The sequence below is a fragment of the Peribacillus muralis genome (assembly GCF_001439925.1).
GTDB classification, from domain to species: domain Bacteria; phylum Bacillota; class Bacilli; order Bacillales; family DSM-1321; genus Peribacillus; species Peribacillus muralis.
The window spans coordinates 24846-77549 of sequence record NZ_LMBV01000011.1; the positions used below are offsets into that span (position 1 = coordinate 24846).

General features: G+C 42.1%; 54 protein-coding genes and 1 pseudogene. 38 read left to right on the forward strand and 17 right to left on the reverse strand.

The annotated features are described in order from the left end of the window. Window positions 1-141: 141 nt before the first annotated feature. Both ASU00_RS14435 and ASU00_RS14440 read right to left on the reverse strand, forming a co-directional pair. Window positions 142-777 (reverse strand): FusB/FusC family EF-G-binding protein, encoded by a 636-nt coding sequence (locus tag ASU00_RS14435; protein ID WP_057914176.1) that lies wholly within the window; start codon window positions 775-777, stop codon window positions 142-144. Window positions 778-920: 143 nt separating this feature from the next. Next, window positions 921-1184, reverse strand: coding sequence for a CD3324 family protein (locus tag ASU00_RS14440; RefSeq protein WP_057914177.1), 264 nt, complete (start codon window positions 1182-1184; stop codon window positions 921-923). 337 nt (window positions 1185-1521) lie between these two features. On the opposite strand from ASU00_RS14440, the gene ASU00_RS14445 reads away from it, so the two are divergent. Further along, window positions 1522-2166, forward strand: a complete 645-nt coding sequence (locus ASU00_RS14445; RefSeq protein ID WP_057914178.1) for an SDR family oxidoreductase — start codon at window positions 1522-1524, stop codon at window positions 2164-2166. A gap of 38 nt (window positions 2167-2204) precedes the next feature. On the opposite strand, the gene ASU00_RS14450 is transcribed toward ASU00_RS14445, so the two are convergent. Next, window positions 2205-2771 carry a maltose acetyltransferase domain-containing protein gene (locus ASU00_RS14450; RefSeq protein WP_057914179.1) on the reverse strand — a complete coding sequence of 189 codons (567 nt, stop codon included), beginning with the start codon at window positions 2769-2771 and terminating at the stop codon, window positions 2205-2207. 210 nt (window positions 2772-2981) lie between these two features. Here ASU00_RS14450 and ASU00_RS14455 point away from each other — a divergent pair, with 210 nt between their 5' ends. The 10 genes and pseudogenes from ASU00_RS14455 to ASU00_RS25030 all read left to right on the forward strand — a co-directional run bounded on the left by ASU00_RS14455 (window position 2982) and on the right by ASU00_RS25030 (window position 13439). Beyond that, entirely contained in the window at window positions 2982-4154 is a 1173-nt protein-coding gene (locus ASU00_RS14455) for a glycosyltransferase family 4 protein (RefSeq protein WP_057914180.1), read from the forward strand. Between the two features lie 265 nt (window positions 4155-4419). After that, window positions 4420-4785 (forward strand): annotated as a pseudogene (locus ASU00_RS24570) (WbqC family protein); the annotation flags it as partial. Between the two features lie 130 nt (window positions 4786-4915). Beyond that, window positions 4916-6187, forward strand: coding sequence for an oligosaccharide flippase family protein (locus tag ASU00_RS14465; protein ID WP_057914182.1), 1272 nt, complete (start codon window positions 4916-4918; stop codon window positions 6185-6187). Continuing rightward, window positions 6184-7470 (forward strand): hypothetical protein, encoded by a 1287-nt coding sequence (locus ASU00_RS14470; RefSeq protein WP_057914183.1) that lies wholly within the window; start codon window positions 6184-6186, stop codon window positions 7468-7470. The genes ASU00_RS14465 and ASU00_RS14470 overlap by 4 nt, the downstream gene beginning before the upstream one ends. Further along, window positions 7467-8588: a glycosyltransferase gene (locus ASU00_RS14475; RefSeq protein ID WP_057914184.1), complete on the forward strand. Its 1122-nt coding sequence runs from the start codon at window positions 7467-7469 to the stop codon at window positions 8586-8588. Before ASU00_RS14470 ends, ASU00_RS14475 begins: the two co-directional genes overlap by 4 nt. Before the next feature lie 93 nt (window positions 8589-8681). Continuing rightward, window positions 8682-8972, forward strand: a complete 291-nt coding sequence (locus ASU00_RS14480) for a serine O-acetyltransferase (protein WP_057914185.1) — start codon at window positions 8682-8684, stop codon at window positions 8970-8972. A gap of 131 nt (window positions 8973-9103) precedes the next feature. Next, a complete protein-coding gene (locus ASU00_RS14485; RefSeq protein WP_057914186.1) occupies window positions 9104-9970 on the forward strand; it encodes an ATP-binding protein in 867 nt (288 codons plus the stop codon). A 15-nt stretch (window positions 9971-9985) separates the two neighbouring features. Next, entirely contained in the window at window positions 9986-11902 is a 1917-nt protein-coding gene (locus ASU00_RS14490) for a vWA domain-containing protein (protein WP_057914187.1), read from the forward strand. A gap of 176 nt (window positions 11903-12078) precedes the next feature. Further along, window positions 12079-12774, forward strand: coding sequence for a hypothetical protein (locus ASU00_RS14495; protein WP_236712738.1), 696 nt, complete (start codon window positions 12079-12081; stop codon window positions 12772-12774). A 488-nt stretch (window positions 12775-13262) separates the two neighbouring features. Next, window positions 13263-13439, forward strand: coding sequence for a PDDEXK family nuclease (locus ASU00_RS25030; RefSeq protein WP_152983763.1), 177 nt, complete (start codon window positions 13263-13265; stop codon window positions 13437-13439). 94 nt (window positions 13440-13533) lie between these two features. Here the strand turns inward: ASU00_RS25030 and ASU00_RS14500 are convergent, their stop codons facing one another. Both ASU00_RS14500 and ASU00_RS14505 read right to left on the reverse strand, forming a co-directional pair. Continuing rightward, entirely contained in the window at window positions 13534-14982 is a 1449-nt protein-coding gene (locus ASU00_RS14500) for a YfcC family protein (protein ID WP_057914188.1), read from the reverse strand. A gap of 282 nt (window positions 14983-15264) precedes the next feature. After that, on the reverse strand, window positions 15265-15990 hold the full coding sequence (locus ASU00_RS14505; protein WP_057914189.1) for a DUF4261 domain-containing protein: 726 nt from the start codon (window positions 15988-15990) through the stop codon (window positions 15265-15267). Window positions 15991-16254: 264 nt separating this feature from the next. Between ASU00_RS14505 and ASU00_RS14510 the strand changes: the two genes are divergently transcribed. Then, complete coding sequence (locus tag ASU00_RS14510) at window positions 16255-16971, forward strand: YebC/PmpR family DNA-binding transcriptional regulator (RefSeq protein WP_057914190.1); 717 nt, start codon at window positions 16255-16257, stop codon at window positions 16969-16971. Window positions 16972-17070: 99 nt separating this feature from the next. On the opposite strand, the gene ASU00_RS14515 is transcribed toward ASU00_RS14510, so the two are convergent. Beyond that, window positions 17071-18474 carry a polysaccharide deacetylase family protein gene (locus ASU00_RS14515; RefSeq protein WP_057914191.1) on the reverse strand — a complete coding sequence of 468 codons (1404 nt, stop codon included), beginning with the start codon at window positions 18472-18474 and terminating at the stop codon, window positions 17071-17073. Between the two features lie 185 nt (window positions 18475-18659). Here ASU00_RS14515 and ASU00_RS14520 point away from each other — a divergent pair, with 185 nt between their 5' ends. From ASU00_RS14520 to ASU00_RS14530, 3 genes are all read left to right on the forward strand, one after another. Continuing rightward, window positions 18660-19175 (forward strand): RNA polymerase sigma factor, encoded by a 516-nt coding sequence (locus ASU00_RS14520; protein WP_057914192.1) that lies wholly within the window; start codon window positions 18660-18662, stop codon window positions 19173-19175. Then, window positions 19160-20029 (forward strand): anti-sigma-V factor RsiV, encoded by an 870-nt coding sequence (rsiV, locus tag ASU00_RS14525; RefSeq protein WP_057914193.1) that lies wholly within the window; start codon window positions 19160-19162, stop codon window positions 20027-20029. Before ASU00_RS14520 ends, rsiV begins: the two co-directional genes overlap by 16 nt. A gap of 548 nt (window positions 20030-20577) precedes the next feature. Continuing rightward, window positions 20578-22068 (forward strand): peptide MFS transporter, encoded by a 1491-nt coding sequence (locus ASU00_RS14530; protein WP_057914194.1) that lies wholly within the window; start codon window positions 20578-20580, stop codon window positions 22066-22068. A gap of 332 nt (window positions 22069-22400) precedes the next feature. Here the strand turns inward: ASU00_RS14530 and bioA are convergent, their stop codons facing one another. Genes bioA through ASU00_RS14545 form a run of 3 tightly spaced genes read right to left on the reverse strand, consistent with a single transcriptional unit; the run spans window position 22401 to window position 25050 of the window. After that, window positions 22401-23783: an adenosylmethionine--8-amino-7-oxononanoate transaminase gene (gene bioA, locus ASU00_RS14535; protein ID WP_057914195.1), complete on the reverse strand. Its 1383-nt coding sequence runs from the start codon at window positions 23781-23783 to the stop codon at window positions 22401-22403. Further along, a complete protein-coding gene (gene bioD / locus ASU00_RS14540; protein WP_057914196.1) occupies window positions 23780-24487 on the reverse strand; it encodes a dethiobiotin synthase in 708 nt (235 codons plus the stop codon). The genes bioA and bioD overlap by 4 nt, the downstream gene beginning before the upstream one ends. Further along, complete coding sequence (locus tag ASU00_RS14545) at window positions 24466-25050, reverse strand: biotin transporter BioY (RefSeq protein WP_057914197.1); 585 nt, start codon at window positions 25048-25050, stop codon at window positions 24466-24468. The genes bioD and ASU00_RS14545 overlap by 22 nt, the downstream gene beginning before the upstream one ends. Window positions 25051-25328: 278 nt before the next feature. Between ASU00_RS14545 and bioF the strand changes: the two genes are divergently transcribed. The 13 genes from bioF to ASU00_RS14610 all read left to right on the forward strand — a co-directional run bounded on the left by bioF (window position 25329) and on the right by ASU00_RS14610 (window position 37264). Continuing rightward, a complete protein-coding gene (bioF, locus tag ASU00_RS14550) occupies window positions 25329-26519 on the forward strand; it encodes an 8-amino-7-oxononanoate synthase (protein ID WP_057914198.1) in 1191 nt (396 codons plus the stop codon). A gap of 34 nt (window positions 26520-26553) precedes the next feature. Next, window positions 26554-27546, forward strand: coding sequence for a biotin synthase BioB (bioB, locus tag ASU00_RS14555; RefSeq protein ID WP_057914199.1), 993 nt, complete (start codon window positions 26554-26556; stop codon window positions 27544-27546). 477 nt (window positions 27547-28023) lie between these two features. Then, window positions 28024-28827: a molybdate ABC transporter substrate-binding protein gene (modA, locus tag ASU00_RS14560; RefSeq protein WP_057914200.1), complete on the forward strand. Its 804-nt coding sequence runs from the start codon at window positions 28024-28026 to the stop codon at window positions 28825-28827. A 385-nt stretch (window positions 28828-29212) separates the two neighbouring features. Further along, window positions 29213-29713 carry a hypothetical protein gene (locus ASU00_RS14565; protein WP_057914201.1) on the forward strand — a complete coding sequence of 167 codons (501 nt, stop codon included), beginning with the start codon at window positions 29213-29215 and terminating at the stop codon, window positions 29711-29713. Next, on the forward strand, window positions 29646-30284 hold the full coding sequence (locus ASU00_RS14570) for a GrpB family protein (protein ID WP_330219543.1): 639 nt from the start codon (window positions 29646-29648) through the stop codon (window positions 30282-30284). The genes ASU00_RS14565 and ASU00_RS14570 overlap by 68 nt, the downstream gene beginning before the upstream one ends. Next, entirely contained in the window at window positions 30262-31734 is a 1473-nt protein-coding gene (locus ASU00_RS14575) for an amidase family protein (protein ID WP_413783528.1), read from the forward strand. Before ASU00_RS14570 ends, ASU00_RS14575 begins: the two co-directional genes overlap by 23 nt. Before the next feature lie 90 nt (window positions 31735-31824). Next, window positions 31825-32286 carry a GrpB family protein gene (locus ASU00_RS14580; RefSeq protein WP_236712739.1) on the forward strand — a complete coding sequence of 154 codons (462 nt, stop codon included), beginning with the start codon at window positions 31825-31827 and terminating at the stop codon, window positions 32284-32286. Between the two features lie 30 nt (window positions 32287-32316). Then, entirely contained in the window at window positions 32317-33072 is a 756-nt protein-coding gene (locus ASU00_RS14585) for an AAA family ATPase (protein ID WP_057914203.1), read from the forward strand. Window positions 33073-33151: 79 nt separating this feature from the next. After that, entirely contained in the window at window positions 33152-33973 is an 822-nt protein-coding gene (locus ASU00_RS14590) for an SDR family oxidoreductase (RefSeq protein ID WP_057914204.1), read from the forward strand. 152 nt (window positions 33974-34125) lie between these two features. Further along, window positions 34126-34506 carry a GntR family transcriptional regulator gene (locus ASU00_RS14595; RefSeq protein WP_057914205.1) on the forward strand — a complete coding sequence of 127 codons (381 nt, stop codon included), beginning with the start codon at window positions 34126-34128 and terminating at the stop codon, window positions 34504-34506. Further along, window positions 34503-35189 carry an ABC transporter ATP-binding protein gene (locus tag ASU00_RS14600; RefSeq protein ID WP_057914206.1) on the forward strand — a complete coding sequence of 229 codons (687 nt, stop codon included), beginning with the start codon at window positions 34503-34505 and terminating at the stop codon, window positions 35187-35189. The genes ASU00_RS14595 and ASU00_RS14600 overlap by 4 nt, the downstream gene beginning before the upstream one ends. Further along, on the forward strand, window positions 35186-36019 hold the full coding sequence (locus tag ASU00_RS14605; protein WP_057914207.1) for a hypothetical protein: 834 nt from the start codon (window positions 35186-35188) through the stop codon (window positions 36017-36019). The genes ASU00_RS14600 and ASU00_RS14605 overlap by 4 nt, the downstream gene beginning before the upstream one ends. A 27-nt stretch (window positions 36020-36046) precedes the next feature. Further along, window positions 36047-37264: a hypothetical protein gene (locus ASU00_RS14610; protein ID WP_057914208.1), complete on the forward strand. Its 1218-nt coding sequence runs from the start codon at window positions 36047-36049 to the stop codon at window positions 37262-37264. A 36-nt stretch (window positions 37265-37300) separates the two neighbouring features. Here the strand turns inward: ASU00_RS14610 and ASU00_RS14615 are convergent, their stop codons facing one another. From ASU00_RS14615 to ASU00_RS14625, 3 genes are all read right to left on the reverse strand, one after another. Continuing rightward, entirely contained in the window at window positions 37301-37987 is a 687-nt protein-coding gene (locus ASU00_RS14615) for a hypothetical protein (RefSeq protein ID WP_057914209.1), read from the reverse strand. Window positions 37988-38122: 135 nt separating this feature from the next. Then, window positions 38123-39322, reverse strand: a complete 1200-nt coding sequence (locus ASU00_RS14620) for an MFS transporter (RefSeq protein WP_057914210.1) — start codon at window positions 39320-39322, stop codon at window positions 38123-38125. Between the two features lie 12 nt (window positions 39323-39334). Continuing rightward, window positions 39335-39724: a MarR family winged helix-turn-helix transcriptional regulator gene (locus ASU00_RS14625; protein ID WP_236712747.1), complete on the reverse strand. Its 390-nt coding sequence runs from the start codon at window positions 39722-39724 to the stop codon at window positions 39335-39337. A 200-nt stretch (window positions 39725-39924) separates the two neighbouring features. On the opposite strand from ASU00_RS14625, the gene ASU00_RS14630 reads away from it, so the two are divergent. Then, window positions 39925-40263 (forward strand): hypothetical protein, encoded by a 339-nt coding sequence (locus ASU00_RS14630; protein WP_082630352.1) that lies wholly within the window; start codon window positions 39925-39927, stop codon window positions 40261-40263. Window positions 40264-40740: 477 nt separating this feature from the next. Further along, complete coding sequence (locus ASU00_RS14635; RefSeq protein WP_057914213.1) at window positions 40741-41142, forward strand: VOC family protein; 402 nt, start codon at window positions 40741-40743, stop codon at window positions 41140-41142. A gap of 10 nt (window positions 41143-41152) precedes the next feature. Here ASU00_RS14635 and ASU00_RS14640 read toward each other — a convergent pair whose 3' ends face one another. Next, window positions 41153-41803 carry a DUF6944 family repetitive protein gene (locus ASU00_RS14640; RefSeq protein WP_057914214.1) on the reverse strand — a complete coding sequence of 217 codons (651 nt, stop codon included), beginning with the start codon at window positions 41801-41803 and terminating at the stop codon, window positions 41153-41155. A 140-nt stretch (window positions 41804-41943) separates the two neighbouring features. Between ASU00_RS14640 and ASU00_RS14645 the strand changes: the two genes are divergently transcribed. From ASU00_RS14645 to ASU00_RS14680, 7 genes are all read left to right on the forward strand, one after another. Then, window positions 41944-42423, forward strand: coding sequence for a DUF4306 domain-containing protein (locus ASU00_RS14645; protein WP_057914215.1), 480 nt, complete (start codon window positions 41944-41946; stop codon window positions 42421-42423). 346 nt (window positions 42424-42769) lie between these two features. Beyond that, window positions 42770-43396 (forward strand): ester cyclase, encoded by a 627-nt coding sequence (locus ASU00_RS14650; protein ID WP_057914216.1) that lies wholly within the window; start codon window positions 42770-42772, stop codon window positions 43394-43396. Between the two features lie 448 nt (window positions 43397-43844). Further along, window positions 43845-44531, forward strand: coding sequence for a VOC family protein (locus tag ASU00_RS14655; protein WP_057914217.1), 687 nt, complete (start codon window positions 43845-43847; stop codon window positions 44529-44531). A 331-nt stretch (window positions 44532-44862) separates the two neighbouring features. Continuing rightward, entirely contained in the window at window positions 44863-45261 is a 399-nt protein-coding gene (locus tag ASU00_RS14660; protein ID WP_057914218.1) for a VOC family protein, read from the forward strand. Window positions 45262-45823: 562 nt separating this feature from the next. Then, window positions 45824-46138, forward strand: coding sequence for a thioredoxin family protein (locus ASU00_RS14670; protein WP_057914220.1), 315 nt, complete (start codon window positions 45824-45826; stop codon window positions 46136-46138). 208 nt (window positions 46139-46346) lie between these two features. After that, the gene (locus ASU00_RS14675) at window positions 46347-46853 is read left to right on the forward strand and encodes an RrF2 family transcriptional regulator (protein ID WP_057914221.1); all 507 of its coding nucleotides are present in this window, start codon (window positions 46347-46349) and stop codon (window positions 46851-46853) included. Between the two features lie 2 nt (window positions 46854-46855). Next, a complete protein-coding gene (locus ASU00_RS14680; RefSeq protein WP_057914222.1) occupies window positions 46856-49705 on the forward strand; it encodes a YhgE/Pip domain-containing protein in 2850 nt (949 codons plus the stop codon). A 50-nt stretch (window positions 49706-49755) separates the two neighbouring features. Here ASU00_RS14680 and ASU00_RS14685 read toward each other — a convergent pair whose 3' ends face one another. The 4 genes from ASU00_RS14685 to ASU00_RS14700 form a co-directional block, all read right to left on the reverse strand. Beyond that, window positions 49756-50091, reverse strand: coding sequence for an ArsR/SmtB family transcription factor (locus tag ASU00_RS14685; RefSeq protein WP_057914223.1), 336 nt, complete (start codon window positions 50089-50091; stop codon window positions 49756-49758). After that, the gene (locus ASU00_RS14690; protein ID WP_057914224.1) at window positions 50092-50520 is read right to left on the reverse strand and encodes an SRPBCC family protein; all 429 of its coding nucleotides are present in this window, start codon (window positions 50518-50520) and stop codon (window positions 50092-50094) included. Window positions 50521-50627: 107 nt separating this feature from the next. Further along, window positions 50628-51071, reverse strand: a complete 444-nt coding sequence (locus tag ASU00_RS14695) for a DUF6376 family protein (protein WP_057914225.1) — start codon at window positions 51069-51071, stop codon at window positions 50628-50630. Window positions 51072-51100: 29 nt separating this feature from the next. Then, window positions 51101-51706 carry a protein kinase family protein gene (locus tag ASU00_RS14700; RefSeq protein ID WP_057914226.1) on the reverse strand — a complete coding sequence of 202 codons (606 nt, stop codon included), beginning with the start codon at window positions 51704-51706 and terminating at the stop codon, window positions 51101-51103. Between the two features lie 577 nt (window positions 51707-52283). Here ASU00_RS14700 and ASU00_RS14705 point away from each other — a divergent pair. Continuing rightward, on the forward strand, window positions 52284-52685 hold a 402-nt coding region (locus ASU00_RS14705), incomplete at its 3' end, for an SH3 domain-containing protein (protein ID WP_236712740.1). Between the last annotated feature and the right edge of the window lie 19 nt (window positions 52686-52704).

Consider the following 52704-nt stretch of genomic DNA (forward strand, 5'->3'; position numbering starts at 1 on the left):
GTAAAATGCTCAAACTCACGAATAAAAGCGCGAAACTCACGAGTAAAGTGTTCAAATTCACGAATAAACGCTCCAAACTCGCGAGTAAAGCCCAAATAAGAGAAAAAAGCAATCCTTCCATGAGGGATTGCTTTTTTCGTTTTATTTCAGCCGCGCGATGAGATCGTTCATTTTATCTAGGGTGGTGATGTTTTGGTTGCATTTCATGCTATCGAGGCAAATGTAGTTTCCTTTTTTTATGAAAGTTCCTTGGGCCGTTCCTTTTGTTTCGGACATGAACATGCCTATTTCCTCAAAGCGGCTGCAGATGGCACAGATTCCTTTTTTGTTGGCTGGTTTAATCGTGCCGTGCAGCCCGGTGAATTTGTCGTGATGGGGTGCGATGATGAATTTCTTTCCGGAACCGCCATCGTCCCAGCCCAAGTATGAAATCTCCCTTAAATCGATGTTTTCCAGCAAAGGGGCTTTTAGCTTCTTTGCTTTCGGGAATAGTTTTTTTATCGTTTTTTCGGTTATTTCTTTAAAGGAGATGACATATGGCTTTATCTGAAGGAGAAAGTTCTCGGCTTGTGCGGGATCTTTAATGGTATCCACCGGATCCAGCAGTTGTTTTTGCTCTGCGTTCAACTCGCTGAATAAACTTAATACCCTTTCTTTGGCGATTGTTTTCAGGGTGTTGATTACGTCTCTATCGTTGGCAGTCGCGTGCCCATTTATGAGAATCTGTGTTTGTAATTTAATGAAGTTATATTGCTCGCTTCTGATAAAAGGTTCCATTGTCTTCACTCTCCTGTTACTGGTTATACCGTTTCTCTTACTTTACCCGAAATCGCATTCTCATGAAAAGGGAAAAAACGGCTAAGAAATATTCTTGCCATAGGAAAAGCACTGATTTCATCATCAGTGCCAGCTTTGTGATCTTATTTGGAATAAACGATTTTCTTTATCGTCTCCACGGAGAGAAAATGTTCTTCAGCCAATGCATGGATCGTACGACCGCTTTTGAATGCAGATCGTATGGTCGCATTTCGATTATCAAGCTGCTCCCTTGATCCCGAGCGAGTTCCCCATTTACGATGGGTCTTTTCAGGTTTGGGAATATATAGGGTCTCTCCTTGTACGTACTTTTGGATTTCAACGATTAGCCTTTCAGGCAAAACGGCCGTTGCTTTTACATATTTCATTTCTGCCAGCCCCTTATTCTTTTTTAAGAATGAAATAAGGTGCAAAGCTAAATATTGGAAATGACAGGTGTGGCGATTTAGTCTAGCTATGATTTAACCCCATGCAAAGTATCGCCTCCAATACTAGGCTTTGCATGAGACGTTGCAGAAGGTGGCATTAATGTACGTATTGCCAATCTTTACACCTCCCCGATGTTTTATTGTCATTATTATAAGGTAGATAAGTTGGATTGCCAAACTTTTTCCATTGTGTAACGGGCTGATTGTTTGATAATGAGCTTCGTCCATGAAATAATTTGTACGGAAACCACACTAACCATTATGGGAGCTGACTTTAATGAAAGTATTCGTAGTTGGGGCAAATGGGCAGATCGGTAAACACTTGGTGGACTTATTGAATGACAGTCAGGAGCACAGTGTACGGGCAATGATCCGTAAGGAAGAACAAAGAAGGCACTTTGAGAAAAAAGGGATTGAATCGGTTGTAGTCAGTTTGACGGGATCAGTGGAAGAGATTGCGGATGCGGCGAAAGGCTGTGATGTTATCGTCTTTACAGCTGGATCCGGTGGAAGCACTGGGGCAGATCAAACGCTGCTGATCGATCTGGATGGTGCCGTTAAAACGATCGAGGCGGCAGAAAATTTGGGCATCAAGCGATTCATCATGGTAAGTGCTTTTCAGGCGAATAATCGGGATAACTGGAATGAAGCCATCAAACCGTATTATGTTGCCAAGCATTATGCCGATCGAGCCTTGCTGCAAAGCGATCTGCTCTATACGATCATTCGGCCGGGCGGACTTGTGAACGAACCGGCAACGGGAAAAGTGATCGCAGCTGAAGCGGTGGAACGTGGTTCGATTTCACGGGAAGATGTTGCTAGGACGATTGTTGCTGCATTGACCGAAGAAAATACCTATAAGCGTTCTTTTGATTTGGTCTCTGGGAACACGGCGATCCCGGAAGCGTTGAGTAAAATTTAACAAAAAAAGGCGGAGCCCCTCGTAAATAGAGGGCTCCGCTATTTATTTACCTCAATGTACTTGATGATCTTCGCTGGATTACCACCTACAACGACGCCATCAGGAACATCTTTTGTTACAACGGCCCCGGAAGCGACGACGGAATGATTTCCTATTGTAATGCCTGGGTTGATTACCGCCCTCCCGCCAATCCAAACATGATCTCCTATCGTAACCGGTTTTCCGTATTCCACTCCTGAACTACGTTCGAACGGATCAAGTGGATGTGTGGCTGTATAGATATGGACTCCAGGAGCCAACATGCAGGCGCGGCCGATTTTCACTTCACAAACATCCAAAATGACACAATCGAAATTAGCATAAAAATTTTCCCCGACCGTAATGTTATATCCATAGTCACAACGGAAAGTGGGTTCAATGTAAATATTTTTCCCGATTGAACCAAAAAGCTTATTCAGCAGTCCCGTTCGTTCAATCCCATCGCTTTCGGTTGTCTGATTGAATAGCCGGGTTAATTTTCTGGCATGTTCCCTGTCTCTGATTAATTCCGGATCCGCAGACAAATATGGCTCTCCATTCACCATCTTTTCTTTTTCTGTATTCATATTTCCTCCTTCAGATGTATATACCATTAAACAAATTCTGCATCGGAACAACATAATCCTTCCCACCGCTTCATTTTCGTTTCCTTAGTTAAGAGGATCAAAATTGAAATGCTTCATGCTAAAAAAGGAACGAGGCTTAGTTGTTATAAGTGGTACATTTGTTATCTGAGGGTGAGTGTAACGGAATCCAGCTATAGAGGAAGTGAATAAGTGAAAATTCTATATTTGCATCAATATTTCAATACCAATAAAGGAAGTACTCGATCTTATGAAATTGCCAAATACTTGGTTTCCAAAAATAATAAAGTCACCATTATTACCGGAAATGAAACAGATCCTTGTGCGGGAATAAAGATTAAAACAACCAAAACCAAATATAAACAAGATTTTGGATACGGAAAAAGAATACTTTCCTTTATTCATTATATGTACAAGAGTTTTTTTATTGGGCTGAAGGAAAAGGAAGTGGATGTCGTTTTTGCATCTTCCACTCCTTTGACAATCGGATTGATAGGGATGCTGCTTGCAAAGGTGAAACGCTGCAAATTTGTTTTTGAAGTGAGGGATGTATGGCCAGATATACCTATCGAGATGGGGATCATAAAAAACAAATGGCTTAAGAAGATTTTATTTGCGTTGGAAAGCATGATTTACGCTGCAGCCGACAAAATCATCGTGCTCTCGCCAGGCATGAAAGAAGACTTATTGAGAAAAGGGGTTAAACGGGAAAAAATTTCGACAATTACTAACTTTGCGGATATAAACTATTTTTCTCGAATTCTTTCTGAAGATAAAGAAAAAGCATTGGATAAATTAGGTTTAAAGGACAAGTTTATTTGCTTATATGCAGGCACATTAGGATTCATCAATAATATCGATTATATTTTACAGCTTGCCGAAGAGACGGATGACCCCGATATTGTCTATTTAATTGTAGGGGATGGAAAGGAAAAAGAACGCTTGATTCAAGTGAAAGAGAGCAAAAAATTAACGAACGTCATTTTCCTGGATCAGGTATCTAAAAAAGAAGCTTATTTGTTAATGTCCGTATCTCATATGGGTCTATGTTTTGTACGTGATCATGAAATTTTGAATAGGAATAGTCAAAATAAACTTTTTGATTTTTGGGCAGCCGGAAAACCAACATTAATAAACTATAAAGGCTGGCAGGATGAGGTCATGACAAAATATGATGCAGGTCATGGTTTTGAATATAGTGAACGATCAAAGATGATAGAGTATATAAAATCAATGAAAAGTGACAAACGAATGTATCTGGAAAGACTAGGAAATATCGAGCGTTTAACCCTGAATTATGAGAAAACCAGATTGATTTCGAAACTGGAGAGAACACTGTCGGAATTGGTTGATCCTAATCATTGAATATATATTTGCCTGCTTTCATTAACGTCTATTGAATTTTGGAAAAAGGATGGTGTTCCATGGAGACTATCGTAAATACAAAGCCAGTGATAACGGATTGGGTAAAACGGGATACGTTACGAACGTTGAGCGGATTTTGGATTCTGGCAGGTTAATTTTAGGTGAGTATACAATACAGTGATTCTAAGTTAACGGTGCCCATTCAAAAGAAGCCGGACATGCTATATGAAAAGCTAATTAGCTACCATCCGCCCAACGAAAATGGAAAAAAATTCATTTACAGCAAATTTCGGACGTTTATAAAAAGGCTCCGTATTTCCAAGATTTTTTCCCGCTGTTGGAGGAAGCCTATCAAAAAGAACACGCTTTGCTAGTCGATTTAAACGTTCATTTAATAGAGTTGCTTTTACATTATTTAAATTATGAAGGTGAAACACATCTTTCCACTGATTTTGATACAAACGTTGGGAAAACCGAGAGATTGTTCAGCTTACTTAAGCAAACTGGCGGTACATGCTATTTAAGCGGGAAAAGCGGCAGAGCCTATCTTGAAGGAGTTATTTCAGCAAGTAAATATCGAGAGATTTCATTCATCCTGTGTATGAGGCGAGAAATGAGAAAGAGTGTATAAAAAATGTATCGATTCTTGACTGGATGATGTACCATCCGGCCGATCAAATAAAAGCAACGTTAATGAAAGATTAAGCTGATCAGAACAATGCACAAAAACTAGAGATGTGGCGTGATATGGGAATATGAAAATGAAAAATGAATTCATGAATAAGTTACTTGTATTATTAACGGGGAATTCCGTTGCACAGCTGATCATCTTTGCAAGCTCGCCCATATTAACAAGAATATATAAACCAGCAGATTTTGGGGTGTTTGCAAACTATACTTCCCTTTTGGCCATTCTCATGTCATTTGCCTCTCTTTGTTTGGAGAAGGCGATTCCTTTGGAAAAAAACCACAAAAATACGGTTCATTTAATGTACATTAGCATGTTTACGATTGCCTTCGTTTGTTTCTTGAATCTAGGTTTAGGCTTCTTTGGTTTATCGTTATTCCGATTATACGGTATAGAAACCTCCATCATGAATGACGTTTTACTTTCATTCGGCCTGTTTTTTGCAGGGGTTTATCAAGTGATGAGCTACTGGATGTTAAAAGAAGATAAGTATAAAGGGATCACCCATTCTAAACTGCTTCAATCGATCAGTAACGTAATCAGTCAGTCCTCGCTTATTTCCTTTAATCATGTGACTCCAGGAATGGGTTTAATCGCGGGAGATATGATTGGACGCGGAATCTCCCTTGCGTATATATGGAGATTTTTCTTAAAACAGATGCACTGGCCGAAAGTTGATTTTAGAAGAATGAGATATTTGCTAAAAAAATATGAGAAATTCGCTAAATACTCCACATGGTCCACTTTTTTAAGTTCTTTATCTCTGCAAATCATATTTTTGTTATTGATGCGTCTATACGGACCTGAGGTGACAGGGTATTTCTCCATGGCTATAAAAACGGTCGGTATACCCATTAGCTTGTTGGGCGTGAGCATTTCGACAGTATTCTATAGCGAAGTGTCAAAAAGCATTAAAGATGAACCAGGAAGAGTTTTGCATTTGTATAAGAGCATCATTACTAAAACGGCGATGATTGGTTTACCAGCAATGGCACTTTTAGCAGTGATTGCACCCAGTCTTTTTAGTTTTGTTTTTGGAGATGGATGGCGGGTATCTGGCCAATATGTGACATTGATGTCGTTTATGTTTTTAGCTCAAGTGAACATTGTGCCAGTTTCGCAAATCTTGTTTTTAGTCAATAAACAAAAGACTCAGCTTGTATGGGAGATTTCACGGCTGTTGTTAATATCTATTGGGGTAGTGGTCAGCTTCACTTTAGGGAAATCGGCTGAAACAGCGATACTTTATTTTAGCATTTGTATGGGGGTCAGCTACTACTTTCTTGCTCTCCTTGGCTATAGGGCGATACATTCCGCAGAAGGAGAGGGACATGTAAAAAAATGAAGCTTATCCAAATTGGTTTAGTAGGATTGTATGTTTGGTTGCTCGATGTTTCCTACGTTCATTTCATTTATCCTGAATACGGGTATATGGGATTCGTTTATCGCGGAGCACCGAGTGCAGGGATGATAGCCGTATCGATGTTCTTCATCTTATTACCTGCCCTATGCACAAAAAAAGAACTGGAAAAGCCGTCAGAATTCGTTTTTTGGATTTTATATTTCATTGTTTATATACCTGTAGTATGGGTTCCCAATTATTTATTCAGTGATATGCAGCCTAATTTTATGTATACAAATGCCATGATGTTATTTTGTTTACTTATCATTGGAAACGTAAATCGATTGCCAACGCTGAAGCTTACACCCGCGCAAGTCAATATGGGTCTATTAAAAGTCGTTTTCATTGTGACGCTGCTGATTTTTTTCCTTTATACCTTCAGGGTTTCGGGTGGAATCAGTCTGAAGCCTCCGATAGATGCCGAGGATATTTATGATAAACGAATGATTTCACGAGTCAATTTAACGCCGGCTGGAGGGTATATCATCCAGTGGCTCGCTAAAGTATGGAACCCCCTTATCGTGATCATCGGTTTATGTCAGAAAAAATATCTCTATGTGTTTATCGGGCTGGCCTTGCAATACTTGTTGTACACCACAAACGGATTGAAATCGACACTATTATCGACGTTTTTGTTAATTATAGTATTTATTGCGTCCCATGATAAAGGGCGGAATTTCGCGATATATTTTTGCTTGAGTCTGTGCTCGCTGCTGGGCATCAGCGTTGTCCTGGATTTTATCCTTGATCAGGCTTATTTAACCAATTTATTCGCCAGAAGGATGATCATCACTCCAGGTTTGCTGACAACCTATTATATCGACTTCTTTTCAACCCATCCAAAAGCGTTGCTATCGTATAACATTTTAGAAAGATTCATTGATCCTGTCTATGACAGGAGTCCGCCCTATATTATCGGTACAGAGTACTTTGGCCGGCAGCAAATGGCCGCTAATGCGAATATGTTCGCCGATGCTTTTGCTAATTTTGGTTATATTGGATTCTTCATGTATACAGGGGTTTTGTCGGTTTTATTATGGATTTATGACAGTCTTACCGAGGACGTAAAGTGGCGGCGGTTTGGAATCATGATACTTGTCATACCTGCATGGTGTTTAGCCGATACTTCGCTTACAACTACCTTTGTTACAGACGGGATGGTTTTCACTTTCCTTATCATGTATGCATTGCCAGGGGCAGATTCACAAAAAGGAGTTAACAAATGAAATTATTTTATAATATTAGCTCGGTTCATCCGTGGAGTGATACGAGAATATATTTTCGGCAAGCATTCACTCATGGAGAAACAGGTAAATATAAGGTCAAGCATATAGCGATTGAAAATAATCTAATCCCCGGGAATATCCCGCCCAGTATAACGGTGGAATTGCTGCCTAAACGGCCAAAGAAAAAAAGGATGTTAACGTGGATACCATTATACAAGAAGATTAAGAAAGATAAACCTGATGTGATTCAGTTTCACGATCCAGAGCTGCTTATTTTAATGAAAATCATAAGCTGGATTCCTCACTATCGGCCCGTCATCGTATATGACATGCATGAAAATGTACCAAAGGTTCTCATGAGGAAAAAAATCCCTGGTTTTGCATTGAATATGTATCGGCAGTGGGAAAGGCAATTGCTAAAATCCTGCAGCGGGGTCGTTTTCGCAGAAAGTACGTATAAAGATGACTATCAATTCCTGACTTGTCCAACAATGGATGTGTATAATTATCCGAAAGTTCCTTTTATGAAAGAAAATGACACGAAAGAAGATGTGTTTACTTTCATTTATCTAGGGAGCATTTCAGCTATTCGTGGCGGGGAAACGATGCTGCTTCTTGCTAAAAGGTTAGTGGAATTAAAGAAAACATTTCACATGAAGATTATCGGAACGGGCAGTGAAGAGTATATTGGGCAATTAAAAACCTTCATACTTGATAATGACTTGGGCGAATATGTCAGTCTTGAGGGTGGAATGGCCTTTGATCATGCATTTGAAGCGATTCAGAGGGCACATGTAGGTATGGCATTTTTAGTTCCCGATCCGAATTTCATCGGCAGTAAAGCGACAAAATGCTTTGAATATATGGCTGCGGGCATCCCATTCATGGTTTCAGATTTTATGATTCAGGATGAACTGGATAAATGGAACTGTGGCGTGTCGGTCGATGTATCCAATATAGATGATGTCGTTCAAAAAGCGGTTGATTTACTGGATTCCCCTGACAAGGCAGCACACATGGGGGAACGAGGCAAGACTGCCTATAAACAAGAATACAACTGGGAAAAAGAAGAAGGAAAATTACGAACTCTGTTTGATGAATTAGAGTCACGCTCCTAGGAGGTTTAGTATGGGGTGTTATTTATATGGTTGAACAAATTGGCATGTTTGTTTATCGGATAGGAAATATCATTTACTATAAAAACGACTATAATGGATTTTGTACCGCATGGAGCCAAAGGCATTATCATCAATCCGTTTACTAAAATAGGCGACCATGTTACAATCTTTCATCAAGTAACATTCGGGCAAAATAAAGAGAGCAGACAAGCACCTGAGGTTTGTAATCATGCTTATATTGGAGTAGGCGCTAAATTATTGGGTGGCATCCGGATCGGTATGCATTCGAAAGTGGGGGCAAATGCAGTCGTTTTGAAATCCGTTCCCGATCATTGCACGGCAGTCGGAGTACCCAGTGTAAATATAGAAAAGTTAAAGAACTAAAACCGATTTCCATCGCATGTGGAGAATCGGTTTTAGTTCTTTCTTGCGCTTTGGATTACTGCTCTTTTTCTTCGTGTTTGTTTTTAGTGGGAAAGAGCCTTAAAATGTACAAAAAGGGGTGTAGGAACATAATGATCAATGAATTACCAAAAGAAATCGCAAACATATTACAATCGTCCAAAAAAAATCCTGCTCAATATGAGGAATTGATTCGGCCGGGCGGTTATTTGCCTCCGGAGATGGACTTGATGGTGGATGCCATCACTGCCTTGAGCATGGGGAAGAACATTCTCTTGAAAGGGCCGACAGGGGCTGGGAAAACAAAGTTTGCCGAAACATTATCGCATTTATTCAACCAGCCGATGTTCAGTGTCAACTGCTCGGTCGATTTGGATGCCGAAAGCTTATTGGGCTTCAAGACATTGAATTATAAAGAGGAAAAACAGGTGATTGAATTCGTTCCAGGACCTGTGATCAATTCGATGAATCACGGTCATTTCTTATACATAGATGAAATCAACATGGCTAAACCGGAAACACTGCCGCTAATCAATGGGGTGCTCGATTACAGGCGGACGATAACAAATCCGTTCACGAACGAAGTCATCATGGCTAAGGATGGCTTTAATGTGATTGCGGCGATCAATGAAGGATATGTTGGCACGGTACCGCTGAATGAAGCGCTGAAAAATCGGTTTGTCGTCATAGGGGTTCCCTACATTGAAGGGGAGCAGCTTAAGCAATTGATCGAGACCAATACAAAATTGAAGGATTCAAGAAGTATCGACTTGTTCGTTAAGCTGTCGAGTGATTTGATAAACGCTGTCAATCAAGGAAAGGTTGCCGAAGATGCCGCATCGATCCGGGCTTTGCTGGATGCTTGTGATCTGAGTGTCTTGATTCCTCCGAAACGGGCGATCCTTCGTTCGATCGTCGATAAATTGGACGAGGAGCGGGAGCGGGAGTTTGTGAAGAATCTGGCTGACACATTATTCTAACTAGGAGAATGCCTCATGAAGTACATCCGGTTCAATGATTCAATAATTGATACGGCTCTTTTTTTGCAGCTGCAGGATCTATCAACTGTCTTATCCGGAATTCCTGACCTGGAATTCGAATACAATTATGGCTCCTTCATCGACTTGGCCGAGAAAAAGGTCACAGCCAGCCATTTCTGGGAAAATGGCAATAAGGAAGTGAAGGAAGCCGGTTTGAAAACGGACGTGCTCCTTAGAACAATAGGCACGCTGCACTATTCAGCAATCAAAAGCATGAAGGAATATCAGGACATCATGACAGAATGCTCGTTTCCGAAGTTTGCTGCCCAATTGTTCGCATTATTGGAAGACTTGCGTTTGGAAGAGCTGGTGAAGAAAGAAAGGCCAGGCACGAAAAGCTGGTTTTCGGTAAGGGGCGCTTACCTTAAACAATATTTTGAAAGCCAGTTGGCCACGAATGTCACAAGAAGCTTTGCCCTGGATGAATTATACTGCCTCATCTATTTACTGCTTCAATCAGACCGGCCAGATCCGATTTTTCCGAGAGCCAACATCCGTCAGCTGGAAGAGCTGGAGAAAATCAAACCGTACATCCATTCCGTATTTGAAGCGAGGAAAACGGATGATATTACAAGAATTTGTGAGCAAATCATTTTTCGTATCAACGATGGATACGAGGATACGATGAACGAATACTTCATTTTCCCAATCGCCAATGTCGCTAAGTACAAAGGCAATACGTTGTTTGACGAACTGACCAGAAATGATGAACTGCTTAACGATGATACGGAAGATGTGGATGAAGAGAAGAGCGAGTTCATTGATGAAAAATTCTCGACATGGCATCGCGAGAATAAGAACAGCGAGAGTAATTCGACCTTCCTGCAATTTGAGCTGGAGCAAGGAACGAAAACAAGTTTGATGGGCGGAGGTGCACGTGAAGCCGAAGATGCCGACCAAGCATTGGCATCGATTCAAGGTTCGTCAGGGGAAAGTCAACAAAAGGAATACAATCAGCAGGAAACGCTAGAGAAGAAGCAAACGAATGCCGGCAAAAGTGGTGAACATCCATTTGGTGAAGACAATAAAGACGTCGTTCAAGTAATCAAAGAGGCAAAGGTGCCCACTCCTGCCGAAGAAAAACAGTACCGTGAGTTTGTCGCGGATATTGAGCCATTCAAGCGAAAGCTTTCAAGCACGATCGAAAAGACGCTTGAAAATAAGAAGAATGCACCTAGAAAAGATTTGGTTTTTGGACGCTTATCGCAGAAATTACTGCCGCTTGTACTCGATGAAAATCCAAGGGTGTTTTATAAAAAGAACCAAGATTCGAATGAACTGGATGCCGTATTTACATTGCTTATCGATTGCTCGGCTTCGATGCACAACAAAATGGCTGAAACGAAACGAGGTGTCGTCCTCTTTCATGAAGTGCTGAAAAAGCTTAAGATTCCCCACTCGATCATGGGATTTTGGGAAGACGCAAATGAGGTGAGAGAAGGATATCAGCCAAACTACTTCCACGTAATCCAGTCTCATTCCGATTCGTTCTATTTGAATTCAGGAGCAAAAATCATGCAGCTTGAACCGGAGGAAGACAATCGTGACGGTTACAGTATCAGGGTTGCGGCAATGGAATTGGAAAAAAGACGAGAAAAAAACCGTTTCTTACTCGTGTTTTCCGATGGTGAGCCAGCAGCAAGCGATTATGACCAAAATGGTATTGTCGATACACATCTTGCCGTTTCAGAAGCCAGAAAAAAAGGAATAGAGGTCATAGGTCTGTTTTTAGCCGATGGAATGATCGAAGAAAGCGAAGAAAAGACAATGAAAAACATCTATGGCAAGGAACGGTTGATGGTTCCGAGCGTAGCCGAGCTGCCGGAACAATTTACACCGCTTTTGAAAAAACTATTATTGAAGACGATTTAATTGAAAACTGAACGAAAAATCATATCCGAAAACACAGTGGAAATTCCACTGTGTTTTTCTGTATGTGATGTAAGTTATGTGCAGGAAGCGATATATTGAAAAGAAACAAAAGAGAAAAACGAAGGAGATTTCTTTTAGCCGTTTTTGGGTAAACCATAGATGAGGAAGTGATTAATTTGCTGAATGCATTGTTTATGCTGCTATATTTTATAATAATTGTTCTTGTTATTGAAATATCGGTTACGTTGTTGAAATTGACTGGATTAAGGTCAAACGTAGCCAGATTCCAGGTAATATCCATGCTGACAGGTACGGGGTTTACGACGGACGAGTCAAAATCGATCATCGATCATCCTGTTCGAAGGAAAATAAGCATGTTTTTAATTTTATTTGGTGCTTTCTCCCTTGCAGTCATCATTTCATCAATCAGTACTTTACTTAGTGATGATTTACGCTTGACGGAGTTGAGTATCATTATTGGGATATTGGTTGTTGCAACTGTCTTCATCAAGTCACCGTTCATGAATAACCGACTTTCAGCTAAAATGAGGAGTGAGATGTACAATCATTATGAATTGTGGCAGCACCCGATAGAAGACGTCCTATTTTTAGAAGATGATGATGTGGTTATGAAGATTGATATTTATGAGAAGTCGGATCTCATAGATGTTAAAGTCGGCGATATGCTGCCGCAAGAAGCGGATATCAATCTATTATTTGTGGAAAGCGGGGAAGTGAAGCTTAGGAAAGAGCTATGTGAGTATAAAATTAAGTTGGGCGATATCTTGTTTTTATATGGTAATAAGAAGGAGATAGAAGAAACGTTTTCAAAGGAAATCGACGTGATGAAGGAGAAAAGTGCAGCTGAGTGAAAATGAAGGTAGACTGGCACTCTCAGTTTTGAGGAGTATACTAAGACCATTGCTTTCCACTGCAGGCACTTAGCTTTCCAGAGGCGGTCCGTAAGCCTCCTCGGCTTTGTCACCCCTTACCCGCATTTTCCGCAGGAGTCTCGCACCTTTCGTTCCATTCCACTCTTCTTCAGAACAAAGATGGAATCCTCATTACTCGTTCGTTGCTTTACTCGTGAATTTGACGAGTTTACTCGCCGATTTGGCTGTTTTACTCGCATGGAGTGATCGACTCTTTTTTTTAGCTGTTTTCTATCCAACATAAATGATAATTCGACCTGTGCGTGAATAATTCGACCACTCCAAACTATTCGACCACCCCAAAGAATAATGTCGCACCTGCCGCTTCAATCCACTATTTGGAAATTTTTGTTGTCCATAGTTTTATTGGGTTTATTAGTAAAAAACCATATACTATATATAAGAACGAATAAAAGGTGGTGGGTAGAATGAGCTTACCAAAAGGGAACTTCGTTACTTACGAAGAATACGAAGAAATGAAGAAGAGTTCAGAACATCTAATGGAATATATTGATGGAGTCGTTTATATGTCTCCTTCTCCTTCTCCTGACCATCAAAGAATATCCATGAAGCTATCTCTGGTACTAGGAAATTTATTGGAATGAAGTAGACGTAACGGGTCGTCCAATTAGCAATTCCGAGATGAGCGCACACTAAAGCAACGCCAAAGTGTCGTTGCTTTAGTGTCTTGCACTATCTTTAACCATTCCAGTGAATGGATTGGGCGATGATCAAGAAAGCGCCAGAAATGAGGAACCAGATAAAAAATAAGGGGAGGTAAAAGCGCACCCATTTTTGCCACGCAACTCCTGCTAGTGCAAGGGTGGCCATGAAGTAGCCTGATGTTGGATATAATATATTGCCGATTCCGTCTGCCAATTGATAGGCTAACACGGCTGTTTGTCTTGTAACGCTGATGATGTCGGATAATGGTGCCATGATGGGCATGGTAACCAGAGCTTGACCACTTCCGGATGGGACTAATAGACTGAATAGCATTTGGACAATAAACATGCCGATGGCGCTAAATACAGCAGGGAAGTCCCCGACAAGATTACCGAGGCTATGAACGATCGTGTCCATTACTTGACCATCCTCCATAACAACAGCGACAGCTCTTGCGACACCAACTATGATAGCGCCGACCAAAACCTCCCGAAACCCTTCATTAAATCCTTCGCAAATTTCGTTGATGTTTAACCCGGCGATCAGGCCAACAACGATTCCCATAATGATGAAAAGCCCTGCCATTTCCAACATGAACCAGCCTTTCGCCAAAACGCCATAAACGAGGAGAATCAAAAAGCCAAACAAGGTAATTGAAGCAATTTTCTGTTTATTGTTCGCCTTATATTTTTCAGATTCAGGTTTATTCAGAAATTGCCTCCGTTTGTCCTTGTCCTCATCCCATACAAAACTATATACGGGATTTCCTTTAACCTTTTTAGCATAGCGCATGATGTAAGCGGTCCCTGCGGTAAGGAAGATGATAAAGGCGATTATCCTCAGCTCAATACCAGAGTATACGGGGAGTCCTGCGATTTTTTGACTCAAACCGGTGTTGATGGGGTTAAGGAATCCTGTCATGAATCCAGCGGTAGTTGCTACTAATGCTACAGAGACGGCAACCATGGAATCGAATCCCAAGGCAATCATTAGAGGGAGGATGACGGGAACATACACTAAGCTTAATTCCTGTGTGCCGATCAAACTGCAAATAATCGCAAATGCTGTTGTGAGGATAGGAATCAACAGCATACTTTTCATCGCAAATCGCCTTGCTAATCGATCCACTCCGATTTCAATCAATCCTGTTTTACGAAGTACAGAAAAAATTCCTCCGACGATGAAAGTGAAAAAAACGACCTCTCCGGCAGCAATCAAGCCCTTCGGAATAGCTGTCATGAATTCGACTGGCGTAATAGGTGACTGTTCAACGGTTTGATAGGAGTCTGGATTGATCGTGAGCCTGCCCTCCGGACCGGGAATTCGCTCATATACTCCAGCTGGAACGAAATAAGTGGCGATTGCGGCAAGTGAGATGAAAATGAATAATATGACATAAATATGTGGCATATTAAACTTCTTTTTTTTGAATGGAGTCACTTCATCAATACGAACCATTTTTTTTGAATTTTCTAAAGTCATTCTTTTTCCCCCATCATCTTTAGTGAATGATTCGCCGATAAATTACTGGATGCATTTTGATGTTATATTATGTGACGTATCTTGTGAGGTATTTATTACATAATAAGTTAATGATAACCGAATGTCATTGTTCATGTTCACTAAAAAAAGAACGGGACAATTAGCTAATGTGAATAATTGGAAGGGGATACTGAAATGGGGGCGGAGTGTTTCTAAACTGTAATCTTAAAAAAAATGGACAAACCAATATGATCGGTTTGTCCATTTTGCGAAATAGGAGTTTTATTTACTTTCTCCTAAATTCCATAATCCAAATGGGTTGTAGAAGGGGTGATCCTCTTCATACCTAAAATCCTGAAGGCTTGTTAATGTGAAGTCAGGGGCATCTTGACGAATGCTAAAGGTTTCACCGTTCGTAAAGAGAGGCCGTTCACCGACATGGAAATAATTGAATGTGTTGAGCAGGGCAGCTGCCTCTTTCGGACTCATTGTGTTGAGGGTGACGGCATCTGGAAGCCCAAAAGCTTTCATTCCGTAAGAACAGTAATAATCTTCCTCGCCTATGATCGTGACGAAGTGGGCATAAACGGAGAGAATATCAGGGCTATGATGAAGCTTTAGCCAATCTTCCTTCGAATGGGCCATTCCGCTTGTTTCGATTTTCACGGCCAATCCGCCTGCCCTAAGGATGGCTGCCCCCGCATCGATCAAATCCGCAACAGTTCCGGTGCCGGATATTTCGGCTAGTATATAAACGGTAAAGGTATGGTCGTTGATTTCGGCTAGTAAGGTTTCTGGAAAACTTCCTTTACTGGCGTAGGAAAAGGTCTCTTTTAAAGCTGGTTCATAATCCTGGATCTGCGCCTGAAATGTAATGTTCTTCTCGCTGTTGTGAAAAATATTTCCGGCTAACAAATACCCTTCGCTTGTTGAAGCGACCGTTTGGATCAATTCCGTCCGGCTCTTCCATTTTCCGGGTATCCCGATGATGATTTGATTTTCCGTCATGAATCTCTCTCCTTTCCAATCACTTCATACTATACCAATCTTGATGTTTACCATAGCATTTTATGAAACGAAGCGCCAACCCGTCCAGTTAAGCCAGCTTTATATGGTCCCAGAACTTTTTCAAATATATACAATTGATGTATAATATAATCTAGTAAATGTATGGTCGACCTCGGGAAGGTTTCCCATTGCGGGTTACCTAGGAGGCCAGTTATCATCATAAGCTATTCGCATATATTCAATGATGAAAGAGAGTGAAATATAATGGGTCGTAAATGGAATAACATTAAAGAAAAAAAAGCGTCAAAAGATGCAAATACAAGCCGGATTTATGCTAAGTTCGGCCGGGAAATTTATGTAGTGGCAAAACAAGGTGAACCTGATCCGGAATCCAATCAAGCGTTAAGGGTCGTGCTTGAGCGTGCCAAAACATACAATGTACCGAGAGCGATCATCGACCGTGCGATTGAAAAAGCAAAAGGCGGTTCGGAAGAGAGCTATGACGAACTTCGTTATGAAGGCTTCGGTCCAAATGGATCAATGGTCATCGTGGACGCATTGACAAATAACGTCAACCGGACGGCATCTGATGTACGTGCGGCATTCGGGAAAAACGGCGGGAATATGGGTGTCAGCGGATCTGTCGCTTATATGTTCGATGCAACGGCGGTAATCGGGATCGATGGTAAAACGGCCGATGATGTACTTGAACTATTGATGGAGGCCGATGTTGATGTACGCGACATCATTGAAGAAGAAGAAGCGGTCATCGTTTATGCCGAACCTGAGCAATTCCATGCTGTGCAACAAGCATTCAAGGATGCGGGAATCAACGATTTTACAGTGGCGGAGCTGACCATGCTTGCACAAAACGACCTAGAACTTCCTGAGGATGCACAGGCGCAATTCGAAAAAATGATCGATGCCTTGGAAGACTTGGAGGATGTTCAACAAGTTTACCATAATGTCGATCTTGGGTAATAAAAAGACGGTGCGGACCTTTGCCATTTATCAAAGGTCTGCTAATTTTATTTGCATGCAAAAGAGCCTGGTCCGAACGGACAGGCTCTTTTCACTTGCTTATTCATTTACGGAGATTCCGGAAAGTTCACGGTCCTTCTGTACCTTTTCCAATTCCGAAATGGTGACCATTTGATAGCCCTTGTCGTGAAGCTGTTGAATGATTTTCCCTGCAGCTGCAGCGCTGGTTTGGTAAATATCATGCATCAATATGACTTTGCCATCTTTGGCTTTGCTCATCACTTTGTTCACGATTTTCTTTTCATTGCGGTATTTCCAATCTTCGGGATCGATATCCCAAAGCACGACCTTCAAATCATCCATATCTTCACGCACATTGTCGTTAATCGCTCCATATGGAGGACGGATCATCTTTGGCTTAGAACCTGTCGCTTTATCTATGGCGTTCTGGGTGCTTTGGATTTGTCCTTTAACCTTTCCATTGTCCAAGCGCGTCAGCTGCGGATGATCCCATGAATGGTTGCCGATCTCGTTCCCTTGTTCCAGCATTTTATGCAGAACCTCCGGATAATGCTGAACACGGTTTCCAAGCACGAAAAAGGTCGCATGTGCATCATGTTTTTCCAGAACCTTCAGAATGGACATCGTATGACTAGGGTGCGGGCCGTCATCGAACGTTAAGGCAATGACCTTTTTGGCTGGATCAATCCATTGCTTCTCAGGCAGCTTGGCGACAATATGCTTAGGCTGCCATTCCTTTACACGATCCTCATTCAACTCTTTACTTTGATATGAATCTAGCAAACTATCTTTAAAAAGCTCCTTATTGATGGCGATCGTTCGAACCTTGGTTGAGTCGTCGGTTTTAACGTAGAAAACAAGCGTATCTTTAAAGATTGAAAAAGAATCAAAGTTGGCTGCCGTCAGTCGTTTTTCCTTTTTAATGAGACTCTTCGAAATGCTATCTTCTTCTCTCGCGGTTAGTTCCTCAAAAACAATTTCGGATAAAACGGATAGATAGTCAGTATCCGGGGCAAAAATGTTTTCTAAGGAGAGTTTCTGCTCGGATGGGATGTCATACGTGAAGATTTTTGATTCGCTATGCTTCTTTCCTTCCACCTGTTCATATTTATCAAAGGAAATGGTGAAGGTTTGCTTGCTGAAATGGAGGATCGTATAAGTGAGGTTAAGCTCTGACGCTTTTACGTCGGAGGACTTCCATTTCATTTCATAATCCTTGATTTCTTTCTTTATGTAAGCTTCTAGTTGTTTGTCTATATTCTCTACATGAATAACCGGCCTGCTCACTGAATATCCGCCTTTCGTATTGTCCTTTACATACGTTTGGATATCAGCTTCCGGGTAATTTTCATCTTTGGTATAGGCCGAAACGGTTTTCTTTTTATCAAAAGCAAGGCTTTTGATGGCCAATCCCATCGTACCGATTGCGGCTGTTAAACAAAATAGAAAAATAAAGACTTTTTTATAATTTAATCTCCTCATGTTGCACTCCACCTCGCTAATAATTCTACTATATAGACGCGGCAAAAGTCTTAAAAGTTTGTAAAATTTTTCATTAATTCATATGAAAATATTTCCTTATGAAATATCAAACTTTTATTACCTTACAGGCGTCTATCCTTTGTACCTAGGATACGTAATTTAAATGTAAGGAGCTCTTTCATGCAATGAAAAATCTAGATATAAATCAGTTGTTAGCCGCCAGGATTACCGAACGGCAAGATAATTTGTACAGACTTGCTTTTTCCTATGTGAAGAATCAGGAGGATGCACTTGATATCGTCCAAGAATCGATCAGGAAAGCGCTGGTCTCCAGCAATAAAATCAAGGACGTGTCATCCATCGATAGTTGGCTTTATAAGATCATTGTCCGAACGGCACTTGATGTCTTGCGCAAGAAAAAGAAGCTGACCGTCGCCGATGATGAAACAATCGAATACTTGCGCCGCGGTGAGGAAGATCACTACCCTGATCTTGATTTGCAAAAGGCGCTGGAAGGACTTTCGCTCAAGTATCGAACGATAGTCGTCCTGCGCTTTTTTGAGGATCTGAAGTTGGAAGAAATAGCAGAAGTTCTGGAAGAAAATGTGAGCACGGTTAAGACGAGGTTATATAAGGCACTGCAGCTATTGCGGACCAAGATGACTGAACAGGGGGAAACGAAAAGATGGAAAAAGAATTAATGAATCTGCGTGATGAGTACCTTCAAACACCGATTCCCAAGGAATTGAAAGATGTCGTTCAGGCAGCTCTGAATGAAAAGCCAAAGAAGAAACCAAGGCTTGGCAGAAACATCTTGATGTCAGCGGCTGCAGCCCTTCTTATTATGACAGCATCCGTAAATGTAAGTCCGGCAGCGGCGAAAGCGATGAGTGAAATACCGTATATGGAAAAGGTCATAAAAGTGATTACCTTCGTCGAATGGAAAGAAGAAGATAATAATTCCTCGGCCGTCATCAGGACTCCGGCCATTTTGGGACTCGAAAATGAACAATTGGAAAATAGCCTGAACGACAAGTATTTATCGGAAAGTAAGCAGCTCTATAAGGAATTCACCGACTCGATGTCAAAATTGAAGGAAGGGGAAAAGGGAGATCTTTCGGTTGAAAGCGGGTATAGCATCTTGACCGACAATGAAACGATATTATCCGTACAGCGTTATACGGAAAGGATTTCTGCCTCCAGTTCCACTGAAAGTCAATTTGATACAGTCGACAAGAAAAACGAAGTGCTATTGACATTGAACAGCCTATTCAAAGACGATCGCTATCTACAGGTGATCAGCAACAACATCAAGGAACAGATGAAGCAGCAGATGGCAGCGAATCCGGATACGATATATTGGGTCGGAAATGATGATGTTTCGGCATTTAAAAGCATTGATGAAAAGCAAAGCTTCTATATAAATAAGGACGGCAAACTTGTCATCGCCTTCGACAGCTTTGAAGTTTCCCCTGGATATATGGGGGAGGTCGAGTTCATCATCCCGACCAACGTCATCTCAGGACTGCTTGTCGGAGATCAATACATTCATTAGATTGAGCTTAAAAAGACAAACCAACTTTACCTGACTACAGGAACCTTGGTTCGTCTTTTTTTTGTGCTAAAATCCATCTGACCTTTGCTCCAGCTTCATCTTTTCCGTTTCCAAAAGAAAGTTTTCATGCTTAAGTTTTTCAAGCTCCAATTGATCCTTGAGCATATTGTGTTTCATCTTTAATTGTTTCTCGAAATGGCAAGTATGGGAATTTGCCTCCTACGTTATCGTTTACTTTCATTATTCGGGGTAAAAACGGTTTTGGCTGGGTTTCTTCAAGTTCGCATGATCTATTTTCGAAAGGTCAATAATTAGTTCATGGTTATAATAAAAAGATATCTTTGGTCATACAGGGCGAGAAGTTAGGGCAATATATTATAGAAGGACGGAGTCTTTTTACCAAAAATCCTTTCGGGACTTGATGAGTATAATGCGAAAAAAAACCCCATTACATAATAATTTATAAATTAATTATTTAAATATACTAAATATTTATTTACAAAGCGGAAAATAAAAGTTATTATACAATAATAAAAGGAGGGCTAGGTATGGCAACGATAAATAAACAGAAAATTGTGGATAGTGTACCTCAAAATGGGTTTTTTGGTAATCCGAAGGGATTATTCACACTTTTCTTTACTGAGTTCTGGGAGCGATTCTCCTATTATGGCATGAGGGCCATTCTTGTTTATTATATGTATTATGAAGTTTCAAAAGGGGGATTAGGCCTTGATGAAACGACGGCCCTTGCCCTTGTATCCATTTATGGATCATTAGTTTACATGTCAGGTATAATTGGCGGTTGGCTCGCCGATAGGATTTTCGGGACTTCGAAAGCCGTATTCTACGGGGGAATCTTGATCATGCTCGGACATATCGTCCTTGCTCTGCCAGGCAGTCTCTCCATGTTCTTTGTTTCCATGGTACTTATCGTTCTGGGTACTGGACTATTAAAACCAAACGTCTCCAGCATTGTCGGAGAAATATACGCGGAAAATGACGAACGCCGGGATTCCGGTTTCAGCATATTCTATATGGGTATCAACGCAGGGGCATTTATTGCACCGCTTGTTGTTGGTTCTGTAACGGGCTACAGCTTCCACCTTGGCTTTGGACTAGCGGCAGTTGGTATGTTAGTTGGTCTAATCGTCTTTGTTGCAACAAAGAAAAAGAATCTTGGTCTTGCTGGAACGATTCCTGCAAATCCGTTATCACAAGATGAAAAGAAAGCGACATTCACTAAACTTGGAATTGCTGCATTGGTTATAGCTGCCCTCATCGGCATCAGTGCCTATGCAGGAATCTTGACGATTAAAACCTTTATTAATCTTGTAGGTATCCTAGGTATCGTTATCCCGACACTTTATTTCATTTTCATGTATCGCAGTCCGAAAACGACTTCCGTTGAACGTTCACGCTTGATTGCCTATATTCCTTTGTTCATTGCAGCAGTCATGTTCTGGGCGATCCAAGAGCAAGGTGCAACAATATTGGCAAATTATGCAGACAAACGCACACAGTTGAACTTTGCCGGAATTGAAATAAAACCGGCGTGGTTCCAATCATTGAACCCTTTGTTCATCATCACTCTTGCACCAGTATTCGCCTGGTTATGGATTAAACTAGGAAAGCGCCAGCCTTCCATCCCGAAAAAATTCTCGTTAGGCTTGGTGTTCGCCGGTTTATCATTCCTGGTGATTTTGCTTCCTGTTTATTTCGGCGGATCAGACTCATTAGTCAATCCACTATGGCTTGTACTAAGCTACTTCCTAGTCGTACTTGGTGAGCTTTGTTTATCGCCGGTTGGACTTTCAGCAACGACTAAATTGGCTCCAGCTGCCTTCTCGGCACAAACGATGAGCCTATGGTTCCTGGCAAGTGCAGCGGCGCAAGCATTGAACGCGCAAATCGTTAGATTCTACACTCCGCAAACCGAAATGGCTTACTTTGGCATAATCGGTGGTGCTTCAATCATCCTTGGACTGGCCCTGCTGGCCTTATCACCAAAGATTCAAGGTTACATGAAAGGCATTCGCTAATACTTAGCAAGCAGCAAAAGAAAGATGACCTCTGAATTAATCAGGGTCATCTTTTTTGTTATATCTCGTGCACTGCAACTTCCTGCTTGATCGATTCATTGAAAAAATCATTTATAGGTGTTTTATGGGTAGGAGGAAGGAAGTATAAGTATGAGCTACTATTGAGAAACGCCAGGAGAGTCGGGTCCAAACCTAAAGGTATTGAAATGCCATCTTCACCTGTATGGAGTCCCGATCATATAAAATCAGCATATGTCCTTCGTATTTCAAGGTGGTTCGTGAAGAAAGCAAGGAACCGGAATGAGCCCTGCACTTCCGGTTCTTTGCAATTTTTAGTTTGCTGCTTGGATCAATCCTTTATCGATGGCTACTTCTTGTATCGAGCGGTAAACCGTGTCGACCATGGTATTCAATTCCTCTTCAGACATGGCTAGGATCGGCATCATCGTGATGACGGCGCCAAGCTCCCGGATGATTAGGCCGTTTTCCCGTGCCTTCACGATGATTTCGGATACGACGTTCTCTTGAAGCGAGAACGTTTCTTTTGTTTGGCGGTCTTTGACGATCTCCACTCCTATCATCAGCCCGCGCTGGCGGATATCGCCGACAATGGGAAGTTCGTATAGTGCCTGCAGTTTGTTTGTCAGTTGTCTTGATTTCACCTGGATGTCATGGATGAGCCCGCGCTCCTCCATCAGCTCGATATTCTTCAGCGCCAATGCGCAGGCTAGCTGGTTTCCTGTATAGGTGTGGCCGTGATAAAAGGTTTTATGCTCCTCACGCTCCCCCAAGAAGGAATGAAAAATCCGTTCGTTCATGATGGTTGCCGCAAGCGGCATATAACCACCAGTGATCCCTTTGCCCATGCACATGATATCAGGGACGACATCTTCTTGCTCGCAGGCAAACATCGTACCGGTGCGTCCGAATCCTACGGCCACTTCGTCACAAATCAAGAGGATATCATACTGCTTGCATAACATTTCGACTTCTTTCAAAAAGCCATCTGGATGGGTGACGATGCCAGCCGCTCCTTGAACAAGCGGCTCGATGATCAATCCGGCAATTTCCGCGGATTGCTGCTGCAATAGCTTTTCCAGTTCATTCAAACAATGGTTTTTCACTGCTTCATTTTCTCCGTATTCAGTCATGTGATAGGCATATGGTGAAGGGACGGAGATGCGTTCGAATAAGAGGGGTTTGAAGATTCTATGATATAGGTCCATTCCGCCCACGCTTACAGCTCCAACAGTATCTCCATGGTATGCTTCGTCAAGGGAGACGAATTTGTTTTTATGCCGATGCTTGTCGGGATCGATATTCTGCCAATATTGATAGGCGACTTTAAGGGCGATTTCGACAGCCGCAGATCCCGTGTCAGAGTAGAAGACCTTCGATAAATCACCTGGTGTGATCTCCGCCAGTTTTTTTGCCAGCAAAATCGATGGAACATTTGCAGATCCGAGCAGCGTCGAGTGCGCGATCTTGTTCACTTGTGCAATAAGGGCGCCGTTGAGCTCCGGTTCATTATGGCCGTGGACATTCACCCATAAGGATGCATAGCCGTCGAGATAGCGATTGCCATCCACATCGATCAGGTAGCTGCCCTCACCGCGCTCGATGATTAATGGCTTGCTTTCGCGATATGTTTTCATTTGGGTGAACGGGTGCCAGACATATTCCTTATCCCATTGCTCCAATAAGTAATTGTTCATCCTTTGAACACCTCTTTCAGTTGTGAGATATATCCTTGGTCACCTAGGAGATCAAGGGTTTGCGTTCTTAAGTCTTTTCTAACATCGGCAAAGGTGGGAAGGCAGGCAAGACGCTTGAGACCTGTCAGTTTTTCAATCGTTTTGATATTGTCGCGATGAATCAGATTGTCTGGCCGGTAATGGTTATAAGCAATCGTTTTAACGCAAACATCATGGCTGCGGGCATAAGATTGTGCCGTCACGACTTGATGAATCGCACCTAATCCACATGTCGATACGAATATGACAGGCATGCCGCAATCCTTGATGAAATCCTTCGTCATATAAAAATCATGCTTTCGTTCAATGAGTGGTACCGCCAATCCGCCTGCACCTTCGACGAGCACGATGTCATACATGCCCTCAAGCTCATGGACCCTTTCCACGGCTTTTTTCTCATCGATTGATTGTCCTGTCAATTTAATCGCCAAATGCGGAGAGGTTTCGGGTTCAAGGGTGTAAAACCCTGGATTCTTAACACCGAGTTCTTGCTCGAACCAGGAAATGTCCGGGTATGTATTGTTTTCTTCAATGATTCCGGTTTGGAAAGGCTTGAATATCGTGACGCTTTTCCCCAATGCTTGAAGCGATAAATAAAGGGCACTCGTGATGATCGTCTTCCCTATATCCGTTCCGGTTCCGGTTATAAAGTAGGCTTGGCCCATGGACGATTCAGCTCCTTTACGTTGATATATCTTGATAGGCGCGGACGTACTTGCTGTATGATGACGGCACATAGAATGCACAGCAATAAATCCCCGGGTGCCGGTATTAAGAAGCCGTAAAGCACCGTTTGATAGAGGGAAAGCGGCGCTTCCGAGATCCACTTCATTGCTCCATACAGCCAGATGCAGCCGAATAAGTAAACGGTTAGCAATGTGGCAGCATTAGCAAAGAAAATGGAACGGATCGTCGAGAGATTGAAACGGTTGATCAGCCATCCGTTTACATAAGCTCCAAGAATATATCCGAGCAAATAGCCGAAAGTGGGTTTGAATAGGTAACCAAATCCCCCGCCCTCCGCGAACACCGGCACCCCGATCAGTCCGATTCCGACGTAGCATAATATACTGAGTGACCCAAGGCGGGGCCCAAGCAATGCGCCTGCCAAGTAGACAGCCAGAATCTGCAGCGTGAATGGGATGTACGGGACAGGTATTTTAACGGCGGCGCCAATTGCCGTTAGCGCAGTAAAAAGGGCCACATAAGAAATCGTTGTCGCTTTCAAGTCAATAACCTCCTTTTTTTTAAAAATGGCAGGAAAAATGCCCACTACTAGTTTGCCTGATGGATAATTTATATGTCAACTATTATATTATTTAGTTAACATATAACGCGATTAAAAGGAGCGAAAGGAAAATAGTGAGAATTAGTGGTTGGAAAATAGTTTATTTGTATGATATCATTCGTAAATATGTTAACTTTTTTATTTTAAAGTTTACATATAAATAGATTGGGAGGTTCGTTTATGGTCGGACGATTGATGAGTGACGAGGTTAATGCGGGATGATTTGGGAGCAGGAACTGGCAGCGCTAAAAGAAAATGGATTATATCGGCAACTACAATCGGTTGAAACGCTGAATGGTAATGGACAGGCTTTGGTGAATGGACAGAAAATGTTGATGTTCGCCTCCAATAATTATTTAGGACTTGCCCAGGATCAACGAGTGATCGAGGCATCGATACAGGCGACCGAAAGATTCGGAACAGGCTCGACTGGCTCCCAATTGACCACTGGCCATTCCATTATCCATGAGAAGTTGGAAACTAAACTGGCACAATTCAAGCAAACGGAAGCGGCGATATTGTTGAATACAGGATATATGGCGAATATGGCAGCATTGACGACCATTGTAGGTAAAGGTGATCTCATCTTATCGGACGAAGGCAATCATGCGAGCATCATCGATGGCTGCCGTCTATCACGCGCGGAAACCGTAATATACAGCCACGCTGATTTAGACGATTTGGAAATGAAGCTGCAGAGCAATCGAGGCTTCAAGAGAACCTTGATCGTGACCGATGGCGTTTTCTCGATGGATGGTGATATTGCTCCGCTCCCTGGCATCGTCGATCTTGCCGAACGCTACGGAGCTCTGATCATGGTGGATGATGCACACGCGACTGGTGTGTTGGGCAAGGACGGCAGGGGAACTTCCGAGCATTTTGGATTGAAGGGGAAGGTGGATATCGAGATGGGGACACTATCGAAAGCGATAGGAGCGGAAGGTGGTTTCCTTGCAGGAAGCAGGTCATTAATAGACTTTATCTTAAACAAAGCAAGGCCATTCATCTTCTCTACCGCTTTATCACCAGGTATAGTGGCCGGTGCATTGGCTGCCGTGGAAATCATCATGACCGAACCTGAACGCAGAGAGCACCTTCAATGCATGAGTCGGCGGCTTTATGAAGAATTAATCTCCCTAGGCTACACCGTTACGGGGGGAGAAACGCCGATTCTTGGCATCATTTGCGGGAAACCGGAGCAAGCTACGCTCCTTTCGAAGGACTTACATAAGTACGGAATTTATGCACCAGCGATACGCCCGCCAACAGTGCCGATTGGGACTTCCCGCATTCGTCTCACCTTAATGGCGCAGCATCAGGAACCACATATTGATCACGTGATATGTGCGTTCAAAGCAATCATTTCCAATGATAGAGATAATAGAGAAATGACGGTACCAATTGGATGAAATGATAACAGTTAACAGAGATGAGGGATTGAATATGGAAACATTAGTAAGTGATTGGAAGAGGTTAGCCGAAAGCGTTATCAGGGGATATAAAGTGACAGCAAAAGAGGCTTTATCCATCGTACAAGCCCCGGACGATGAGGTTTTGGAAATTTTGAATGCAGCTTACCTCATCCGCAGGCATTACTATGGCAAAAAGGTCAAATTGAATATGATCATCAATACGAAATCTGGTTTATGTCCAGAGGATTGCGGCTACTGCTCGCAGTCGATTGTCTCGGAGGCACCAATCGAGAAATATGCGTGGCTTACGAAAGAAAAAATTGTCGAGGGTGCGCAAGAATCGATCCGCCGTAAAGCAGGCACATATTGCATCGTTGCCTCCGGACGGCGTCCAACGAACAGGGAAATAGATCATGTCATTGAAGCCGTAAAGGAAATCCGCGGAACGACCGATCTGAAAATCTGCTGCTGCCTAGGCTTCCTGAATGAAGAACATGCCGTAAAACTAGCAGCTGCCGGGGTTCATCGTTACAATCACAACCTGAATACATCACAGGAAAACTACGGGAAAATAACCTCGACACACACCTATGAGGATAGGGTGGATACAGTCGAAGCTGTGAAGGATGCTGGAATGTCGCCATGCTCAGGTGCCATTTTCGGTATGGGGGAATCCGAAACGGAGGCAGTGGAAATCGCTCTTTCCCTTCGCAATCTGGATGCGGACTCGATTCCTTGTAATTTTCTCAATGCGATTGACGGCACGCCGCTTGAAGGAACTTCCGAGCTGACACCCACTACATGCTTGAAATTGATTTCAATGATGAGATTCGTTAATCCAACTAAAGAAATCCGTCTAGCCGGCGGTCGTGAAATCAACCTCCGATCGATGCAGCCCATGGCCCTTTACGCCGCCAATTCCATCTTTGTCGGTGATTATTTAACGACAGCCGGTCAGGAACTGACTGCAGATTGGGGCATCATCGAAGATCTAGGGTTTGAAATTGAAGAATGTGCCCTTTAGGGTCTGATGGAACCATCGATAGCAAAATGGAAGGCCGCCGTTGCAGGCCTTCCTCTTCAAAATGCTTCGTGAATGCCAGAGCCTGTCCGCGAAATTTCACAATTACCTAAAGCATCGATCTCCGCTTGAAAATAATGAGTTCCTCGCTTGTTGAAGCTTTTAATAAAACAACGTCGTAGCGTTGGATCGTTTCCTCGTTTTCATGCCCTTTAAGGTTTTTAGTAGGAATCTTGATGCTCCGTAACTGATCAAGGTCAGCTCCTCGTTGTTTACATCAGACCAGTTTGAATGGTGACGTATAAGCCATGAGATTAAGCAAAATGCATGGATATCCATCAAGATTTTTTTATAAGGAAGATTGTATTCCCCGATAAGGTAATTTTTAAAGAAAGGAGGATTGATTAAATCCGCAAATTGTTTTCTATCTAATAATACATAGTTATAATTAGTTATTACTAGATGAAAGGAAGAATGACTTTGAAAAAATTACATTTCTTGATTTTTGCAATGCTGCTGCTTGTTTTTATCGGTACGGGCTGCTCGAATGATGAAGGCAAAAACGAGACACAGAAAGACGGCAATCAAGTCGAGTTGACGGTTTCCGCAGCTGCTAGCTTGCAGGATGCTTTAACGGATATAAAGACCGCCTTCGAAAAGGATCACCCAAATGTGAAAGTTAATTTTAACCTCGGTGCCTCGGGAGCCCTTCAGCAACAAATTTCACAAGGTGCACCTGTTGACCTTTTCTTCTCAGCCGCAGAAGATAAATTTGAAAAATTAGTAGACGAAGATCTTATCGATGAGAAGAATAAGATAAATTTAGTCGGCAATCAGCTGGTGCTCGTCGTGCCAAAGGATTCCGATAAGGACTTGCGATCGATTGCTGACCTCACAAAGGCAGATAAAGTTTCAATCGGTACACCTGAATCTGTCCCAGCCGGGCAGTATGCGAAGCAAACATTGGAAAACAGTAACCTCTGGAAAGAGATTGAAGACAAAGTCGTATACAGCAAGGATGTCAGGCAAGTGCTCACATATGTAGAATCGGGAAATGTCGACGCTGGACTCGTTTATAAAACGGATGCACTCAGCTCATCCAAAGTTAAGCTCGTCGCAACAGCCAAGGAGAACCTGCACGACCCAATCATCTATCCCGTAGGAATAATCAAGGAAAGCTCACACCAAAAAGAAGCACAGCAATTCTATGACTATCTCCAAACGCCAGCATCCATGAAAATCTTTGTGAAATCCGGATTTGAAGATTTGAATAATAAAAAATGACCACCAATTTGGTGGTCATTTTTTATTGTTTCAGTCGAGAATTGAATTAAAGCGGATGAAATACGACTAAAAACATGATTAATCGACCGAATAGAGTAGGAATCAACCTAAAGTGGTGTAAATTCGACCAAATACAGGAGGATTCGACCTAAAGCGGTGTTAATTCGACCAAATAGAGTAGGGATTCGACCTGAAGCGGGATTAATTCGACCCAAAGCGGTGTTAATCCGTCCGAGAGTCGAGAAAGCCATCCTTCATTCAAAATCTCCCTACCAGCTTGTTCATAAAGAATTAATTGTTATATTTACCAATTGTTGATAGTATTTTTAATAAGCTGTTAGTCAAAAAGTGTGGATCAAAAATACATTGTCGAGAAAGAGGAAATATGAAGAGAATTTCGTTCACCCTCCTAATTATATGTATATCGCTCACCTTTCTTTTAAGTTTTGCCATGCCTGAGTCAGCGGGCAAATTAAAAGACAGTATAAGCTCGATGAAAGTCATTTATTCATACAGCGTCACGAAGTCATTCTCCGAGCGAACCCACGATACGATTGAATTGGCATCCGTCCCTTCAGGGAAAGAGGAGACAAAGGATATCCATGTCCAAATAGTATCTAAGCTTGAGGATACTCCGCTAAATATTAAAGCGGTGTTGAGGGAGAGTCTGAACAAGCCGGTGGCGTACAAATCCGAAGCGCCATTATCGGGACCGGAAAAAGGATTTTCTAAGAGGAAATATTATCTTACCAAAAATTATGATAAAGGAAGATACACCGTCATTCGAACGAATAAAGTGACGAAAGCGGAAAAGGTGTATGATGGAACCTACTATGAACCAAGTGCGCGCGACCCATTCGTCCAATGGACACGTGATGAAAGATAATATGGAAAAGGAAATCAAAATCGAGGATTATAACCGTGATTGGGTTAGCGAATTCGAACAGGAAAAAACGAGGATAATGACCGTGTTACAGGGTCACCGTCTATATGTTGAGCACATTGGCAGTACGGCTGTGAAAGGATTGGCCGCAAAACCGGTGCTGGATATTATGGCTGGTGTCCGGCATTTAGATGAGGTGGAAACGTTCATACAGCCGTTAAGGTCGATCGGGTATGAATTTGTCGCACATAAGGAGTTTCCAAAGAGGCGTTTTTTTAGAAAGGGTCAATGGCGTGCGGGGACACACCATTTGCATTTCTATGAATTTGGAAGCGAACAGTGGAAGAATCAACTTGCATTTAGGAATTATTTAAGCACCCATTCCCATGTGCGGCAACAATATCAGCAATTGAAGCAGGACTTAGCCAAAAAGCATTCATATGACAGGACGAGATATACGGAGGCGAAAGCTCCATTTATCCATAACGTCCTGAAGAAAGCGATTGAGGAAGTACCGCATACGCAAACAACGGGGAAAACGGAAGGGATCAATGTCAATGACGATACCATTTAAAGCGTTTTTCAAAGAAGAGCTAACGACAGATGAGATACAATCCGCCTTGGAAAAGGGAGACATAACAGCAAAAGAGCTGACAATGTATTATTTATATCGAATTGCCAAATTTGATCAAGATGGTCCACAACTGAACTCCATCCTTGAGATAAATCCAGATGCCCTCTTCATTGCCGAAGCATTGGATCATGAACGAGCTTCCAATGGTGTCAGGGGACCATTGCATGGCATTCCGATTTTATTAAAGGACAATATCGAAACGAATGATAAGATGCATACGAGTGCAGGGACGATTGCACTTGAGAATTATAACAGTAAGGAGGATGCATTTCTTGTTAAAAAGCTTCGTGAAGCTGGAGCCGTTATTCTCGGTAAAGCGAATATGACCGAGCTGGCGAATGGGATGTCTTATGAAATGTGGGCCGGATACAGTTCAAGAGGCGGACAAGTATTGAACCCGTATGGAGATGCGAATCTTTACGTTGGTGGTTCCAGTTCCGGTTCGGCAGTGGCGACTGCTGCGAATTTTACGGTATTATCTGTAGGGACTGAAACGGATGCCTCCATCTTAAGTCCAGCGATAACGAATTCCGTCGTGGGGATTAAACCAACTGTGGGTCTGGTGAGCCGGAGGGGAATCATTCCTTTCACATACTCACAGGATACGGCAGGTCCGATGGCAAGGACGGTCACCGATGCTGCGATTTTATTGGGAGCATTAGCGGGTGTTGATGAGCTTGATCCCACGACACATAAAAGCGCAGGGAGGCTAACATCGGATTATACGGAGTATTTAGATCAAAACGGTTTAAGGGATGCGAAAATCGGTGTATACAAACAGGCCCCTGACGAGTTTTATGCATCAGCTGAATATGACGAAAGTTTATTTAAGGATGTCGTTCGGACCTTGAAGGATGAGGGGGCGATTGTCATCGAGGATATAGACATTCCCTCGTTCAAGCGGGAGTGGAGCTGGGGCGTTTCTTTATATGAGCTAAAAGCTAGCTTGGATCATTTCCTTTCGAAGCTGCCTCCGCATATGCCGGTTCATTCCATTTCGGAATTAATTGCATTTAATAAGAGCATAGGCGATCGGGCATTGAAATATGGGCAAAATAAATTGGAAGATAGAGAAAGTCTGTCCAATACGTTAAGAAATCCAGATTACCTGAATGCGAAACTGGAAGACATCTATTTTTCTCAGGAACAGGGCATTGATTTTACCTTGAAGAAGTATGATTTGGATGCGATTCTTTTTCCTGCTTACATTGGCTCCACGATTTGTGCCAAAGCAGGGTACCCTTCCATTGCCATGCCTGCAGGATTCATGAAAAGCGGCAGGCCATTTGGTGTGACTTTCGCCAGCACCGCTTATAGTGAAGGAATACTAATAACACTCGCATATGCCTATGAACAGGCTACTAAGCACAGACGAAAGCCAAACCTATGATCAGCATTCGTTGAACGGAAGGAGGTTTAATATGAGAAGAGTCGAGGTTGTTGCACATAAGCGGGAGTGGCAGTTATTATTCAGGGATGAATGCGAAAGCTTGTATTCGGCGATGAATTGGTGAAATTATCACATATTGGCAGTACGGCCATTCCGGCGACCTCTGCCAAACCAGTCATCGATATATTGGCCGGGGTTCGGAGCATCGAACGCGTCGCAGATTTTAATGAAGAGATGGAAAAGAGTGGCTATGATGTTAGGGAAGAGAATGGCATCGCTGGACGAAGGTTTTTCAGTAAAGGCAAAGATGAGCGGTCACATCATGTACATATGTTTCAAGCGGGTCATGAGGATATTGCAAGGCACCTCGCTTTTCGGGATTATATGCTGGCCCACCCGCAGGAAGCAAAAAGGTATAGTCAGCTCAAGCTAAGCTTGGCAGCGGAATTCCCAACCGATATTAAGGAATATGTCAAAGGGAAACATGCGTTCATCAAGATGATTGATGAAAGAGCGAAGCGTTGTTGGTTAAGTGACAGGAATGTTTTTTGAAAATAATTTTTGGAATAGGAGGTGACTGCGATGAAGTTACATCATGATACACAATACATCAGAGGCATGTACCTGAATCGGGAGCGCATTTCTTCTTATGACTTTTTCCCGCTTAATCTGCCGGTTATTAAGCATCTTCAAGAATTGGCCTTCCATCCGAATGTAACCTATGTTGTCGGGGAAAATGGCATGGGGAAGTCGACTCTGCTCGAAGGTATTGCGATTGCGTACGGCTTTAACCCAGAAGGAGGAACGTTGAATTTTAATTTTTCCAATTATGATTCGCACTCCAACTTGGACGAATACCTCCGTTTGAAAAAGGGCGTGTACAAACCGCAGGATCATTTTTTCTTTAGGGCGGAAACGTTCTATAATTTAGCTACGAATATAGAGGAACTGGATAGGGAATCATCGTATGGGTCGAAAATCATCGATTCCTTTGGAGGGAAATCCCTGCATCAACAATCTCACGGCGAATCGTTTTTCGCGGCTTTCGTAGAACGGTTTCAAGGCGATGGGCTGTATATCCTCGATGAGCCTGAGGCCGCTTTGTCGCCATTGCGGCAAATGTCGATGCTCGCCAGGATCAATGAGCTTGTTGAACAAGGGTCTCAGTTCATCATTTCCACCCATTCCCCAATTCTCATGGCCTATCCCGAGGCAAAAATCCTCCAAATTACAGAGTCTGGAATAAATGAAGTGGCATTGGAGGAAACCGATCACTATTTGTTAATGAAGCAGTTTTTCGAAGATAAAGATCGCCTGCTGCATCATCTGTTTCAGTAAATATCGTCGTCACATATTTTATTCCTTCCATGGAAAACTAGCACCATGATTACCCATTAACATAGGAAGGGTGAAAATTTTGCTTTTAATTACAGGATCGACCGGCAACGTAGGAAGGGAAGTAGTGAGACACCTGCAATCCGAGGGGATTCCGTTCGAAACGGCAAGCCACCGGAGCGATTATGGTGACCGCTATTTGAACTTTGAGGATGCTTCCTCATTTTCCGGAGCTTTACAGGGGATCAACTCCGTCTTTTTGATGCGCCCTCCGCATCTTGCTGATGCTAATAAATATTTTCGTCCGTTCATAGAAGAGGCGAACAAGCAGCAAGTGAAACACATCGTATTTCTTTCCGTGCTCGGGGCGGACAAAAACAAGATCGTCCCACATGCCAAAATTGAAAAACTCATCTTGGAATCAAAAATCCCCTATACATTTTTGCGCCCGAGTTTCTTTATGCAGAACCTGCTTACACAGCATGGTGAAGAATTACGGGAGATGCACGATATATATGTTCCGGCGGGCAAAGGAAAAACGAGCTTCATCGATGTCCGTGATATAGGCGTCGCTGCCATGAAGACTTTGATACATGAAGAGCATCGAGGGAAAGCTTATGATTTAACTGGAAATGAAGCTTTATCTTATCAAGAGGTAGCCGAAATATTCAGTGATATAACAGGGGAAAGCTTCACTTATTCCAATCCAAGCATTCTTGAATTTTGGAAAACATGCCGAAAAAAAGGAATAAGCAAAGACAAGATTGTCGTAATGGTGGGGATATACACAACCGCGAAAATCGGTTTTGCGAAGCGGGTGACAAGTGATTTACATGAAATATTGGGACATGCCCCGATTTCTTTTGAGCAATTTGTCAAGGATAGTGTTGATGTATTGAAATAGTAGAAAAAACCCCGACTGCACAGCGTATTCGGGGTTTTAATTTTATATTGACAGGTAAGGTGTACTACGGGTATAGTACATATATAAAGTGTGTGAACCACATAGTACATACACGAGTATCATACTTTTTTTACTAAATAGGTGGTGGTTTTATGAACGTTAATACCCGGGAACCGGTATATTTGCAAGTCGTTCGTCATTTTAAAGAACAAATAGCCATCGGCACCTTAGTGGCAGGACAGGAGATCCCCTCGCGAAGAGAACTGGCGGCTACATTGAACATAAATCCTAATACTGCTCAAAAAGCGTATAAAGAAATGGAGGAACAGGGCTTGATCCATACTGAACGTAATTTTCCCAGTCAAATCACGACGAATGAAACGGTATTACAGGCTGTGAGGCAAGAGCTGATTCTGGAAGCCGTAGAATCTTTTGTCGATGCGATCCGTCCGATTAATGTGCCAGTCGATGAATTGCTTCGTGTCGTTAAACAAAAATACTCGGAAGAAATCAGGGAGGAGGAAGGAAAATGATCGAGGTAAAAAAAGTTTCTAAAAAATATGGCCGTAAAAAAATATTGGACGGTGTGTCCTTTACCGCCAATAAAGGCGAAGTCACCTGTTTGATCGGGATAAACGGTGTCGGTAAAACGACTACACTCAAAGCGATCATGGGCTTGACGCCATATAAAGGGGAAATATTGATCAACGGCCAAACAATGACAAAGGACAGCTATGAAAAAATCACCTTCATTCCGGACGCTCCGACGATGCTTCCGCAAATGACGGTTAAACAGGCAATGGTGTTCATGAAGGATTTCTATCATTCATGGAATCAGGAAAGAGCCCTTCAATTGCTGGAATTCTTCAAGCTGAAAGAGGAAAGCCGTATATCGGAATTATCCAAAGGTAATACAGCCAAGCTTAACTTGATGCTCGGGCTGTCCCTTGATGTGGATTATGTCCTGATGGATGAACCGTTTTCGGGAATCGATATTTTCAGCCGCGAGCAGATCGCCAATGTTTTTGCGAGCCATCTCATTGAGGATAGGGGCGTCATCATCACGACCCATGAAATCGGTGATATCGAGCATTTAATCGACAAGGTCATTTTATTGGATAACGGAACAGTGCTCAAGGAGTTCAATACGGAAGAAATGCGTGAAGAAGAAGGGAAATCGGTAGTCGATGTAATGAGAGAGGTGTATCAAGCATGATGCGTTATTTAAAGCTAGTCAATTTCGAAATTAACCGTTTTAGTAAAATCTATCTTACCCTCTTGTTGATCACCTTGCTTTCGCAATTTGCCGGGGTGCTGATCGTAACGAAGAGTCTTCTTAATGATGCCAAGGAAATCATGTTAGAGGAAAAGCTATCGGAAGTCGCTTATCTTAGTGAATATGGAGGCATTGATTTTACCCATATCGCTAATACCCTTTGGTTTCTAGGCCCGATTGCGTTAAGTGCCGTTGCGCTTATTTTTTACATTTTTTTAATTTGGTATCGTGATTGGTTTGGCAAGAACACGTTCATATATCGCCTCTTAATGTTACCGACATCCAGATTATCAATCTATCTTTCCAAAGCTACGGCCATCTTCTTGATGGTATTAGGACTGATTGCCTGGCAAATGATCCTTTTACCGCTGGAAAATGCGCTATTTCATTCAAGCGTGCCAGAAGCTTTCTTGAATATGGAAATGTCAACTTCCTCCATAGCGGCAGCGAATGGAATACTGATGTTGATCATCCCAAGTACCTTCACTCAATTCTTGCTTTCCTATGGCATCGGTCTCATGGTTATGTCGATATTATTCACGGCGATCATGTTTGAACGGAGTTTCCGGATGAAAGGAATTTTATTGGGGTTGCTGTATGGCGGTGTTGCTGCTGCACTGTTCTTAACTCCAGTTTTCATAATGGCAAGTGAGATTTTCCATTTTTACTCGAATGAATTATTCGGTCTTCTGCTCACACTAGGAATTATCGTGACAGGGTTATCGATTTGGCTTGGTTCATGGTTATTGAAAAACCGTGTAACCGTATAAAAACAATCAAAAAGGAGAGTGAACAAGGTGAAACGTTATTTATGCAGCATCATCATCGGCTTGGTTGTCCTCTTAAGCATCGGGACCTATTATGTTAAAGTAGCTTCCTCCGCTTCAGGCCTTCCAACGTTTTCGTTCAAGACGATTGAAGGCAGTGATAAAGAGCTTGATCCGGTCATCGTACAAGCAACACTTGAAAATAATAATCTTTATGAACCATTGACGATAGAATCGAATATGACCACATATGGCCACGATAGGTCATTATGGTCTGACAGAAATGATGTTCAAATTGAAAGATTGATAAAGAAACATCGTTCATTCATGCGCGGGAAGGACTTTATCGATTCCTTTTATGAAGACGACGATTTCCTCGCTTATGCCTCGGTGAATAATGAATATACGAAGAGTGGGAAAATGGAAGCGGAGTTTGATATCGGTGTACTGGAGAAGAAAGACGAAGATGAAACGTCCTTTCGAATCGACTTTCCCCATCAAGAGAGGTTAATGAATATGGAAGTCAGGGATGTTCAGCTGATTCATTCGAAGCTACAGGTTTTGACGATGAATGATGTGGATTCAAGCGATGATAAGCAAACGAAAGAGGTTCATCTATATACAATCGATTTAGCCAAGAAAAAGGTTGTGAACGACAAAACCCTTGTCTCTGAAACGTTTACGTACCCGAATCAAGTGGATTTTGAAATGCCGGTGAATACAGCACCTTCGCAGCCAAACAATATGATCTTATTTTCCATGATTAAAGGTGTAAATCATGAGGAAGGTGAATATGAGGAAAAGCTAAAGGAAAGCAAGCTGTTCTCTTACCAGTATGATACGGAAAAATTAACAACGATTAAGGGCGATAAGAAAGAATCGCTTAATCTGGACATCGCCAGATCAGGCTATACGGATGGAAAAAGCCTATATGCAATAGATTTCACCTCCGGAAAGTATCAACTGAAGACATTTGACATAAGCAGTGGTGCGTTAACGAATGACATCGAGCTGAACGTAGCTGTTGGTAAAGAGGAAGCAAACTTCGTTGCCATTAAGAACGGGCGTGTATACTTCCTATTAGGAAGCGGTATGGGTGAAAACTTAACGTACGAACCTGCCCAACTGCTGATTGCCGATTTAAAGACCGGAAAGACTTTATATAAAGGGGAAACAATCAGGCATGCAGCTGATAAAAAGAATGAACAAAAAATTGGGTTTATTATAAGTACCCTGGAAGTTATATAATGAAGTGAAAGGTCCTCTCATTAATGAAGGGACCTTTCATTTTGGTTTCACGAAGGATTCGATCTCAGCAGGCAAAATGGCTGTATCCGAAGGACTCCAATACCACTTTTCTCCATCAAAGAACATCGGGAACTGATGGGCGAGCGGATCTTCTCCATAAAAGATGATTTTGTAGGAAATCGGATCACCCTTTGCTATATTCGGCGAATAATCGTTATTGATTTCACCTTGCTTGAGCAGGGTAATTAAAGCTTGGATATCTGTTTTTGAAGATAAAGTCCGCAGCAGGGATGGCGCCGTATCGTCGGAGTATAATTCAACTTTGGTTATTGCAGCCGTATCACTGTCTTTGTCTATACGGAATTCATCGTTTTTACTTGAATCCAGGCGATAGAGCCGATATCCATTAATTACGGATTCATCTTTGATCGCGATACATTCCGGCTTTTTCTTTACCGCATAGATCTTGGTGCCTTTCTCAAGGTATGTTGCATCGCCATTTCTCGTTTTGTAATCAACATCTGTAATCTCATCGGCAACCTTGAACTGTACTTGACCAATTTCTTCTCCGATGAAGGTTTGTTCGGCAATGATTTCGGAATAGGTGGCTTCATATTTCTTGCCATTGATTCTTACGAAATCAACCCATTCAATGATTGTGCTTGTTTTGTTACAGGAAGCTAACAGGAAACTGCATAAAAACAATCCAATAATTCTTTTCATGGAAACTCCTTTCCGTCCAATTTAACCCATTTTAATACAATTTCAGGATATCGAAAAGAGGTTTATCATAAAGTTATTTCATTACTAAACAAAAAGGGCTCGGAATCAATTCCGAACCCTTTTTCAGTTCATCTGTTAAGCTGAAGCGAGTAATGCTCTTGCAGCACGTTCTTTTCTTCCATGCAGGAAGTAGTATAAGACGGAAGTTGCGATGACCGCGACGCCTAGAATGACATAGAGCGCGCTGTAGCCGGTTATCGGAATGATGAAGCCGAGAATGTATGGACCGAAACCGAGTCCTGCATCCAGCATGATAAAGTAGGTGGATGTTGCCATACCCATGCGGTGAGGCGGTGTCAGTTTAACGGCAATCGCCTGCGAGCTTGATTGCATATTTCCAAAGCCAAGACCGATGAGGAAACCAGCTGCCAATAAAGTGAAGCTATTGATCGTGGTGCTTAGAAGCAGCAACCCTGCCCCGAAAATGATGAAGGCAGGATACATGATGAAGTTCGCTCCTTTTCGATCCATCAATGGGCCGGAGAAAGGACGTGACAATAAAACAGCCACTGCATAAACGACAAAGAAGAAGCTTGCTGTATTGACCAGGTCGATTTCAATGGCGTAGAAGCTGATGAAAGAAAGGACGCTGGAATAACAGAATGCCAATACTAAAGTAATCAAAGCGATGGGCAGTGCCTTGGGTTCAATAAAGTTGGAAAGCTTGAACCCTTTATTTTCAACCACTTTTGCCTCTACCTTCAATGCCGGAACATTTAGGAAGAATGCAGTAATCAGACTGATCACACCTAAGGCCAGGCAGAAACTGAAGATGACTTGGAAGCTTGTGCTTTGGGCCATATATAGCCCGATGAAGGGGCCGATTGCCGTTGCAAGGGTCGCGCTCATGCTGTAATAGCCAATGCCCTCGCCTTTTCTTGTTGCCGGGATGATTTGGGCGACGATCGTTCCAGTCGCGGTACTGGCCATCCCCATCGCCATTCCGTGAATTAGGCGGTTAACAAGCAGGAAGCCGATTCCGAGATCGACAAAATAGAGAATGGTCGTCAACGTGAAAAAGACCATCCCGATGAATAATGTTTTCTTACGGCCGATTGAATCAATGAAACGGCCAATGAACAAACGCCCGATCAATGTCCCGATTATGAAAATACCCGATATGAGTCCAGCTTGGCTTGTAGATGCATTCAATTCATTTACAGCATAAATGGCAAGTGTCACCATCAGTAAATAAAAAATTAATGTTATGAAAAAGTTAATGGAAGAAACGATGATAAAGTCCTTCGTCCATAGTTTTGGTCTGGATTGTTCCATTTTATGATCTCCTTAATTTTTTATGTTATTTCTTATTTCGCCCATGATGCGTATCGCAGAGAGCTGATCTTCTTCCGTAATCCCTTTTAGGATGTCCTGTTCGTACTCGTCGATCGTTTCGCGGACTTCACCATATAGCTTTATGCCGAGCTCGGTAAGTCGCATTCTTTTCTCGCGTCGATCCTTGCTTGGCACATGCTCGACATACCCCAATTCTTCCAACCGGGTGATGGTCCTCGTAATCGTCGGCTTTTCGACGCTTTGGTAGTTGGCTAGCTCGACAAGTGTTGCCGATTCATAATTGAATAAACAATGCAAAATCGACCATTGCGCCCTGTGTAAATCATGCTTGTTCAGCTGTATATTGAGATTATTTTCAAATGGACGGTACAACTGCAACAGTTGCTGAAAGAAGATTTGGTAAGTCTTTATAGGAAACACCTCTTTTAATTATTATATAGTTACCATGAGTAATTGTTACCCTGAGTAACTATAATATCAGAATTAATATAGTATGTCCAAGCGGATTTGCATTATTTAAGCGGATCAAGGACTATTTGTCTTCGGAAGTGGGAAGATAGGAATGGGAGATGATGTTGATCATGTATAAATCAATACTTGCATTGGTTGCCTCAGCAACGATGCTAACTGCGTGCAATAACGACCTGGCAAAGGAAAAGCCAACTGAACAAAAAGAAACGAAAGCGGAGCCTGAAAGAAATAAATGGTCCTCACTGCCCGAATACAATGAAATCATCGAGCAAATCGGTAATGAAGACTATTCGTTCGATAAGGAAACCGATAACGATGATAAACGTGTTTTCCTGATTGAACAAAACGGAACAAAACGATACAAAACCATTTTCGTCAAAAAAACCAAGCGCCTAAAAATCATCAAAATAAACGGCGGCGGAGCGATTTATGATGAAATCATCAAATAAAAACCGATCAGCTGAGCCTTTTTGAATTTAATTATGTATCCAAACCGCTAGAACGAATAATTCGACAAAAACCGATGATAATTCGACCGACCAAGCGGGAAACTCGACCGAAACTATAATAATTCGGCCTACCAAGCGAATAATTCGACCTAAACTATAATAATTCGACCGACCAAGCGAATAATTCGACCTAAACCGATAATAATTCGACCGACCAAGCGGGAAATTCGACCTAAGCTATAATAATTCGACCAACCAAGCGAATAATTCGACCTAAACTATAATGATTCGACCGACCAAGCGAATAATTCGACTTAAACCGATAATAATTCGACCGACCAATATAATAAACCGTCCCAGCCGGATATTTTCCATAGTCCACGCGCCCGGATTCGAGTATAGTGAATTCAACCATTCAAAGAGGAGTGGAACGAGGCATTCCTCTGGTTTAGTTCATGGATAAGGTGGGTGAGGACATTGTCAAAAGGATTATTGCATCATATTGAGTTATATGTTTCTGATTTGGAAAGGACGGTTAATTTCTGGGGCTGGTTTTTGGAGGAGATGGGTTATGAGTCATTTCAGGAGTGGGAAAGCGGGAAGAGTTGGAGGTTAGGGGGAATGTACATCGTTTTTGTCCAGGCGAAGGCGAGGTTTCTTGATGTTCCTTATCATAGGGGAAGGGTGGGACTTAATCATCTTGCTTTTCATGCTTCTTCCCGTCAGCATGTTGATGAGGTGACGAGGAAATTAAAGGACAGAGGAATATCTGTTCTATATGCAGACAAGCACCCGTTTGCTGGCGGGGAGGATCATTATGCGGTCTTTTTCGAGGATCCTGATAGGATGAAGGTCGAACTCGTCGCCCCTTGTATTTAAGGGAAACAGCTTATAGGTAATGCTTGGCATAGCTATATTGGCTGGAAGGTTCACTCTTGCCTTCACTAGGGTGTTCATTTTCAACTTCAAGGTAAAAGGCGTCGATTAAGATAAATGCGCCGAAGACCTGGGCCCAGCTGCCAAGCAAGAGAATTTGCTCCCCCAACTGGCGTTTTTCATTTAAAATGAAGATGTTTCCGATCGATTCAAAAAAAGAACCTGCAGCAATGAGACTATTGCCTTTTATTTCAAGCGAGCGTGATAATGAATCCTCCGTAAGAAAGGCTCCGAATGCTCCAAAAGCGGCTCCGAGACCTTGGATGCCGCTGCCGAGTGCATCGGTTTTTTCCCCCTCCACCTCTGAGCCATTCAGCTGCATATTGACCCCCACGGCATTTGTCGTATTACCTGCAGCCTCAAGCCAGGCGCCAAAAATGAAGTACGTTTCAGAACTTTCATTTTCCGGATCCAACATTTTCGTTCGTCCGATTGCTTGCAGGGAATTTCCCAAGGCTTCGATGCCATTTCCTTTTAACACTAAGTCCTTGCCGAGTTCAGTTCCCGTTAACGTTTGCTGGGTTTGCCCGATTGCCGCAGTGAGACTGCCGATGCCCAGCAACCATGCTCCTGAAATAAGGAGGTCATCTCCATGAGTCATCATATCTCTAACGCTCCTTAAAAGTGGTTACCTTATAATATTCAGGAGCCAGAGTTTGTTTACATATAGCTTGAACACGAGGTGCACCTGGATATAGGTAAATGTACTAATTATTGGTATAATGGCAGTTGGAGGAGATAAGATTGACTTTTAACTATTTTTCACAAATGATAATCACTGCACTTTTCTTTATGCTTTTTTCATTTTGTACCTGGTATGAAGGCAGCGAAATATTGGATACCCCAGGGGAATGGAAGTATTCAACATATTTTTCCGCTGCATCGGGTGATCGATTGACCAATGCCGATGATATTTCCAATTTGGACTATTTCGTTTATGCCGCTAAATTCAAGCCATTATTTCCTGTGCTTATGATATTCACAGCCTCATACATGATCATGCTTACGGGTTATATCCTTTTCAAAACAAAGATGAAAAAGATGGCTTTATTTATGTCTGGATTTGGAGTGCTTTTTCTTGTTTCCAGTGGTTTGTTATCCAACTCCCCGACTATAGGGGGAACGGTCTTTCAAGCTTTCTTTTTGATAAGCGGGATGATATCCATCATAGCTGCGGCCCTATGTTATTTCCGAATTCCAAAAGGGTTTGTGACTGTAAAATAATATGAGTAGATTCGCGATATCCATCGCGGATTTTTTTGCAAATATTTAAATAGCATGCTGCCTGTTCCATATTTGGTATGACCTTTAATGTGAGGATTAAATAGAATATTTTAAATATTGACAATATAACTCCTTGAACCTAAAATAAATTTAACTTGCTTCTGTTGAATACGTATTCAAACCTAGGGATACTACGAATATTAGAAGAAAGAGGCTTTGATGTTATGTGAAGAACTAACAAGCGTGCATTGCCTGTCTATTATTATTCATAGGTTTACTGCTGTTATTTCGGCTACGCTGCAGACAATTACATGTTTCTTTAAAAAGAAGGTTAGGGGGGAAAGTTGTGTGGTCAGACCATGATAAAGAAGGCTTTTACTCTTCTCACCGAATCCATTCAACTGCGACAGGTGAAAAGGTTAACTTTAGCACACCCGTGGATTGCAGTGTTCACACAAACCCCATATATGAAGTCCGGCAGCTTGGTGGAGGTCAGAATGCTGATGAACTGAAGAAGGACTCTGTCTTACAATTAAGTAGTGACACGATGAGTGGTTCGTTACCGGATATGTTTGAACCATGCTCTTCTCTTTTCATAATAGGAGATTTTGTTATGGAAATGTACAATAAAGTGTGGGAATGGCGTTTGTTTAATCATATAAAGGACTATTACGCCGACCATGCAGTGGTTCACTATACTTGTGATAAAGATCTTGTAGGCTACAATCAAATACAAGGAATGCTTAGAAGATTTTTCGAATCAATCCCGAATGCTAAAGTTGCAATTGATTGTATAACATGCAATCAAAGTGGGGAAATGGGTGACTGGGATGTATCTGTCAGATGGCGTTTGCAAGGGTTTTTCGGTAATCCGATCCAGTCCCCAGTTGAAATTCTTGGTATCAACCAGCTGCGTGTGCAAAACGAAAAGATTGTTGAAGAATGGTTCACGTTCGACATTAACACATATTAAAAAATATTGGTCGGATGGAGAAGGCGGACTCAATGGGTTCAGTCCTTTTATGCGGTTTGTTATATTGTGTTCCTCACTTATGCGATGCGATCCTTATAAATGAGTTTTAGGTGATTGAACTTGACCTTGTTATGAAGTAAAGCCGGATACATTGATGGTGAAAGTCATTCGCGACTTTTAGGATATTGCCTTCAAAGTTCGCTAATGTGTAAAGTGAAAACGGTTGGAGAGGCACAGCAACCTCTTCAATGGAAGGAATGGGCATCGAGACATAACTCCTAAATTAGTAAACCTGGATATTACTCTAGCAGCCGTAACTTTATGTAGTCCGGGGATCTCCTGTTTTTTCAGTGGTCCTTTTTGAGCATGAGGCAGTGAAGGTGCAGAATATTGAATAAATGAAACTTTGCTTTACAATATACGGTAAGTGGATTGGGGGGAGTAAACGATGATTATCAATAAAGTCACATTATATAGCCATGTTCTGAGTGAAATGCGGGATTTTTATGTTAAGGAGCTAGGGTTTGAGGTACGAGCGGATGCTGATGAAGGCTTTGAGATCAAGGTGGGGAACAGCGTGCTTGAAATTAAAAAATATCATCACCCGGGTAAGCCTTTTTATCATTTTGCGCTGAACATCCCGACGAATCTATTCAACTCAGCAAAAGAATGGGCAAAGACAAAGGTGGAACTAACGAGGGAAGATGATGAGGACTACGTTTACTTTCCCTATTCGGATGCGCATTCCTTTTATTTTTCAGACCCATCAGGCAACATTGTCGAGTTCATCTCGAGATATGCCATATCACCAAAATCCGATGCAAAATCTTTTTCGGTTCAAAACGTTCTGTGCATTAGTGAAATAAACATGACGACAGATGAAGTTAAAACAGTTGGAAATCAGCTGATCAATAAAGGTGTACCCGTAAGGAGCGACGAAGCAATTAACGAAAATCGTTTGAATTTCATCGGGGAGCATGAAGAAGGCTCGTTCTTACTATTAGGTCCTAGAAAAAGGCGTTGGATTTTTTCGGATAGGGACTCGGAAGTCTTTCCGCTATCGATTATCATCAATCAGCAACTCCATCTTTCATTGGATGGCGAAGGAAAGATGGAATTGAAGAAAGTGGAATGAGTTAGACTTATTAACTACTACTTTAATGCAAGTGTGTCCTAATATCACATTCTTTAAATTAAATCTCCTTCTACTTACAAACGTCGGTTAGCTAATCAATATATATATAAAATTAAAAATTTGGACAAACAGATGCTTTAGGGTTTGTAGAAACATACCTTCTACTTAATTTACTTGGCACTCATCTGTCAACATCTCATATGCAAAAGGTTATTGATCGTGATGGGTTTGGGATCTATGCCTCGATACGATAAAATGATAGGCAATGGTTGTGGTGTCTCCTGATGGGCGCCTTGATCTACTATTTGCTGTAAAAGGAGTTTGATGATGAATGAAAAATGTCACACCTTTCTTGATGTTCGAAGGAAATGCGGAAGAAGCCATGAATTTTTACACATCTTTAATCGAAGGGTCGAAAATAACCAGCATACTACGGTATGGTGCAAATGAAGCAGGCCCAGAGGGAAGTGTCATGCAGGCTACCTTTACCTTGAAGGACCAGGATTTTATGTGCATCGATAGCTATGTTAAGCATCAATTTACGTTTACACCTTCGTTTTCAATCTTCCTTACATGTGATAGTGAAGAGGAAATTGACAGGCTTTATTCGAGTTTAAGTGATGGCGGACAAGTGCTCATGCCATTGGGTGATTATTCCTTTAGCAAGAAGTTCGGGTGGATATCTGATAAGTTTGGTGTCTCCTGGCAACTGACTCTCCCTATCGAATGAACTGGAAAACGCCACTTGCGTTAGGTCGAATTATAGTTATAGAGGTTGAATTAATGAGTGTGTAGGTTGAATTATAAATGATAGAGGTTGAATTAATGGGTGTGTACGCGAAGTGGAATGGAACGGAAGGTGCGAGACTCCTGCGGGAAATGCGTGTCTACGTGAGACCCCACAGGCTGAAAGCCGAGGAGGCTCACGGACCGCCCGCGGAAAGCGAGCGACTGCAGTGCAATGAAACGGCCATTGTTCAAATCCTCCAGCACTGTGAGCAATCTGTATCCCTTCTTCATAGTCATGCACAGTGGAAAGAAAACGGAAGGTGCGAGACTCTCGCTTAGGAAATGCGTGTCTGCTTGAGACCCCGCAGGCTGAAAGCCGAGGAGGCTCAAGGGCCGCCCGCGGAAAGCGGACCTGCAGTGCAATGAAACGGTCTTTGTACAAATCAAATGATGGTTGAGGATAAACCGTTTGTGCTGTAAGGGAATTAATTATATATTTATCGTGGAGTACATTTCTGCTTGGATTTCAAAATGAAAATTAGTAAAGCCCGGAGGAGAAAATCATGAAGAATATTAGCACAGAGCAAGAATACCGTGAACAAATTAAACAAGAAGGATTGACGGTCGGGGTTTTTACGACTACATGGTGCCCAGACTGCAAACGGTTAGACATGTTCATCGATGAGATCACTGAAGAACATCAAGACAAACATTGGTTTACGATCGATCGTGACGAGTTTCCTGAGATTTCTGATGAGCAAACGGTAATGGGAATTCCATCGTTATTGGTATTCAAAAATGGAGAAAAGGTGGCACATCTGCACAGTGCAAATGCAAAGACTCCAGAAGCAATCAATGAATTTTTAAATGACCTTTAATGCTCCTGACAAAGGTAACCCCCGCATGATTCGTGATGCGGGGGTTACTTTTCGTTTGCACGATTTGCGTTTGCTTCAGACCTGAAGTCGTTTGAAAAATTTTCTATGGAATATCTTGATTTTTAAGTTGAAACGCGTTTTAATTATAGATGTGAAATATCCATTATGGATATTGGATATCCAAGTATATATGAAGAGGTGAAATGATTTGCAATTAACTAAAGGGGTGGAGCAAGCGATTTGCATCATTGTCATACTCTCGACCCAGGATAAGAAGGTGCCGCTTTCGTCTAATGAGATCAGCAAAATGTTAGAAGTATCTCCTTCGTATTTAAAAAAAATCATCCGGAAATTGGTCGTAAAGCGAATCATCACCTCGGTACCGGGCAACAATGGCGGGCTCTCTCTCGCCAAGAGTGTAGATGAGATTAAAAATCTCGAAATCATTGAAGCGATGGAAGGCCCGATTTCGATGTTTCCCGATACAGGGCTTATAGAAAAAGCGTTTAAAGATGGCGAGTATGCGGAAAAGGGAATGGACGTTCTTCGCCGGATGTTTACTCAGGCCGATGAACTTTTAATGGAGTTCTTTTCTAGTCAAACGGTGGCAGATTTACTTAAAGAAAGCTTCGGTACGAAAGAACTTCCGACCCTGAACTGGAATTCCGCGCATTTGGATGAATTAACGAGTGAAAAGACAGGTGAAGAAAATTGAATATGTTTAAACAAGAATGGAAGCTTTTCCTTTCGAATAAAAAACTGGTGGGAGTGGCCATCGTTTTGCTGTTCGTTCCGATTATTTATGGAGGGTTATTCCTTGGTTCCGCTTGGAATCCTTACGGCAAAACAGGTAAATTGCCTGTAGCCGTCGTGAATAATGATGTGAAGGCAGAGTATGAAGGAAAAACGTTGACAGTCGGCAATGAGCTTGTCGATGAATTAAAGGACAATGATGATCTAGAATGGCATTTCGTTTCGGAAAAAAAGGCGAAAAAAGGGTTTGAAGATGGTACATATTATATGGTCGTGACCATTCCTCGGGATTTTTCTAAAAATGCCTCTACCGTTATGGATGAGAAGCCTAAGAAAATGAATTTAACCTATGATGTGAATCCTGGACGCAGTTTCGTTTCTGAAACAGTCGGAACCAAAGCAACGAATAATTTGAAAACGGAAATTGCCGAAAGTGTCACGAAAGAATATGCGGAAGCGATTTTCTCACAACTGGGAGAAATCGGGGATGGGTTCAACGATGCAGCAGATGGAGCATCAAAATTGGATGACGGTGCGGAAAAACTGCATGATGGAAACAAAAAAGTGAAAGACAATCTGAATAAATTAGCTTCAAGTACATTAACTTTTAAGGATGGGGCGAATAAGCTTCAGGTTGGCGTTGGCAAGTTTTTGGAGGGCGTCAATAAACTTGAAAACGGCGCAACCGAATTAAACAAGGGAATAGCTCAATACACGAATGGTGTCGGGCATCTCCAAACGGGTGTTAATGAACTTGCATCAGGTACAGGGAAGTTAACGGATAATAGTGAAGCATTGATGCAAGGCTCGTCGCAGCTTTCGAATGGACTTTCGAAAGTGGTTCCAGGTGCGCAAAATTTGAATAATGGGTTAGCGAAGGCACAAACCGGTAGTGCCAGTTTGAATGATGGCCTCAACCTATTATCGGAAAATGCGAATCAATTGACGGACCAGTCTACAGGCATTCCCAAACTGGCGGAAGGCCAAAAGAGCTTGAATGAGGGAATCGTGAAGCTGTCAGAAGGAAGCGAGGCATTGAATGATGGTTTGAAAAAACTGGATGGCCAATTGCCTGCTGAAGAACAACTAAGTCAGCTTACACAAGGATTGACAAGCATTCAAAGCGGCGTCAATAAATTACAAGAGGCGATTCCAGCAGGAAGCAGCACGTCGGGCACCGTCTCTAGCATTACGACGGATCTTGAGAATAGCAAAGCTGCTTTAACGGAGCTTCAATCAACAATTGCCAATAACGGTCAAAGCACAATCGATGCGGTCAAAGGTACTGAAGCCTACAAAGGCATGACAAGTAGCCAGCAATCCGAATTGCTCGGAGCTATACAAAACGAATCTCAAACCCAAGCAGGGTCACAAAAGCAAATTGCATCGGCCCTTGCAGGCAGTATATCCGATTTATCTGCTCAATTAACGAATAACGTAATGCCAGTATTGAATGGTTTAGGACAGCTGCCGGAACAAGTGGCAACCTTGAATGGTGCTGTGAATAAAGTCAATCCGAACGCGGTTGCAGCGTTGAATGGATATACGGCCATAGAAAATGCACTGGAAAACCAATTCATCCCAGGTGCGGCGCAATTGAATACAGGTCTGTCAGAAGCTGCTAAGGGCAGCAATCAATTAACGGAGGCCACTCAAGCTTTAAATGAACGAACACCGGAACTAGTGAATGGCATCAATCAGCTAGCACAAGGCAGTTCGTCGTTAAATAATGGTCTTTCAAAACTAAATGAGGGTTCTGGTCAATTGGTTGATGGAGTCTCTCAGCTTCAAACAGGCTCAGCAGCCTTTGGAAGTGGTTTAGAAAAGTACACGTTTGGTGTCAACAAGGTAGGCGAAGGGGCAAACAAACTTGCCGATGGCGCCAACCAACTGAATGCCAACTCAGCGGCCTTGAACAACGGTTCATCAGCGCTTGTTGAAGGCATGGGAAAATTGGAAAGCAATCTGCCCACCTTAAGCAATGGTGTCATCCAGCTTGCTGATGGTGCAGGTAAGATCAATGAAGGCTCATCAGCACTTGCAAAAGGCTCGGATAAATTGGGAGATGGCATCTCCTCACTTAAAGATGGAACGACAGAGCTGTCGCAAAAATTAAGCGATGGTGCAGAAGAAATAAACAGTAATGAAACATCGGAAGCAAATTACAGCATGATCGCTGAACCAACAAAGGTTAAAGAACATAAAAAAAGCGATGTGCCCAATTATGGCCATGCTCTTGCTCCTTACGTGCTGTCCTTAGGGTTATTCGTAGGTGCGATTGCCTTCAATATGGGATTCCCGACAGGCAAGCCGTCGACAAGACCTACATCAGGAGTCGCATGGTGGTTCAGTAAATTCACGGTCCTATTAATTCAAGCAACGCTATCGGCATTGGTGCTTGATGCGATCATGATTTGGGGAATGGATTTACAGGTCGAGAACATCGGTCAATTCATCGTGGTTTCGATATTGACTTCCCTCACCTACATGTTCCTTGTAACCTTCCTGGCCGTAGGCTTTGGAAATCCAGGCCGTTTAATAGCGATGATTTTCCTTGTATTGCAGATAGGTGCAAGCGGGGGAATGTTCCCTGTCGAGCTAATGAATAACTTCTACAGTGCGGTTAATCCGTTCATACCGATGACGTATTCCGTCATGGGCTTCCGTCAATCGATGAGTGCGAGCCTTGGAGCGGATGCATTGACGTCCAGTATTCTTTTCCTTACTGGGTGCATCATTGTATTTAACCTGCTCTTATTGCTCACGTTGGTCATTCGCAAGCGCAAAGAACAAACTATCGATGGTGAAGCATAAAAATATATGAGAAAGCCCCCGGTGCAAATTGTACCGGGGGTTTTAATTTCCTATTCTTTGACCTTCACTGGATTTTCAACCACATGCTTAAGGATGGAGAGTTTGTTATCCCAGAATCGGTCATAAAATGAAAGCCACTCCTTCAATTCGTTTAAAGGCTCTGGCTGAAGCCGGAAGCGTTTCTCTCTTCCTACCTTCCTCCCGCTGACCAATTCAGCTTCGGAAAGGATATGCAGATGCTTGGCAATCGCCGTACGGCTCATCGGGAAATGAGAGGTGATGGCTGAAATGGGCAATTCCCCTCCAGCAAGCAATTGCAGGACTTTTCTACGAGTGGGGTCGGCCACCGCTTGGAATACATCATATTTCTCTGCAGAAGAAGACACTTAGCCCTCAACAGCCTTTTTAAGTCTTTCATTGACGATCTGAACCCATCCATGTGCCATACGATCGCGGACAACCGAGCTTTTTTCATTCGCTTTAGGAAGGATTGATTCAGGTTGCTTCCACCCGCCGTGGATAAGGGTGAATTCAGTTTTGCCCTCATGCTCTTTTAAATGGAATGAAACGATCCAACCATCAGTATCCCATGAGAAAGAGAGGCGATGTGGGGCATCTATCTCCAATACCTTACATGGGGAGGGACCAAACGGTGATTGTACATGGAACTCATGTCCCACTTTCGGCTGAAAATCATTTGGCATGAACCATGAAGCGATTCCCTCGGCAGTCGATACTGTATCCCAAACCTTTTGGATAGATGCTTCAAGCATGACGGTCTTCTTGACATCTTCTAAAGTATGTTGTTTTTCCATAGTGATTCTCCCTTATTAAAGAAATATAAAACCATTTGGTTTCGTTTTAATGATTATATAAAACCATTTGGTTTCATGTCAATGGATATCGCCGGAAATCCATGTGTTTAATTCCCTAATTTTTCAATTTGGTTGGCCAAGTCCGTTATTTGATCGATGGATTGTAGGATCTCTGAATCCTCCAATGCCTTAGGATCTAATTGGCCTTTTTCAATATTATTTAGATATAATTCTATTCCATCTAGAAGCTGTTGATTTGAAGCAATTATTTTTTCATGGATTCCTTCGGCGACTTGCGGCGGCTCAGTGGCATTGAACTCTTCAATCTCCGTTTTCATCTGTTGCAGTTCTTTTTCCAGGTTTTTTCTTACTTCGGTATCCGTGACGGCATCTTGGGCCATTGCAGGTACTTCATTGGCAAATGTCTTAACGGTATTAACATACTCCGTCGCATTATCTGCATATTCCAAGGATGAATTGACTTCTCCCAAAAGCGAGCACCCGCTTAAGGTAAGGATGGATAGAAGAGCTATCGCGATTATTTTTTTCATATGTGCCTCCAATATGTGTGTAGTTTCAATCAGATGGGAAAGAATCTTTTTTTATAAATCGCCGCTATTGTATTCAATATGAATCCAGGTATCTTTTTCGGAAAAAATGACTTCGAATAGAAATGGTGAAAAGCGCTTTTTAAATCGTGCCACTGTTTGCAGGATTTAACCTGCTTGAACCTTGCTACATCAATGATCTTCACCTTTTTTTCGGAAGTGATGAAGATATTCCTTAAATGGATATCGGAAGGGTTCAATCCTTCTTTTCTTGCTAGTTGCAAAGCAAGGTCAATTTCCTCGATGTTTTCTTCGGTTATTGGAATCCCTAACGTCAAACATTCAAAAAGGGTGTTGCCTTCAATGTGATCGATGACCAAATAATTCATGCCTGCTGCATATAGGGTTGGATAATAATCGATGGCTTGAACGGTTTTGTATATGTCGGCTTCCACTTTAGCTGTTTGTATTTGGTCCGGGAAAAACACTTTTAGCGCTTTATTGGTGGAATGTATCCGGAATACATAAGCACTGCGGCCCTTTCCGATAAGGGTCAGGGATGGGTCGGCATCAAGCAAAATACTTTTTTTATCATCGGAAATCTTGACGCTTGCTGCTAATTCATTATAGTTCTGCATACTATTCACCTCAATTGTGCAAATTTCTAATTAAAAAAGACGATATAACCGATTATTGGTCATACCGTCTTTAATAAATCAAAAGACCTCACCAAATAATCGGCAAGGTCTTGCAAACAACTAGAATCAGTTGCCAATAAAGCCGAGGATATAATCCTGTACTGACGACTTTATTGTATAGCTACTCCCCTTAACAGAAGAATTTTTATAGATATATATATGGTAATTATATAGTTTATGGCAGTAATCCGTCAAATATGAGGATCGAGTGGGGGGACTCGCATTTATAGATACAGGTTGTTCTATTAATTATTTTAGTATACCAAATTTGCGTCATCAGGCTTCTGTGTCCTTTTGTGAGAAATTTCACGATATGAATATATTTCAAGTATTACTAAAAAGTTACTTAAATGTCTTTTAGTTTACTAATATGTTAAAACCTCAGCTGTTCCCTTCTAGATCTAAAGAAATATGTTATGTTTTTAATGAATAAGTAAATATGCCTATATTAATATACTGATATTAACCGATATTTAAATAAATGTTAAATATATAATGCTTTAGTAGGGAGAATGATATGAAAAAATTAATTATACCGACTTTCTGTTTCGCAGTTTTATCGACAGTTGCTTTTGAAGAAAAGATATCTGCAGCTCCACTACATGCAGAACAGACCAAACTTGAGACGCGTGTCATGTATGTACATGTAATTTCCGGTTCGCTCAATATGCGGAAAACGGGAGCGGAAAATGCCGATATAGTAGCCAAGCTATCAAAAGGCACGCCAGTAACGATTTATTCGGAATCCAATGGTTGGGCAAGAATCAAAGCCGATGGAAAAGATGGGTACGTCAGCACAAAGTATTTATCGGCAACGAAGCCAGGGGTTTTAACGAAGGCTGCGGTTCCAGTGTCTGCCGTATCTGTAAAGACACAAACGAACCAGGTAACGAAAGCCGCCGTACCTGTAAAGACGGTGNNNACGAAATACGTGAATG

Bases quoted from the DNA above. Each gene is read 5' to 3' on its own strand.
- ASU00_RS14670 (WP_057914220.1), top strand. From the start codon at position 45,824: ATGAAGAATATTAGCACAGAGCAAGAATACCGTGAACAAATTAAACAA.
- ASU00_RS14490 (WP_057914187.1), top strand. From the start codon at position 9,986: ATGAAGTACATCCGGTTCAATGATTCAATAATTGATACGGCTCTTTTT.
- ASU00_RS14700 (WP_057914226.1), bottom strand. From the start codon at position 51,706: ATGCAGAACTATAATGAATTAGCAGCAAGCGTCAAGATTTCCGATGAT.
- rsiV (WP_057914193.1), top strand. From the start codon at position 19,160: ATGGAAAAAGAATTAATGAATCTGCGTGATGAGTACCTTCAAACACCG.
- ASU00_RS14615 (WP_057914209.1), bottom strand. From the start codon at position 37,987: ATGAAAAGAATTATTGGATTGTTTTTATGCAGTTTCCTGTTAGCTTCC.
- ASU00_RS14575 (WP_413783528.1), top strand. From the start codon at position 30,262: ATGTCAATGACGATACCATTTAAAGCGTTTTTCAAAGAAGAGCTAACG.
- bioA (WP_057914195.1), bottom strand. From the start codon at position 23,783: ATGAACAATTACTTATTGGAGCAATGGGATAAGGAATATGTCTGGCAC.
- ASU00_RS14605 (WP_057914207.1), top strand. From the start codon at position 35,186: ATGATGCGTTATTTAAAGCTAGTCAATTTCGAAATTAACCGTTTTAGT.
- ASU00_RS14445 (WP_057914178.1), top strand. From the start codon at position 1,522: ATGAAAGTATTCGTAGTTGGGGCAAATGGGCAGATCGGTAAACACTTG.
- ASU00_RS14475 (WP_057914184.1), top strand. From the start codon at position 7,467: ATGAAATTATTTTATAATATTAGCTCGGTTCATCCGTGGAGTGATACG.
- ASU00_RS14620 (WP_057914210.1), bottom strand. From the start codon at position 39,322: ATGGAACAATCCAGACCAAAACTATGGACGAAGGACTTTATCATCGTT.
- ASU00_RS14570 (WP_330219543.1), top strand. From the start codon at position 29,646: ATGATGGAACCTACTATGAACCAAGTGCGCGCGACCCATTCGTCCAAT.
- ASU00_RS14655 (WP_057914217.1), top strand. From the start codon at position 43,845: ATGATTATCAATAAAGTCACATTATATAGCCATGTTCTGAGTGAAATG.
- ASU00_RS14435 (WP_057914176.1), bottom strand. From the start codon at position 777: ATGGAACCTTTTATCAGAAGCGAGCAATATAACTTCATTAAATTACAA.
- ASU00_RS14480 (WP_057914185.1), top strand. From the start codon at position 8,682: ATGGATTTTGTACCGCATGGAGCCAAAGGCATTATCATCAATCCGTTT.
- ASU00_RS14580 (WP_236712739.1), top strand. From the start codon at position 31,825: ATGCGAAAGCTTGTATTCGGCGATGAATTGGTGAAATTATCACATATT.
- ASU00_RS14515 (WP_057914191.1), bottom strand. From the start codon at position 18,474: ATGAGGAGATTAAATTATAAAAAAGTCTTTATTTTTCTATTTTGTTTA.
- ASU00_RS25030 (WP_152983763.1), top strand. From the start codon at position 13,263: ATGAGCTTACCAAAAGGGAACTTCGTTACTTACGAAGAATACGAAGAA.
- ASU00_RS14440 (WP_057914177.1), bottom strand. From the start codon at position 1,184: ATGAAATATGTAAAAGCAACGGCCGTTTTGCCTGAAAGGCTAATCGTT.
- ASU00_RS14600 (WP_057914206.1), top strand. From the start codon at position 34,503: ATGATCGAGGTAAAAAAAGTTTCTAAAAAATATGGCCGTAAAAAAATA.
- ASU00_RS14500 (WP_057914188.1), bottom strand. From the start codon at position 14,982: ATGACTTTAGAAAATTCAAAAAAAATGGTTCGTATTGATGAAGTGACT.
- ASU00_RS14465 (WP_057914182.1), top strand. From the start codon at position 4,916: ATGAAAAATGAATTCATGAATAAGTTACTTGTATTATTAACGGGGAAT.
- ASU00_RS14640 (WP_057914214.1), bottom strand. From the start codon at position 41,803: ATGATGACTCATGGAGATGACCTCCTTATTTCAGGAGCATGGTTGCTG.
- ASU00_RS14520 (WP_057914192.1), top strand. From the start codon at position 18,660: ATGAAAAATCTAGATATAAATCAGTTGTTAGCCGCCAGGATTACCGAA.
- bioF (WP_057914198.1), top strand. From the start codon at position 25,329: ATGATTTGGGAGCAGGAACTGGCAGCGCTAAAAGAAAATGGATTATAT.
- ASU00_RS14630 (WP_082630352.1), top strand. From the start codon at position 39,925: ATGTATAAATCAATACTTGCATTGGTTGCCTCAGCAACGATGCTAACT.
- ASU00_RS14585 (WP_057914203.1), top strand. From the start codon at position 32,317: ATGAAGTTACATCATGATACACAATACATCAGAGGCATGTACCTGAAT.
- ASU00_RS14660 (WP_057914218.1), top strand. From the start codon at position 44,863: ATGAAAAATGTCACACCTTTCTTGATGTTCGAAGGAAATGCGGAAGAA.
- ASU00_RS14470 (WP_057914183.1), top strand. From the start codon at position 6,184: ATGAAGCTTATCCAAATTGGTTTAGTAGGATTGTATGTTTGGTTGCTC.
- ASU00_RS14505 (WP_057914189.1), bottom strand. From the start codon at position 15,990: ATGACGGAAAATCAAATCATCATCGGGATACCCGGAAAATGGAAGAGC.
- ASU00_RS14530 (WP_057914194.1), top strand. From the start codon at position 20,578: ATGGCAACGATAAATAAACAGAAAATTGTGGATAGTGTACCTCAAAAT.
- ASU00_RS14695 (WP_057914225.1), bottom strand. From the start codon at position 51,071: ATGAAAAAAATAATCGCGATAGCTCTTCTATCCATCCTTACCTTAAGC.
- ASU00_RS14485 (WP_057914186.1), top strand. From the start codon at position 9,104: ATGATCAATGAATTACCAAAAGAAATCGCAAACATATTACAATCGTCC.
- ASU00_RS14565 (WP_057914201.1), top strand. From the start codon at position 29,213: ATGAAGAGAATTTCGTTCACCCTCCTAATTATATGTATATCGCTCACC.
- ASU00_RS14450 (WP_057914179.1), bottom strand. From the start codon at position 2,771: ATGAATACAGAAAAAGAAAAGATGGTGAATGGAGAGCCATATTTGTCT.
- ASU00_RS14595 (WP_057914205.1), top strand. From the start codon at position 34,126: ATGAACGTTAATACCCGGGAACCGGTATATTTGCAAGTCGTTCGTCAT.
- bioB (WP_057914199.1), top strand. From the start codon at position 26,554: ATGGAAACATTAGTAAGTGATTGGAAGAGGTTAGCCGAAAGCGTTATC.
- ASU00_RS14690 (WP_057914224.1), bottom strand. From the start codon at position 50,520: ATGGAAAAACAACATACTTTAGAAGATGTCAAGAAGACCGTCATGCTT.
- ASU00_RS14510 (WP_057914190.1), top strand. From the start codon at position 16,255: ATGGGTCGTAAATGGAATAACATTAAAGAAAAAAAAGCGTCAAAAGAT.
- bioD (WP_057914196.1), bottom strand. From the start codon at position 24,487: ATGGGCCAAGCCTACTTTATAACCGGAACCGGAACGGATATAGGGAAG.
- ASU00_RS14680 (WP_057914222.1), top strand. From the start codon at position 46,856: ATGTTTAAACAAGAATGGAAGCTTTTCCTTTCGAATAAAAAACTGGTG.